The sequence below is a fragment of the Allobosea sp. CCNWLY174 genome (genome assembly GCF_037120455.1).
GTDB classification, from domain to species: domain Bacteria; phylum Pseudomonadota; class Alphaproteobacteria; order Rhizobiales; family Beijerinckiaceae; genus Allobosea; species Allobosea lupini.
The window spans coordinates 612401-666823 of record NZ_JBBBBQ010000002.1 but is presented as its reverse complement, the minus strand read 5'-3'; the positions used below and the strand labels follow the sequence as shown (position 1 = coordinate 666823).

The following is a 54423-nucleotide window of genomic DNA, read 5'->3' as shown; positions in this document are numbered from 1 at the left end:
CCCGCGCAGCAAGAATTGACCGAAAACGCAAGCTTGTCGAGATGAAACCGCCGGCAGTTGCCGTTACGTCCGCTTAAGGCTTAGCCAGCTCGAATTGCGTCCTTACCGTGGCGAGTGAAGAGCCCCCAAGATAAACTTCCACGATACCTGGGTCGAGCTGGTATCGGCCGGCGTCGTCGTGGCCGCCGAGCGCCTTGCCCTCCAGCTTGAAGCGTACCGTCCGCGTTTCGCCGGCCTTGAGCGTTATCTTGTCGAAGCCCTTGAGCAGGCGCAGCGGCCGCGAGCGCTCCGCGACGGGCTGCCGGATATAAAGCTGTACCACCTCCTGGCCGTCGCGATCCCCCTGATTGGTCACGTCGACGGCAACCTCGGTCGCCCCGTCGAACGGCACCTTGGCGTTCGTCACCCGCGCATTGGCATAGGCGAAGCGGCTATAGGACAGGCCGAAGCCGAACGGGTAGAGCGCCTCGTTGGCCTCGTCCATGTAGATGGACTCGTAGCGCTGGCGGATCTTCTGCGGCCGCCCCGTTGGCAGCTGGTCGTAATAGACCGGAATCTGCCCGACCGAGCGCGGGAAGCTCATCGGCGTGCGCCCCGCCGGATTGACCTTGCCGGCCAGCACCTCGGCGATCGCGGCGCGCCCCTCGGTGCCGCCATGGAAGGTCTGGACGATCGCGGCGACATGCTTGTCGGCCCAGGAGAGGACCAGCGGCCGGCCCGTCGCCAGCACCAGCACCACCGGCTTACCGGTCGCGACCAGCGCCTCCAGCAGCTCCTGCTGCACGCCCGGCAAGCCGAGATCGGTGCGCGAGGCGCCCTCGCCCATGAACTCGCAGTCTTCGCCGAGCATGGTGACGACGAGGTCGGCGGCAGCCGCGGCCTTGAGCGCGGCATCCTTGTCCTTGAACTCGGTGCCGCAATTTTTGGCGAAGGCCGGCTCGTAGGTCACCGTGACATCGGACGGCAGCTGCTCGCGCAGCGCGTCCGGGAGCGGCTGCACGACGCGGCGCCCGAGCCCTGCCGGATCGGTCCAGACCCGCTCATCCTCCGGCACCGCCATGGCGCCGATCACCGCGACCGACTTAACGGCCGGCGCAATCGGCAGCGTCTGCCTGTCGTTCCTGAGCAGGATCACGCCCTCACGCGCCGCCTGGCGGGCGACCTTGCGGGCTTCCTCGGTCTGCATCAGCGACGGCGCTGCTGCCACATCGACGTCCTGACGCTCGAACAGGCCGAGATGGTACTTGACCCGGAGGACGCGCCGGACGGCTTCGTCGAGCGCCTTCACCGGCACGCGGCCGGCCTTCACCTCATTGGCGAGGTGCTTGTGGTAGACATCGCCCATCATGTCCATGTCGATGCCAGCGAGCAGCGCCTTGCGCGCCGCTTCCGCGTCGTCCTTGGCGATGCCGTGCAGGCGCAGCTCGGTGATCGAGCCGAAATCCGAGGTGACGAATCCGCGGAAACCCCATTGCCCGCGCAGCAGGTCGGTCAGCATGCCGCGATGGGCAGTGGCCGGCATGCCGTTCAGCGCATTGAACGCCGCCATCGCGGTCATCGCGCCGGTGTCGAAGGCGGCCTTGAACGGCGGCAGGAAAAGGTCGTGCAGCTGGCTCGTCGGGATCCAGGTCGAGTTGTAGTCGCGCCCGCCCTCGGCCGCGCCATAGCCGACGAAGTGCTTGACGCTCGCCGCCACGCCGCCGCGTTGATAGCCACGCGTGCGCGCCGCAGCGATGATGCTGGCGAGATAGGCGTCTTCGCCCGCGCCCTCCAGCACCCGCCCCCAGCGCGGATCGCGCGAGATGTCGACCATCGGCGCGAAGGTCCAGTTGACGCCGGCGGCACGCGCCTCACGCCCCGTCCAATAGGCCGCCTGCTCGATCAGTTGCGGGTTCCAGCTCGACGCCTGGCCGAGCGGCAGCGGGAAATAGGTCGAGAAGCCGTGGACGGCATCGAGCCCGATGATGAGCGGGATCTTGAGGCGCGACTGCCTGACGGCTTCCTGGACCTGCCGGACCTCCTGCGGCACGACGAAGTTCATCACCGCGCCCATGCGGCCGGCCTTGACCTGGTTGATGTCGAAGCCCTCGCCGCGCCCGGAGAGGTGGAGCTGTCCGACCTTCTCCTCCAGCGTCATCCTGCCGATCAGCGCCGTGATCTTGCGCTCGATTTGCGCAGCCTCGCGCCCGCTCTTCCAGCCGACCTCCTGCTGAGCGGAGGCGACGGTCGCAAGGCCGCAGAACAGGAATGCAGCGACGAGCCGCAGAAGCATGATGGGATCTCTCGAGAAAATCGGGTACCCGGCCCTACAGGATCGCTAGGCATGGCTCAACCATTGCATCGCCAACGCCGGCTGAACGCAGCCTGAAAGGATCGCCGCCTCACCATGACGCAGGCCACGTTCGCGACTGAGCGCCACCGCTTTTACGAAGATGTCTTCGCCATGCTGCTCGGCACGCTGCTCGTCAGCATCGGCATCGTTCTCTACAGCAAGGCGGGCCTGGTCACGAGCGGCATCGCCGGCCTGGCCTTGTCGCTGCAGATCGCGACCGGCCTGAATTTCGGCGTCGTCTTCTTCGCGCTCAACCTGCCCTTCTACTGGCTGGCCGTTGCTCGCATGGGCTGGCGGTTCGGACTGCGCACCTTCGTCTCGGTGGGCCTCGTCTCGGTCTTCACCTGGGCGACGCCGTTCTGGATCAGAATCGAAGCGGTGGACCCGCTCTATGCGGCGCTGGCCGGCGGCAGCCTGATCGGGCTGGGCCTGCTCGCCCTGTTCCGTCACCGTACTGGGCTCGGCGGCATCAATATCCTTGCGCTGTATCTCCAGGAACGGCATGGCATCCGCGCCGGCTGGTTTCAGCTCGCCGTGGACTTGGCCATCCTCATCGGCGCGCTGCTCCTGCTGCCGCTGGCGAAGGTCGCGATCTCGCTCGCCGGCGCGGCGGTGCTCAATCTCATCCTCGCCGTCAACCACAAGCCGGGGCGCTATCTCGGCGTGACCTAGGTGTTGGTCCGGAATGGTTGCCTCGCAAGGCGTTCCATGCGACCGAGCGAACGGAGAAAACGCGGGATTTGGCGACCATGGCCCAGCTTCTGACCATCGAGGATTTGCGTCTGCAGGCAAAGCGCCGCGTCCCCCGCATGTTCTACGACTATGCTGATTCCGGCGCCTGGACCGAGAGCACCTATCGCGCCAACGAGGCCGATTTCGCCAATATCAAGCTGCGCCAGCGCGTCGCGGTCGACATGACCAACCGCACGCTGGCCTCGACCATGATCGGCGAGCAGGTCTCGATGCCGGTTGCGCTGGCGCCGACCGGCATCGCCGGCATGCAGCACGCCGATGGCGAGATCCTGGCGGCCAGGGCCGCCGCCCGCGCCGGCGTGCCCTTCACGCTCTCGACCATGAGTGTCTGCTCGATCGAGGATGTCGCCGACAACACCGACAAGCCGTTCTGGTTCCAGCTCTATGTGATGCGCGACCGCGCCTTCATCGAGCGCCTGATCGACCGCGCCAAGGCGGCCGGCTGCTCGGCGCTGATGCTGACGCTCGACCTGCAGATTCTCGGCCAGCGCCACAAGGACATCCGCAACGGCCTCTCCGCTCCGCCGAAGCCGACCATCGCCAACTTGATCAACCTCGTCTTCAAGCCGCGCTGGTGCATGGGCATGCTCGGCACCAAAAGGCGCAGCTTCGGCAACATCGTCGGCCACGCGACGGGGGTCGGCGACATGACCTCGCTCTCGGCCTGGACCGCCGAGCAGTTCGACCCGACGCTGAGCTGGGACGACGTCAAATGGATCAAGGACCGCTGGGGCGGCAAGCTGATCCTGAAGGGCATCCTGGACGCCGAGGATGCCGAACTCGCGGCGCAGAGTGGCGCCGATGCGCTGATCGTCTCCAACCATGGCGGGCGCCAGCTCGACGGTGCAGTCTCCTCGATCGCGGCCCTGCCGGGGATCGTCGAGCAGGTCGGCGGGCGCATGGAAGTCTGGATGGATGGCGGCGTCCGCTCGGGCCAGGACGTGCTGAAGGCAGTGGCGCTTGGCGCCCGCGGCGTGCTGATCGGCCGCCCCTTCCTCTACGGCCTCGGCGCCATGGGCGAGGAAGGCGTCAAGCTCGCCCTCGACATCATCCGCAAGGAGATGGACATCACCATGGCCCTCTGCGGCAAACGCGACATCCAGGATGTTGATGGGAACATCCTGGTCAAGGGGAAGGCATAGGGCGCAGCGCCGCCGGGCCTGCGCAACCGGCCCGCCTGCCCTGCCATCATACCGGTTCACAGCTTCTTGAGGCTCATCAGCGGGCATTGACTTTCGGTGCCGCCGGAATAAATGAGCAATCACTCACTCATCTAGATCAAGCGAAGCATGGCCCGCCCCCTCAGCGAAGCGAAGCGCGAAGCGATCCTGGCCGCGGCCTGCAAGCTGGTGGCCGAGCATGGCACCGGCGCGCCGACCGCCAAGATCGCCAGGGAAGCCGGCCTCGCCGAAGGCACGCTCTTCACCTATTTCGCCAGCAAGGACGAGCTGCTCAACCAGCTCTATCTCGAGCTGAAGACCGACTTCGCCAGGCTCACCGTGCCCTCCTATCCCAGTCACGGCAGCGTGCGCGACCGGTTCGAGCACTTCTGGAACGGCTTCATCGATTGGGGCGCGAGATATCCGGCCAAGCGCAAGGCGCTGCGCCAGCTCGCGGTATCCGACCGCATCACCCAGGAGACCCGTAGCAAGTCAGCCGTCGCCTTCGCGGAGATCAGCGCCCTGTTCGAGCAGGGACACCGCGACGGCGTGCTGAAGGACCAGCCGCAGAGCTTCATCGGCACGGTCCTCGACGCTTTGGGCACCATGACGCTCGATTTGATCGCGCAGGAGCCGAGCCGGCACGAGCACTACCGGAAGTCCGGCTTTTCGGTCTTCTGGGACGGCATTTCCGCCTGACACCCGCAAAGAGAAAAGCGAACAGGTCCATTCCGCTTACTTAAATGAGCAAGTGCTCACTCACAATTTCGAGAGGACGACTTATGACCAAGACCTGGCTGATCACCGGCGCCGCCCGCGGCCTCGGCCGCAATATCACCGAGGCGGCCCTCGCGGCCGGCGACAATGTCGTCGCGACCGCGCGCGATCCCGGCCGCCTCGCCGATCTCGAGGCCCGATATCCCGACACGCTGCTCTCTTTCGCGCTCGACGTCACCGACATGGCGGCCGCGAACGTGGCCGTGACCGTCGCGGTCGACACCTTCGGCCGGCTCGACGTGCTCGTGAACAATGCCGGCTACGGCCACGCCGCTGCCTTCGAGCAGACCAGCGAGGATAGTTTCCGCGCCCAGATCGAGACCAATTTCTACGGGGTCGTGAACCTCACCCGCGCCGCGCTGCCGGTGCTGCGGGCCCAGCGCTCAGGCCACATCATCAACATCTCATCGGTCGGCGGGCGCACCGGCACGCCGGGTCTCAGCGCCTACCAATCGGCGAAATGGGCGGTCGGCGGCTTCAGCGAGGTGATCGCCAGGGAGGTCGCGCCGTTCGGCGTCAAGATCGTCTGTGTCGAGCCCGGCGGCATGCGCACCTCGTGGGGCGAGATCGCCCGTGGCAACACCCCGGCCGTCATGACGGACTACCAGCCCAGCGTCGGCGCCGTGCTCGATCTGCTCAGGACTTACGTCGGCAACGAGATCGGCGATCCCGAACGGATCGCTGGGATCATCCTCGATCTCAGCAGGCGCGGGACCCTGCCGGCCCATCTCGTCCTCGGCAGCGACGCCCTCTTCGTCCTCGCCCAGGCGGATGCTCAGCGGCAAAGAGAGGCGGCGGAATGGGCGCAGGTCAGCCGCTCCTCGGACTTTGCCGGCACCGACCTCGTGGCCTTGCAGAAGCTGCTCGGCGGGGAGGCTTGGGCGTGACGAAGGAAGAGTCGATGGCTGCAAGCGATGCGCGACGTCATTGAACCGTCGGTAGTGTCTCGGTAGCCTGCTAGCGGAATGCGGGCACGGGGGCCTGATATGGGCGGGACGGCACGGCGATCGAGAAAATCGACTTACGTATCAGGAGTCTCGGCGGTCGAGATTGCTCCCGGATTCGTCGAGATCACCATTGAGGCGGCGCGCTACCAGGAAGCCGGAGCTCATTGGAAACGCGTCTTGTCCAAGTCGAATAATGGCGGCTATGGGCGGATTTTCATCCAACGTCACGGCGCCAACTGGCGCCGCTACGTCAATTGCTACGACTGGCGCGGCATGTATCGGGGCGAGCCGGCCAATATCGACGAGTGCCCTGGTGCGATGTTCGTCTGGCAGGCGGACAAGGAGGCTTCGACCGAGCCGGTCTTCGCGCACAATAATCAGGCGCTGGGCCGCGATATGGGCCTGGCTCTGCGCCCCTTTTCCCAGACTGGCCCGACGGAGTTGTGGGAGGTCCGCTTCAGGTTCACCTGACGCCGCCATTGCGCAGCGTCAGGCCGTAACGGCGCGCCTCAGCGCGTGAACTTCTTGTACTGGATCCGCTTCGGGATCGTTGAATCAATCCCTAAGCGCCGCTTCTTATCCTCTTCATAATCCTGGAAGTTGCCCTCGAACCACTCGACATGGCTGTCGCCCTCGAAGGCGAGGATGTGGGTCGCGATGCGATCGAGGAACCAGCGATCGTGGCTGATGATCACGGCGCAGCCGGCATAATCCTCCAGCGCCTCTTCGAGCGCCCGCAGCGTGTCGACGTCGAGGTCGTTGGTCGGCTCGTCGAGCAGCAGGACGTTGGCGCCCGACTTCAGCATCTTGGCGAGGTGGACGCGATTGCGCTCGCCACCCGAGAGCGAGCCGACCTTCTTCTGCTGGTCGCCGCCCTTGAAGTTGAAGGCCGAGCAATAAGCCCTTGAATTGATTTCCTTCTTGCCGAGATAGATGATGTCGTTACCGCCCGAGATCTCCTCCCAGACATTCTTCTTGTCGTCGAGCGAGTCGCGGCTCTGGTCGACATAGCCGAGCTGGACGCTCTCGCCGATCCTGATCGTGCCGGCATCGGGCTTCTCGACCCCGGTGATCATCTTGAACAGCGTCGTCTTGCCGGCGCCGTTGGGGCCGATCACGCCGACGATGCCGCCCGGCGGCAGCTTGAAGGTGAGCCCGTCGATCAGGAGCTTGTCCTGGAAGCCCTTCGACAGGTCCTCGAAATCGACGACGTTGTTGCCGAGCCGCTCGGCGATCGGGATGATGATCTGGGCGGTGTCCGGCCCCTTGTTCGAGGCCTTCTGCACCAGCTCGTCATAGCGCTGGATGCGGGCCTTGCTCTTGGCCTGGCGCGCCTTCGGCGAGGCGGCCATCCACTCGGCCTCGCGCTCCAGGGTCTTCTGGCGCGAGACGTCCTCGCGGCCTTCCTGGGAGAGGCGCTTCTGCTTCTGCACCGACCAGGCCGAATAATTGCCCTCATAGGGGATGCCCTGGCCGCGATCGAGCTCGAGGATCCAGCTGGTGACGTTGTCGAGGAAGTAGCGATCGTGGGTGACGATCAGGATCGCCCCCGGATAGGTCCGCAGGTGCCCTTCGAGCCAGGCGGTGGTCTCGGCGTCCAGATGGTTGGTGGGCTCGTCGAGCAGCAGCAGTTCGGGCTGTTCCAGCAGCAGCTTGCACAGCGCGACGCGGCGGCGCTCGCCGCCCGAGAGCTTGCCGACCGCCCAGTCGTCCGGCGGGCAGCGCAGCGCGTCCATCGCCTGGTCGACCTTGGAATCGAGATCCCACAGGCCCTTGGCCTCGATCTCGTCCTGGAGATTGGTCATCTCGTCGGCGGTCTCGTCCGAATAGTTCATGGCGAGCTCGTTGTAGCGGTCGAGGATCGCCTTCTGCGGGCCGACGCCGAGCATCACGTTCTCGCGGACGGTCAGGGTCTCGTCGAGCTTGGGCTCCTGCGGCAGGTAGCCGACGCGCGCGCCCTCGGCGACCCAGGCCTCGCCGGTCCACTCCTTGTCGAACCCGGCCATGATCTTGAGCAGGGTCGACTTGCCCGCGCCGTTGACGCCGAGCACGCCGATCTTGGCGTCCGGATAGAAGCTGAGGTGGATGTCCTTCAGGACCTGCTTGCCGCCCGGATAGGTCTTCGACAGGCCGCGCATATGGTAGATGAACTGACGAGACATGGGGCGTGCGGGCTCCGCTTGCGGCTGGCGTTCGGGCTTTGGGGAAATCTGGCCGCTAGATAGGCGACGAGACCGCGGAAGGCAACGGTGGGCTGCAAAGGCACGCCTGCAACCATCCTGCCGCTGGGAACCCGCCAGCCCGCTCAGCGCGGCCGGATGTCGAGCCCGCCGCTGACGATGGCCCTGGTCATCGGCCGTGCCAGGAACTCATGCGGGAAACCGAGATCGATCGCGCTCGCCGCCTGCAGCCGGGCCTGCTGACCCTCGTCGAGCTTCACCTCCAGCGCCCCGAGATTGTCCTCGAATTGGGCGAGCGTACGCGCGCCGATGATCGGCGCCGTCACCGCCGGATTGAGCAGAGTCCAGGCCAGGGCCACCCGCGCCGGCGAACAGCCGATCTGTGCCGCAACTTCCTTGACGACGTCGGCGATGGCGAGACCGCGCTCGGTCAGGGCGCCATTGCCGGCGGCGACGTCGCGTCGCGTCCCTTCGGCGGCCGAGCCGCTCGGCATCCGGCCGAGATCGGCGCGGCTGTACTTGCCGGTCAGCATGCCGCTGGCGAGTGGCGACCACGGGATCACGCCGAGCCCGAGTTCCGCCGCCATCGGCACGACGTCGCGCTCGACCGTGCGCTCGATCAGATTGTACTCGACCTGCATCGCCACCAGTGGAGCCCAGCCGCGCAGATCGGCGATCGCCTGCATGCGCGAGGCCTGCCAAGCCGGTATGTCGGAGAGTCCGAGATAGAGCACCTTGCCGGCGCAGACGAGATCGTCGAACCCACGCAGGATCTCCTCGACCGACGTGGTGAAGTCCCAGGCATGGAGGTAGAACAGGTCGACATAGTCGGTGCCGAGCCGCGTCAGGCTGTCCTCCAGCGAGCGCACCATCGCCTTGCGGTGGTTGCCGCCCGAATTCGGGTCGCCCGGGTGCATCGGCAGCGTGTACTTCGTCGCGATGACCAGGTTGTCGCGCCGGCCCCTGGCGAAGTCTCCGACGAAGCGTTCCGAGGTGCCCTCGGTATAGCGGTTGGCCGTGTCGATGAAATTGCCCCCGCGCTCGACATAGGCGTCGAAGATGCGTCGGGCCTCGGCCTCGTCGGCACCCCAGTTCCAGTCGGTGCCAAAGGTCATAGCCCCCAGCGAGAGCGGCGAGACCCGCAGGCCCGAGCGGCCGAGCAGGCGATAGGACGAAAGTGTGGTCATGGGCGGCTTCCCGTCGTGTAGCAGCCGGCAGGATGCCTAGCCACGACCATCGCGATAATGCGATAAGATCGGAACATACTCTTTAGCAAAGAGATCATAATGCGCGGCAACGACGTCGCCGAACTGCGGGCTTTCGCGGCGGTCTGCGAGCATCGCAGCTTCACGCGCGCCGCCGCGCATCTCGGCATGTCCGGCTCGGCCCTCAGCCAGGTCATCAGGACGCTGGAGGAGCGGCTAGGCACGCGCCTGCTCCACCGCACCACCCGTTCGGTCGCCCCCAGCGAAGCGGGCGAGCGCCTGCTCACGGGCCTGCTGCCGGCCTTGCGCGATCTGGAAGCGGCCGTGCTCGCGGTCTCGGCGCGCGATGGCACGCCCGCCGGTCGCCTGCGCATCAACAGCAGCCGGCTGGCGGCTCTGCACCACATTGCGCCGCTGATCGGCCCCTTCACCCGGGCCTATCCTGGGATCAGTCTCGACATCACCGTCGACGACACACTCATCGACATCGTCGCCGACGGCTTCGATGCAGGCATCCGGCTTGGCGAGAGCCTCGATCGCGACATGGTCGCCATCCGGCTTGGCGGTCCGCTGCGGCTCATGGCGGTGGCTTCACCCAGCTATTGCGCCCGTCATGGCCGGCCCACGACACCGCATGACCTGCTCCGGCATCGCGGCCTCAACACGCGCTGGCCGACCGATGGCAGCCCCTATCGCTGGGAATTCGAGCGGGGCGGGGAAGAGCTGGAGATCGCCGTTCCCGGCCAGGTCATCACCAACGAGGCGGAGATTCTGGTCCAGGCCGCCTGCGACGGCGCCGGCATCGCCTATCTGCTCGACCGGCAGGTCGAGCCTTTCATCGCCTCGGGCCAGCTGATCCATCTGCTGGCGGACTGGTCGCCGCCCTTCCCCGGCTTCCATCTCTATTATCCCAGCCGCCGGCAGATGCTCCCGGCGCTACGGGCCTTCATCGATTTCGCCACCGCCAGGGACCGTGCCGGCGAGCGCACGCCGTCCTCCGGATAGCGTTCGGCCGGGCCCGATGTGCTCACGATCTCGCCAGATCGGCATGGCAGTCTTCCCCCGGCCCGGCTTTTGCCTGAAGCTCGCACCAGGCAAAAGCCTGCCGGAGCCCGCCGATGAGCCTGTCCTCGACCGTCCTGCACTTGGCCGCCCTTGCCGCATCGCTCGTGCTGATGGCCCCCTCTCCTGCCCTCGCCCAGGCGAACGAGCCGGGCTGCCGGCCGGAAATGGCGAGCTATCGCCTGCCGATCCAGCGCGCCAACCTCGGCAAGGACGAGCTGAGGCTCACCTTTGTCGGCCACGCCACCTTCCTGATCGAGACAGCCGGCGGGGTGAAGGCGGCGACCGATTACAACGACTATGTCCGCCCGCCGGTCACGCCCGACATCGCCACGATGAACAAGGCGCATTCGACGCATTACTCGCGCGCGCCCGATCCGGCGATCAAGCAGGTGCTGCCGGGCTGGGACGCGTCGGGCCGGGGCGCCGCCCGTCACGATGTCACGATGGGCGACCTGCGCGTGCGCAATGTCCCGACCAATATCCGCAGCTATGGCGGCGACACCGACTATGACGGCAATTCGATGTTCGTCTTCGAGATCGGCGAGCTCTGCATCGCCCATCTCGGCCATCTCCATCACCCGCTCGAGCCCGGCCATTTGCGCGCGCTCGGCCGCGTCGACATCGTGCTCTTTCCGGTCGACGGCAGCTATACCCTCGACCAGGAAGGCATGCTGGAGGTGCTGAAAGCCCTGCAGGCCAGGGTGATGATCCCGATGCACTTCTTCGGCGGCGGCACCCTCAACCGCTTCCTCGGCCGATCGCAGGACCTCTGGCCGGTCGTGCGGCGCGAGCGGCCGGAGATCGTATTGTCGAAGGCGACGCTCCCGGCCAAGCCGACGATCATCGTCCTGCCCGGGCATTGAACGCGTCGGCGCTCAGGTGTTCACCCCGCCATCGATCGCGATTCCCGCGCCGGTGATGAAGCGCCCCTCCTCGCTGGCGAGATAGGCGATCAGGCCGGCGATATCCTCGGCCTTGCCATAGCGTGGGATCGCCATCTTGGCGCGCTGGTCGTCGGCATGGTCGCCATCGGCCGGGTTCATGTCGGTGTCGGTCGAGCCCGGATGGACGATGTTGACGGTGATGCCGCGCAAGCCGAGATCGCGGGCGAGGCCCTTGGTGAAGCCGATCAGCGCCGCCTTGCTCATCGCATAGAGCGCGATGCCCGGATCCGTCACGCGCTCGGCCAGACAGGAGCCGGTGGTGATGATCCGCCCGCCCTCTGGCAGATGCCTGGCGGCCGCCTGCGAAGCGACGATCACCGCCCGGACGTTGACCGCGATCACCTTGTCGATCTCGTCGAGGCTCCAGCTGCCGACCTCGCCATCGTGCCAGATGCCGGCATTGTTCACGAGGATGTCGAGCCCGCCGAGCTCGGCCGCTGCCTCGTCGACCGCCGCTGTCAGCGCTGCCGCATCGGCGCTGTCGGCTTGCAGCACCACGACCTTGCGGCCGAGCGCCCGGATCTGGCCCGCGACCGCCTCGGCCTTGTCGCGGGCGCGCTCATAGGTCAGCGCCACATCCGCTCCGTCCTGCGCCAGCCGAAGCGCCGTCGCCGCGCCGATGCCACGGCTGCCGCCGGTCACGAGGGCCTTCTTGCCTGCCAGTTTCACCATGAGTCACAATATATGTAATGATTGATACATATATCGATGACTCGCTTGCCTCGGAACGTCAAGCGATTTATTTATCACTCACTACAGAAAGGTGACGACCATGGCCGAACGAGGCCGCCCGCGCGCCTTCGACCGGGCAGAAGCTCTGCAGAAGGCCATGCTGCTGTTCTGGGAGAAGGGTTTCCAGGGCGCCGCGATGAGCGAGCTCACCGCGGCGATGGGCATCAACGCCCCAAGTCTCTACGCCTGCTTCGGCAGCAAGGAGGGCCTCTATCGCGAGGCGATGGCGCTCTACGAGTCAGGCGATGGCGCCGAGCTCGCTGCCGCGATCGCCGCCGCGCCCACGGTGCGCGATGCGATCGAGATCTATCTGATGCGCTCGGCCGCCCTGTTCAGCCGCCCGGGCAAGCCGGCAGGCTGCATGATCGTGCTCTCCGTCGTCCATGCCGCCGGCACAAGCGAAGAAGCTGGCCGCGCTTTGCGCGACGCCCGCACCGAGATGCAGGGCGTGCTGGAAGCGCGCCTGCGTGGCGCGCTCGCCAGCGGCGAACTCTCGGCGGGCGATCCGGCCGCCATCGCCGCCTTCTACTGCACGGTGCAGCAGGGCATGTCGATCCGCGCTCGCGACGGCGCCAGCCGCGCAGAGCTCGAGGCGGTGGCGCAGGGCGCTATGGCGGCGTGGGATGGCTTGACCAGTTCGCGGCCCTGAGCGCCGCTCAGGCCGCATCCGGCATGACTCCGACCTGCATCGCCCGCCAGCGCCCGGGAGATTGGCCATAGGCCTTGCGGAAATGCCGGGTCATATGGCTCTGGTCGGAAAAACCGCTGGCGGCTGCCGCCTCGGCCAGCGCATCGCCCTGACGGATCAGCAGCCTTGCCCGCTCCAGCCGGCGCATCACCAGATAATGATGCGGGCTGGTGCCGTAGCGGCGGCGGAACTGCCGCGCCAGCGCATAGCGATCGAGCCCGGTGACCGCCTCCAGCATGGTTGAATCGATCGTCTCGTCGCGGCTCTCGCTCAGGAAATCGCGGGCACGTTCGCAGGCCCGCATCGCCGGCGTATCCGCCCCGGTGAGCGAACAGGACGGGTCGAGCTTTAGCAAAGCCTCGGCCAGTGCCCCGACCGCCGCATCGCGCTCCAGCGGCTCCAGCCCATGCTCGACATCGCCGAGCAGGCCGACCAGCGCCCGCATCAGGCTGCCGTCGCGGCAGACGGCATTGCCGATGAGCGGCATCGCGCTGGCGCGCCCGGCGAGCGCCGCCATGATCAGCCCGGGCTCGACATAAGCCATGCGGTAGCGAAAGCCGCTCGCGATCCCGGCCCGGCCGTTATGCAGCTCGTCCGGGTGCAGCACGATCAGGTCGCCCGGCGTCGAATCCCGCTGCGCGCCGCGATAGTCGAAGCTCTGCACCCCGCTGACCGTATAGCCGATCGCATAGGTGTCGTGCCGGTGCGTGTCATAGGCATGGCCAGTGAAGAAGGCCTCGATCCGTTCGATTCCTTCGCCGTCCGGCGCGGTGCGGATCCAGTCGCCCGGCGAGGCGAGCGCGCACGAACGTTCAAGACCGGCCCGCTCGCCACGCTCTATCGCTGTCGTCATGCGCTTCGACACCAAGATTGCCATCATCGTCCATGACGAGCTCGCCGCCTGGCAGAAGCTCAATGTCACCGCCTTCCTCGCCGGCGGGCTGGTCGCCGCCGCGCCGGAGCTCGGCGGCCAAGCTTACCGCGACGGCTCCGGCAAGGTCTACGGCCCGCTGGTGCGCCAGCCGATCCTGATCTTCGCCGCGAGCTCGGCCGACCTCACCCGCGTGCTGCGACGGGCCGGCGAAGCGGGCCTGACGCCTTCGCTCTATACGCGGGAGCTGTTCGCGACCGGCCATGACGAGGCCAATCGCGCCGCGGTCGAGGCCGTGGCGACCGACGCCCTCGATCTGGTCGGCATCGCGCTGCATGGCGAGCGCAAGGCCGTCGACAAGGCGATCAAGGGGCTGAAGCTGCATCCTTGAGCCGGGTCACCCCGTCCGCGCCAGCCGCCCTTCGAGCGGATAAGCCGGATCGCTGTAGCCCGGCGTGGAGGGATGACCGGCTGGCACGAGGCTGTCGACCAGCGCCTCGTCCTCTGCGGTAAAATCGGCCGAGAGCGCCGAGAGATAGCCCTGCCATTGCTCCATGGTGCGCGGGCCGGCCACGGCCGCGGTCAAGAGCTTGTTGTTCAGCACCCAGCGGACCGCGAACTGCACGGGCGTCAGCCCCCGCCGCGCGGCATGGTCGCGGATGGTGCGGGCGATGACGAGCGATTCCTCCCGCCATTCGGTCTGCATGATGCGCTTGTCGGCGCGGCCGGCGCGGGTGCCTTCCGGCGGAGCCTGGCCGGGCTCGTATTTCGCCGTCAGCACGCCGCGCGCCAGCGGCGAATAGCTGGCGACGCCGAGCCCGTAATAGCCGCAGGCCGGCAGGTGCTCGACCTCGGGCATGCGGTTCATCGCGTTGTAATAGGGCTGGCTGACCACCGGCCGGTCGATGCCGAGCTCGTCGCAGAGCCGGCAGATCTCGGCGACGCGCCAGCCGCGATAATTCGAGACACCGAAATAGCGGATCTTGCCGGCCCGCACGAGGTCGCCGATTGCCCGGATCGTCTCGGCGAGCGGCGTTCCATGGTCTTCCTTGTGCAGATAGTAGATGTCGATGAAATCGGTGCCGAGCCGCTTCAGGCTGGCGTCGCAGGCTTCGAGCAGCCATTTGCGCGAGAGCCCGCGCTGGTTCGGGCCCTCGCCCATCGCATTCGCCGCCTTGGTCGCCAGCACCCAGTCCTGGCGGTTGCCGGCGATGGCGCGGCCGGTGATCTCCTCCGAGCGCCCCTCGGCGTAGACATCGGCGGTATCGATGAAGTTGATGCCGGCGGCGGCGGCATTGTCGATGATCGCCCGCGCATCGGCTTCGTCCGTCTGCGCCCCGAACATCATCGTGCCCAGGCAGAGCGGCGAGACCTTAAGGCCGGAGCGGCCGAGCGCGCGATAATCCATGACGATCTCTCCAGAACGGGTGGGCAACCTGCCGCAGAGCTGGCGCCCGCACCAGCGCAGCTGACGCAACGCTGCCCGGCGCAAGAGAATCCTTAACATTTCGTGCCAGGCTGCCCGAATGGCAGCCATTCCGCCCGATCCGGCGCACCTCGCCGCGCTCATCAAGAGCCAGAATCTCGCGACCCTGCTCGCGACGATGAGCGGCAATGGCGGCCTCGCCGCCGGCAAGACGGTCGAGGCCAAGCTCGTCGCGCTCGACGACGACGGCAACGCCACCGCCCTGGTCAACGGCGTCAAGGTCGCACTCGTGCTCGCCGGCCCGGAGGCCAGACAGGCGGCGCTGCAGCCGGGAGCCGCGCTGATGCTCAAGCTCGCAGCGCCGGCCGAGCCGGGAGCGCCATTGCAGGCGACGCTGGTCGGTATCCGCCCGGCGCCGGCCAACAGCCCGAACGCTCCGACGCCGCCGGCTGAGCAGTCGGCCGGCACCGCGCCATCAGCTCCGCAGCAGAGGCAGGCGGCCACTTCGGCGAGCGCCGCGCCTGCAACCGCTCAGACATCGACCGCCGCCATCCCCTTGCAGGCCGGTCGTACGCCACCCGCCACAACAACCGCCGCAATCGCTTCTCAGACCGCCGCCTCGCCGCGCGCGATCGCCGGCCCCCTGCTAGGCGCGGCGCTCGGGCGCCAGGACAGCCTCGCCCCGCTCTTCGCCAATCTCGGCAGCCTGGCGCAAGGCTCGGTCGCGCTGACATTGCCAAAGCCATTGATGACGCTGGTCGACCAGATCCTCGCCCAGCGCCTGCCGGCGGCCGAAGCCCGCCCCGTCACGGCGGAGGCGCTGAAGGCAGCCGTCGTCCGCTCGGGTGTCTTCCTCGAAGCGCGGCAGGCCGCAGGAGAGGCGCCAACGCCTCAGAGCGATCTCAAGGCGGCGTTGCAGAGCCTGCGCGACCTGCTCAAGCCAGCCGTCGAAGGCGCACCAGCAGCGAAATTGCCACTGCCCGGCGAAACCGCCAACGAAGCGGCGCCCCAGCCCGGGCGCCCAGCCACCCGGAATACACAAGAGCAGGACGCCGCTGCTGCGACACCATCCAAGGCTCGCCCCGCCCCGCCCCGCGACGGCCTGCTGACGCCGCAGCCGGCTCAAGAGCCGAGCCTGACCAGCGCCGCCCGGCCCGCGACCATCGCTCAGGCCCTGTTCGGCCAGGCCGAAGCGGCGCTCGACCGTATCGCGCTCGCCCAATACGCCTCGCTGCCGCAGGAGGCCGCGCGGCTCGACCAGCAACCGCCGGCGCGCTGGCTGACCGAGATCCCGCTCGCTTTGCCCAATGGCACCGCCGTGCTGCCCCTGGAGATCGAGCGCGACCCGCCGCAATCCGGCTCGGCGACGCCCGACGCACCGCTCTGGCGCGTGCGCTTCGCGCTCGATGTCGAACCTCTCGGCGCACTGCAGGGCGTGGTCACACTGCAGGGCCGCGCCATCGGCGTCTCCTTCTGGGCCGAGCGCGAGGATACCAGCCGCCTGCTGCGCCAGGCGACGCCCGATCTCGAAACCTCGTTGCTCAGGTCGCGCTTCGACAGCGCCGAGTTCGAGGTCTTCACCGGCCACCCGCAGCAGGCAAAAGCAGCGGCCGGCCAGTTCCTGGACCGCCGCTCATGAGCCAGTCGCAGCCGCTGCCGCTCGCCGTCGCGCTCGAATATGACGGCCAGGGCGCGCCGCGCGTCACCGCCAAGGGCCATGGCGTCGTCGCCGAAAAGATCATCGAGACCGCCCGCGAGCACAACATCGCCATCGAGCAGAATGCCGCTTTGGCGCAGGCCCTCTCGACCGTCGAGCTCGAAGACAGCATCCCCGAGGAGCTCTATCTCGCCACCGCGCAGGTGATCGCCTTCGTCCTCGGCCTGCGCCGCCGCGGTGGCCCATCGCGCCCATGACCGCTCCGATCGCGGTCCGCCGCCTGCCGGCCGGGACCTATGGCGCCGCTTGCGCCGAAGCATTCGTCGATCTCTGCCGGCGCGCCGAGGCGCCCAATCTGCATATGGCTCCGGCAGCGGTCGCCGCGGCGCTGAGCTTCGGGATCAGTGCGAATGATGTCGTCGTCCTCGCAGCCCAGGAAGAAGGCGATGATCGCCTGCTCGGGCTCTGGGCGCTGCGCCGGACGCGGAACCTCAACAGCGGTTTCGCGCCGGTCCTCGCAGCGCCGCTGGTGTCGCTCTACGAGGTGTCTTCCGCCCCGGTGCTCGATCGCGAGCATGCGCGTGACGCCGCCGCGGCCCTGATCCTGGCCATCGTCGAGGCACCGGACCTCCCGAAGGTTCTGAAGCTGCCTCTATTACCCATGGCGGGCAGCGTCTTCACCGCATTCGAAGCGGCGCTGGTTGCGACGAGCAGCAGCATCGCCACCTTCGAGCGCTGGCAGCGGCCCATGCTGATTCCCGAGGCCGGCGACGACGCGGAGCGCTATCTGCGCCGCGCCCTCGGCCAGGGCTACAAGAAGCGGATGCAGCAACATCGCCAGCTGGAGAAGGCCGGCACGCTCGCCTATCAACGCCATCGTGGCGCCGACGCTATCGCCGCGCTGGAAGATTTTCTCGCGCTCGAGGCGGCCGGCTGGAAGGGCCGTAGCGGCACCGCCCTCGCCAGCCTGGCTGATGACGGTGCCTATATCCGTAAGATCGTCGGGAATTTCGCCGACGCCGACGCCATCCGCGTCGACCTGCTCCGTCTGGACGGCCGGCCCATCGCCGGCGGCCTGCTGCTCGACTTCGCCGGCCAGTCGCATTTCCTCAAGATCGCCTATGACGAGGGCCACGCCCGCCTCTCGCCCGGGCGGGCACTCGCCATCGAAATGCTCCGTGCCGATTTCGCCGCCGGCCGCCCCTTCCGCCTCGACAGCGGCGCCGGCGACAAGGTCGATCCGTCGGCCTATCCCTGGGGTGAGCGGCAGGAGATGGCAAATGCGATCGTCGCGCTCGCCGACAGCTCCACTGCTCTGCCCCGGCTCGCCGCGGCGGCACGCATGCGGCTGAGAGGCCGGCGCGACCGCAGCCCGCGTTGACCGGGACGGCAAGCTGCTCGATAGACGGTGGACGAAACGCCGCGTCTGGCGCGAGGAGGATCATGCGCGTTCTGGTGACGGGGGCTGCCGGCTTCATCGGCAACGAGACAGCCCGGGTTCTGCTCGAACGCGGCGACGAGGTCGTCGGCACCGACAATCTCAACGACTATTACGATCCTGCCCTGAAACAGGCGAGGCTCGCCCGCCTAGACGGCCACAACCGCTTCAGCTTCGAACAGCTCGATCTCGCCGATCGCGAAGGCATGGCCAGGCTCTTTGCCGACGGGCGTTTCGAGCGCGTCGTCCATCTTGGCGCCCAGGCCGGCGTGCGCTTCTCGATCGAAAACCCGCAGGCCTATCTCGATTCCAACCTGACCGGCTTCGGCCATGTCCTCGAGGGCTGCCGCCGCAACGGCGTCGAGCATCTTGTCTACGCCTCGTCCAGCTCGGTCTACGGCGCCAATACCCGTACGCCCTTCCGCGTCGAGGACAATGTCGACCACCCGGTCAGCCTCTATGCCGCGACCAAGAAGGCGAACGAGGGCATGGCCCATTCGTACAGTCATCTCTATGGGCTGCCGACCACGGGCCTGCGCTTCTTCACAGTCTACGGCCCCTGGGGCCGGCCCGACATGGCGCCGATGATCTTCACGCGGAAGATCCTGGCCGGCGAGCCGATCGAGGTCTTCAACGAGGGCAGGCACGAGCGCGATTTCACCTATGTCGACGACATTGTGGAGGGCGTTGTCCGCGTACTCGACAACGTCGCAGCACCCGACCCGGCCTGGTCGAGCGACGAGCCCGGCCCGGCCACCTCCTCGGCACCCTGGCGGCTCTACAATATCGGCAACTCCGATCCGGTGCCGCTGATGGAGTTCATCGCCACGATCGAACAGGCGCTCGGCAGGAAGGCGGTGATGGAGATGAAGCCGCGCCAGCCCGGCGACGTGCTGCGCACCGCCGCCGACGTCTCGGCGCTGGAGGCAGCGGTCGGCTTCCGCCCGCATACGCCACTCGCCGAGGGCATCGGCCGGATGGTGCGCTGGTACCGCGACTTCTATCGGGTTTGAGGACTGGTCATGGCTACGCCCGCGAAGATCGGCATCGTCACCGTCTCCGACCGCGCCTCGACCGGCGTCTACCCCGACGAGGGCGGCCCAGCGATCCTCGACTACTTCAGCAAGGCACTGGCCAGCCCCTGGCAGGCGGTCACGCGCGTCATCCCGGACGAGCGCGCCGGCATCGCGCAGACGTTGACCGAGCTCGCCGACAAGGAAGGCTGCTGCCTGATCGTCACCACCGGCGGCACCGGCCCGGCCCCGCGCGACGTCACGCCCGAGGCGACGCAGGACGTGATCGACAAGCTGATGCCCGGCTTCGGTGAATTGATGCGCCAGGTCAGCCTCTCCAAGGTACCGACCGCGATCCTCTCGCGCCAGCTCGCCGGCATCCGCGGCAAGTCGCTGATCGTCAACCTGCCCGGCCGCCCGCGCGCCATCGCCGAATGCCTCGATGCGGTGATGCCGGCGATCCCCTATTGCATCGACCTGATCGAGGGCCCCTATCTCGAAACCGATCCGGCGGTGATCGTCGCGTTCCGGCCCGGGCAGAAGCCGAAAGGGTGAACGATACCTCGACCGATACCACCCGCCTCTCCCTATGAGCGTTTATCGGATGGTAGCTTCGCTGCTGTAGGACTAGACGGACCAGTTCCCGCCGGAAGTTCGATATGACTGCAAAGATCGTTCCCCTCGTCATGGCCGGCGGCTCCGGCACCCGGCTGTGGCCGCTGTCGCGCGACACCATGCCGAAGCAGTTCATCGCGCTGCTGGATGACGGCCTTTCGACCTTCCAGGCGACGCTGCAGCGCCTCGTCGATCCGGCCTTCGGCGCGCCGATCGTCATCACCAACAATGATTTCCGCTTCATCGTCGCCGAGCAGATGCTGGCGCTCGGCATCAAGGGCGAGATCGTGCTGGAGCCCGAGCGGCGCGATTCCGCCGCCGCCATCGCGGTCGGCACCGTCATGGCCGGCAAACGCGACCCCGAGGCGGTCTGCGTCGCGCTCGCCTCCGACCATGTCGTCAGCGATGCCGAGGCCTTCCGCGAGGATTGCAAGCGCGCCGCACGCCTGGCCGCGACCGGCTTGATCATGACGCTCGGCATCAAGCCGACGCATCCCTCGACGGCCTATGGCTATCTCGCCCCCGGCGAGGCGCTGCCCGAGCCCGGTGCCAATCGCCTCTCCCGCTTCGTCGAGAAGCCGCAGCGCGACATTGCCGAAAAATACGTCGCCGAAGGCTATCTCTGGAACAGCGGCAACTTCCTGTTCTCGGCCAAGACCATGCGCGATGAGCTCTCGCGCCACGCCCCAGCCGTGCTTTCGGCGGCCGAGGCGGCGGTCAACCAGGCGAGCCGCGACCTCGACTTCCTGCGGCTCGATCCCGAGAGCTTCGGCAAAGCCGTCAAGATTTCGATCGACTATGCCGTGATGGAGCGCACCGCCCATGCCGGGATGCTCGCTGCCTCCTTCGACTGGTCGGATGTCGGCTCCTGGGATTCGATTCATGCCATCAAGCCGCAGGATGGCGACGGCAACGTGCTGGAGGGGCCGGCGGTCGCACTCGACACCCGCCGCTCGCTGATCCGCAGCGAAGAGGTGCTGACCACCGTGGTCGGGCTCGACGACGTCGTCGTGGTCTCGACCCGCGATGCCGTGCTGGTCGCCTCGATGGCGGCGGCCGGCAAGGTCAAGACCCTGGTCGAGCAGATGAAGGCGGATGGGCGCCCCGAAGCGAGCGAGCATCTGCGCATCTACCGGCCCTGGGGCTGGTATCAGCGCATCGACATCGGCGCCCGCTTCCAGGTCAAGCACATCCACGTCAAGGAGGGCGGCCAGCTCAGCCTGCAGAAGCATTTCCACCGCGCCGAACACTGGGTCGTGGTCCGCGGCACCGCCGAGGTGACGCTCGACGACACCGTCCGCTTCGTCCACGAGAACGAGTCGGTCTACCTGCCGATCGGCTGCACTCACCGGCTGAAGAATCCGGGCAAGATCGGGCTTGAGCTGATCGAGGTCCAGGTCGGCAGCTATACCGGCGAAGATGATATCGTCCGCATCGAGGACATCTACGCGCGTAGCTGAGGCGCCGCCTTTCCTTCTCCTCTTGCGGGAGAAGATGCGCTGGATGAGGGGTCGCGTAGCCGTTCGGCGTCATGGTCGGGCTTGTCCCGACCATCCACGTCTTCCCTTCTCTGATCCAATGCAGTGTTCAAGACGTGGATGCTCGCCACAAGGGCGAGCATGACGGAGACGTCGCGAGTTCCCTCTCTTGCAGGTTCGAGAGGGAATGGCGCGGAGCCGTCCCCTGCCCCTCAGTCCTTCGCCAACTCCTGCCCGATCGCGCGGATCAGCTCCGGCGAGAGCGGGTCCGTCCGCGAGCTGAAACTGCCGGCCAGGCTGCCGTCGCGGCCGATCAGGTATTTGTGGAAGTTCCAGCTCGGCAGTTCGCCGGGGCGCTGATTGGCGGCCCAGCGATAGAACGGATGCGCATCCGGGCCGCGCACCACGTTCTTCTGGGTGATCGGATAGTTCGCGCCATGGCTCTGGCGGACCGCTTCGGCGATCGCCGCGCCGTCGAGCGGCTCCTGCCCGCCGAAATCATTGCTCGGCACCGCAATCAGGACGAGGCCGCGCTCGCGATAGCGCTCCCAGAGCTGCTCCAACCCGGCGAATTGCCCGGCCAGCCCGCACTGCGTCGCCGTGTTGACGATCAGGACCGGCTTGCCGCGATAGGCCGAGAGCGGGATGCGCCCGCCTTCCGCCCGGTCGAAGCTGAAGGCGTAGGCGTTGCCTTCCCCCTGCGCGGCGAATGCCGGCGCAAACGGCGCGCTAGCGATGAGAGCGATGATCTGGCGACGGTGGACGCGCATGAGCTGGCTCCAGCGGATGGGCGACGCTATCACGGTCGCGCCGCTTGCGCCAAACCGCCGATCCGCACGATTAGGTGACTTGGGGCTACCGCCGGATGCACCACGCGACGACATCCGGGCTGGCCCGCAGGAAGGTGGCTCAACGCAGCGCGCGCAGTTGGCCGATAAGCCCTCGCTCCTCGGCAGTGGTCCAGCCATCGTCGAGGATTCGGATGAGCGTGTCACGGCAGGCTCGGTTCAGGCGCAGCGCTTCCTGTACGAGCCCGCGGCCGGCGAACACCTTCCGCAGATAGAGAACGGCGACGTCGTCGGCGTCGGTCGTGAAACTCTCGTTCATCGCCATGAACACGTCGTGGACACGATCCAGGTCGATGCCCATCTCGCTGTAAAGCGCGTTCGCGATCGCTGCCTCGTCGGTCGAATAGACGTTCGTGAACCGCTTGAGGAAATGGCCCGCCTTGCGATCGGACGGACCGGCGACCGCGACATACACCTGGTCGCTCATCAAGGCACCGGCCACCCCGCCGACCAGTGCACCGATGGCGACGCCCAGCGGCCCCAGCCAGATGCCGGCGACAGCGCCGGCGGCGACGCTGCCTGCAATACCGCCCCCCATGCCGGCCGCCTCGCGGCCGGTCTGCCAGACCTTGTCCTTCGCATTTGCGATGTTGTAGGCGGCGAGTCCGAGACCGAGCAGGAAGACACCCCGACCCGCAGCCCCTGCCCGCGCTGCGAATTTCGTGGCGCTCGGCCGGGCCCGGCCGGCCGATTCGACGAGCTCAAGATAGACCGCCGTCTGCTGCGCATTGTCGAGCTGGCCAAAAGCCTTGCCGTGCACACGTTTCGACAGCTTCTCCAGGATGTCGTCGAGCGGGAGGCCCTGCGCCTTCAGCTGCTTCGCCATCGCCCGGCCGACCGCGGCGGAGCGCTTGCGCTGCTGCTCCAGGATGACGTTGCGCATCTGGTGAGCGGTTTCGGCGGCGGCCTTCGCCGACAGTTCGCCATGATCGTAGGCGGCGCGCAGCGAGACTGACAGCTCGCGTGTCCTTCGAATGTATTCGGATCGGACACTGGCGATATTGGTAGCCTGGTAGGCGAAGCTGAGGGCTGTCGCTTCAAGCTGCCGGATTGCCGCCTCCAGCGCGGGATCAGGCTGTTTGGTGCTCATTGGGCGCGCTCTGCTGCAGGGACAGATGATGTGCCGAGAACCAGCGGCCCAGGCGCCGCGCTCCCGCGGGCAGGCGCTCCGGCAAATGCGAGGCCTTGTCGCGTACCGCCAGGAGCAGCTCCGTGTCCCCGGAAAAGCGGAAACGGAGCTCCTTCTCCCCGAGAGCGACCTCGCGATAGTCTCCGGTCGCATAGGGCGCGCCAATCACGATATGATCGAGAACATCGGACCCGCGCACCAGTGCAAGATGAAGCTGCTCCTCATAGGGGCAGTCCTCATCAAGAATCAGAACTATATCGCCTGATGGCAGTTGATATTGGGCGATCAGTGTCGCGGCGTTGAAGTTTACTGTCTCGTCGCTATCCTTACGAACCAGCGTGATTCGCGGCTCGGGCTCGCGCTGACATGACGTTACACCAAAAGTGGCAACGCGCCTCATGGTTGAAACCTATGAGCGCATGTGAATGCTGTCAACGCACCTTGCTTGCGAATTGTCGTTTTCGCGTTTGGTCCGCCGCAGGGTGCTTTCCGGCGGAACGGCGACCGGTGTCGAGAAGACGCGATCGAACGGAGACCCCGCGCCCTTCCAGCAAATGAGACCAACTGCTGCGAGCCGGACGCGACCTCGCATCCGCCTGCTCAGCAGGCCAGTACCTTCTTCACGCGCACCTCGAGATCGCGCAGCTCATACGGCTTCACGACATAATGGTCGGCGCCGTTGCTGGTCGCCTCGTCCATCTTGTCGACCGAGCGCTCCGACGTCGCCATGATGATCTTGATCTGGTTGAGCTCCGGCACCGAGCGGATGGCGCGCAGCAGGTCGATTCCGCTCATCCCGTCCATGTTCCAGTCGAGCAGAAGCAGATCATAGCGCTTGGTCTGCATCTTCATCAGGGCCTCGCGGGCGTTTTCCGCCTCGTCGATATCCTGGAACTCGATCTGCTTGAGGAAATAGGTGGCAAGGCCACGCATGCTCTTCTGGTCGTCGACCACGAGGATGCGGTAGTCGCTTCTCGCCTTTGACATGGCACTCTCCTTGGCATCGGACCGAAAAATGGATTCCATTCTTCGGACGAATCCGATGCGATAACGATGTGATAGATCGTCGTGACCGCGTCCGTTCGGACGCGCGGCGATCTATGCGGTACGCTGCTGCGGGCGCTCGCCCAGCAGTCCCGCGATGGCGCCTCCGATCTGGTCGAGCGGTACAACCCGATCAGCGGCGCCCAACTCGAACGCGGCTTTCGGCATCCCGTTTACCACACAGGTCTCGCCACTTTGGATTAACGTCGCCGCGCCGGCTTTGCGCATGGCTAACAAACCGTCAGCGCCATCGCGGCCCATGCCGGTGAGCAGCGCGCCGATCGCATGGCTGCCGAGCGCGCGGGCGACCGAATGGAACATCACGTCGACCGAGGGGCAATGACCGCTCACCAGCGGCGCTTCCTTGAGATGGCAGATCAGCTCGCCCCGGCGCTCCTCGATCTCCAGATGCTTCGTGCCGCCCGGCGCGACGACCCCCATGCCCGGCCGCAGGCGATCGCCATCGGCCGCCTCGCGCACGTCGAGCCCGGTCGCGGCCGAAAGCCGCGCCGCGAACTTGGCCGTGTAGCCCGCCGGCATATGCTGGACCACGACGATCGGCAGGCGAAGATGCGCCGCGTCGCGCATCACGGTCTGCACCGCCGGCACGCCGCCGGTCGAGGCGCCGATCGCGATCAGCGAGACCTTGCCGTGGTTGGCGGGCACATGCACGGCCGCTGGTCGCGCCGGCGCGCTCTGGGGCCGCTGCTGCGTGACCATCTCCTTGGCAGCCGCCATCAGGCGCCGGCTGGCCGAGGCGCGCTGCAGCGCCGCGGCGACATGCTTCATGAAGCCTTCGAGCGTATGCGTCGCCCCGTCCGGCTTCTCGATGAAGTCGATCGCACCGAGCTCCAGCGCCTGGATGGTGTTGTCGGCGCCCGGCCCGCCGAAGGCCGAGACGATCAGCACCGGCAGCGGGTCCTGCTTCAGCACACGGGCCAGCAGCTTGAGGCCGTGCCGGCCGGGCAGTTCGAGATCGAGCGTCAGGATGTCGGGCCGCAGATCCTGGATCGCGTCCCAGCCCTCCTCGGCGCTGCCGGCGACGCCGATCACCTGGAAGCCGGGCGTGGAGTTGATGATCTGCGTCATCAACTTCTGCATCAGCACGGAATCGTCGACCACGAGGACTTTGACCGGGCCGCCTGAGGTGAGCATGCTCATCACCAGATCTCCACTTCACCAGCCACCGGCTGGGTCTTGAGGCGGTTGAGATAAGCCATTTCCTGTTCGCGCTCGGGATCGCGCGCGGCCTGCTGGACGTGCTGGACCCAGGCGCGCCCGGTGGCGGGCTGGTAGTGGATGCGGCGCGAACGGGTGCCGCCGACATCCCTGGATACCACCGGAATGCCTTCGCGGGCGAGGAACTCGTTGACGAAGATGATGTTGCCCTCGCCAATCGCCAGCATGGTGGCGCCGGAGAGCACGCGCGCACCGCCGAAGACCTTGGCCTCGAGCTGGCCGCGCCTGGCGCCGCGCTTGAGCAGCCCGTTGATCAGCACTTCCATGGCCGTGTCGCCATAGCGCTCGCCGGCGCTGGCGTCGGTGCCACCATTGTTCTTCGGCAGCAGGAAATGGTTGAGCCCGCCGACGCCGATCTGCGCGTCGCGCATGCAGACCGAGACGCAGGAGCCGAGCACGGTGGCGACGATCTCGTCCTTGGCCGAGGTGATCTCGTGCTCGCCCGGCGCGACCGTGATGATGGTCGCTTCGAAGCGCGGGTCGAAATAGCGCCGTGAGGATCGGGCAAGGCTCATTGGACGAGTCTCATGGCGTGCGCTCGTAGATGGTGCGGCCGATCAGCCTGAGCTGGGGATGCGGCTGCGGCAGGGATTCGGAATGGCCGAGATAGAGGAAGCCGCCCGGCTGCAGCAGGGCGACATAGCGGTCGAGGATCGCCGCCTTGGTCGGCGTATCGAAGTAGATGAAGACATTGCGGCAGAAGATCACGTCGAACGGCCCCTTCATCGGCCAGCGCTCGATCAGGTTGAGCCGCTTGAAGGCGATCAGCCGCTTCAGGTCCTCGGCGATGCGGGCTTCGCCGCGGGGGCTCTGGCCTTCCAGTCTGAGCAGCGGGCGCAGGTCCGCCGGCAGCCGGTCGAACTGCTCGGCCGGGTATTGCCCTGCCGCCGCCCGGTCGAGGATGTCGGTGTCGATGTCGGTCGCCAGGATCTTGAAGTCGAGATCGCTGCGATGGCCGATCACGTCGCGCGAGATCGCCGCGGCGCTGTATGGCTCCTCGCCCGAGGAGCAGGCCGCCGACCAGATCCGGATGCGCCCGCGCCGCCCTGCCCGCTCCTGGATCAGGCGCGGCAGCACGTCCTTGCGCAGATGGTCGAAATGGTGACGCTCGCGAAAGAAGGCGGTGTGGTTGGTGGTGACCGCGTTGATCAGCTCGGGGATCTCGTCGCTCGCCGCCGCCGTACGCAGATAGGCGCAGTACTCCGCGATCGAGTTGAGGCCGAGCACCTTGACGCGCCGCGCCAGCCGGCCGCGCGCCATCGCCTCCTTGTGCTCGCGGATGACGATGCCGGCGTGCTCGTAGACCAGCTTGGCCACGAGGGCCATGTCGTCGCGGCTGAGCGCGGTATCCGACTGGACGGATTGCGGGGCAAGCATGCTCTGACCTTGGTGACGCGACTTAGGATTCGACCCACTCGTCCATCCGGCCGCCACCGGCGACGCGGCGGCGCGGAGTGGCAGGGCGGGCTTCGGTGGAATGATGATGGTCCTTGCGGGTCGGCCCACGGCGCAGCTCGCTCGGGGCCGGGGCCGGCAGCGATCGGGCATGAGCCATCGGCCGCTCGAAGCGGAAGACGTCGGCGAGCTCGCGCAGCGCCTGTGTCTGCTCGGCGAGGCTCGCCGCCGCGCCGGCGCTCTGCTCGGCCAGCGCGGCGTTCTGCTGGGTCGCCTCGTCCATCGCCGCGACGGAGCGGCTCATCGCGGCGATGTCGCCGGCCTGGCCGGCGCTCGCCTGCGAGATCTCCGACACCGTCGCCGAAACCTGCTCGACCGCCGTGACGATCTTGCCGAGCGTCTCGCCGGTCCGGCGCACCAGGCGCACGCCTTCGGCGACCTGCGCATTGGAGTTGGCGATCACGCCCTTGATGTCCTTGGCAGCCGTGGCCGAGCGCTGCGCCAAAGTGCGCACTTCGGATGCGACGACCGCGAAGCCCTTCCCGGCCTCACCGGCGCGGGCAGCCTCGACGGCGGCGTTCAGCGCCAGAAGGTTGGTCTGGAAGGCGATGCCGTCGATCACGGTGACGATCTCGGCGATCCGCGCCGAGGATTGCTCCATCTGCCCGATCGCCGCGATCGTCTCGGCGACGACCTGCTGGCCGCTGCCGGCCACCGCCATCGCCTCGCCGGCGAGCTCGGTCGCGGCGCGCGAGCGCCCGGCGCTCTGCGTGATCGAGGCCGCGAGCTGGCCGGTGGTCTCGGCCGTCTCTTCCAGCCCGGCTGCCGACTGTTCGGTACGCCCGGCAAGATCGACCGCCCCCGCCTTGATCTCGACCGCTGTCGCCGCGACATGGGCCGCCGCCAGCTGGATACCGGAGACTGTCTGCGTCAGCCGCGCCAAGGTCTGGTTGAGCCCGGCTTTCAGCTCGCCGAGCCGCCCGTCATAGGCGCCGTCGATGCGGCCCGTCAGGTCCCCTTCGCTGAGGCCGGCCAGCACGGCGGCGAACTCGTCGGTAGCGGCCTCGACGATCGCGTTGATCTCGTTGACGCCCGTGGCAATGCGCTGCAGCGCCTCGGGCTTGCCGGCGAGCGGCACGCGCCGGGAGAAATCGCCCTCCGCCGCGGCGGCGACGACGGCCGCGACCTCGTCGGCGGCCCGCAACTCCTCGGTCAGCTCGCGCCACTCGATCGTCGAACCCAGCCTCTGGCCATCGGGCTGCGTCGTGACGGTCAGCGTCAGCCCGACCATGCGCCGGCCTAGCGCGACGCGCATGGCGCGCGCTTCGGGAACGCCTTGGGGGCCGGCGAACAGCTCCAGCACCTTGCCGAGCATGTCCTTGGCCGAAACGCCCGGGAAGGCGGCGCGGAAATCCTCCTGCGCCTCGCTGAAGAACTTCAGCAGCGACTTGTTGACGTAGACGATCCGCCCGTTGGCATCGCAGACCATGATCGCGGTGCGGCAGCCGTCGAGCGCCGCCCGGATCCGCCCGGCCTCCACCGCGCTTTCCTGGACCTGGCGCAGAGCCCGCGAGAGCTGGCCGATCTCGTCGCGGCGGGCGAGCTCCGGCGCGGCGTCTGGCGTGCCTTCCGAGAGCTTCTCCATGCCTTCGCGCATCGCCATCATCGGCCGCGCCAGCGAACGAGCAGCGAGCCAGCCGAGACCGGCGGCAAGGGCGACACCGGCGACGCCGAACGGCAAGGCCGTGCTTGCGAAACCAGACAGGGCCGCCTCGACCTGCTGGCTGGACAGGCCAAGGGCGCCAAGCCGGGCAGCCGCACTCTGCCGAACCGCGAATGCGACGAGCCCGCCCGAAACGGCGGCGCCACCGGCGAACAGCGCCGGCAGCTTGACCGAGAGTTTCGAGAAGGCGCCCAGCTGAGCCATCGGTTCTTTCTTGTCTCTCAGGCGGTCCTGGCCATCAGTCGGCAGTCCGGCTGGGCGCTGCCGGGAGCCATCTGCGGCTCAGGCGACGCGCAGTTGCTTGTCCTGATTGTCGCCGCCGTCGCGGATCACCGCGGCGAGGTCGAGCAGGGCGACGATCTCGGTGTCGAGCAGCACGAGGCCTTCGATCAGCCCGTGCTCGTCGCGCTCCAGATCCGGCGCCGGACGGACCGCGCTGACCGGCACGTCGACGATGTCCGAGACCGAGTCGACCAGCAGGCCGGCGGTCTTGTCCTCGACATCGACGACGACGATCACATGGGTCGCAGTGGCTTCGGTGGAGCCGAGGCCGATCGCGGTGCGCAGATCGTAGACCGCGAGGATCACGCCGCGCAGGTTGAGGACACCGCGCACATGCGGGGCCGCATGCGGCAGCGGCGTCGTCGCCTGCCAGCCCTTGATCTCGCGGACCATGCCGACATCGATGCCGAAGGTGCGGTCGCCGACCCGGAAGGTGACGATCCGGCGCGCAGCCGACTCAGGCTGCGCCGAGGTGAAGTGCTTTTCGCTGAGCTGCAGGGACATGGTTCATCCAGCCAGTTTGAGTTCGGGAACGGGTTGGCGGACACCCGATGCGGCCAGGCGCAACATCGAGTCGACATCGAGAATGAGCGCGACGAGGCCATCGCCCAGAATGGTCGCGGCGGAGGCGCCGTTGACCGTGCCGTAATTCGACTCCAGACTCTTCACCACGACCTGCTGCTGCCCGACGATCTCGTCGACGGCGATGCCGACATTGCCGCCGCGCTCGGTCTCCGCGATGATGATGATGTTCTCGTCGCGCGTGCCGGCCGAGCCCATCACGGCCCCGAGCCGGTGGAGCGGCGTGATCTCGCCGCGCCAGCGCAGCACTTCCTGGCCGAAGGTCAGGTGCTCGATCGGCGTGTTGGCGAGGTGCTGCGTCTCGATCACGCTGGCGATCGGGATAACGTAGCGGTCGTCGCCGCAGCGGATCACCATGCCTTCGAGCACGGCGAGCGTCAGCGGCAAAGCGAGCGTGAACTTGCAGCCGCGGCCGGGCTCGGAATCGACGCTGATGCGCCCACCGAGCGATTCGACATTGCGGCGCACCACGTCCATGCCGACACCGCGGCCGGAGATGTCGCTGACGGCGTCCGCCGTCGACAGGCCGGCGGCGAAGATCAGCTGGTCGATCTCTTCCGGCGCAAGCTTCTCGTCGGCGCCGACGAGGCCGCGCGACTTCGCCTTGGCCAGCAGCCGGTCGCGACCGATGCCACGCCCGTCATCGGTGACCGAGATGACGATGCGGCCGGCGCGGTGCTCGGCGATCAGCTTGATCGTGCCTTCCGGGTTCTTGCCGGCGGCGATGCGCTCTTCCGGCGTCTCGACGCCGTGATCCATCGAGTTGCGGATCATGTGGGTGAGCGGATCGGCCAGTTCCTCGATGATCGTCTTGTCGACCTCGGTGTTCTCGCCTTCGAGGACGAGCTTCACTTCCTTGCCGAGCGTCTGGGCGAGCTCCCGCACCAGGCGCGGCATGCGCTGGAACACCGCCTTCACCGGCTGGGCGCGCACCGCCATGACATGGTCCTGCAGTTCGCGTGTCTGGCGCGAGAGCGTCAGGATGCCTTCGGCGGTCTTGGCATAGACGTCATAGGGCAGCGAGCGCACGCATTCGACCAGCATGGACTGGGTGATGACGATCTCGCCGACGAGGTTCATCAGCCGGTCGATGCGATCGAGATCGACGCGCACGCTGACCGCCTGGCGCTGGCGCGCAGCGGCCTCGTTGGAGACGGGCCGCGCAGCCGCACGTGCTGCCGCCGGAGCAGTTGCGATTGCAGATGCAGCAGCGACCGGAGCCGCCGCGGGCGCAGCGGCGGGCTGGATATCGGGCTGCGGCGCGGCGTCGGCTGCCGGCCCGAGCCGGGCAAGGATGGCCGACAGGTCGGCGGCGACGTTTTGCGGCACCTCCGACGCGGCGGGTGCCGCCTCGGCAACAGGCTCCGGCCCGGCTTCGGCTTCCGCCACGACCTCGACCTCGAACTCCTCGTTGGCGAGGGTAAAATCGAACTTGGAGACGATCTCGTCGGCGCTGAGCTCGGTGCGCATCATCACCGTGAAGCGCATATGGCAGTCGGTGACGTCGAGCGTCTCGAGCGGCGGCACATGGCTGAGGTCGCAGGCGACCGAGACGATCTCGTCGGCCGGCAGGATGCCGATCGCGACCCGCGGTTCGATCACCCGGCGGAACAGGTCGGCTTCAGGCGTGATCTTGATGCGAACGTCGTGGCCGGGCCTGCGAACCGGCGCAGCGGCGACGGGCTCGTCATCGTCCCAGCCGTCATTGGCCGCGGCTGGCGCTGCGGCAGCGGGCGCGCCCATCTTGGCGTCGACCATGGCGAGCAGGTTGCCGAGCGCCGCGATCCCCGGCGGTCCATCGGAGGCCGGGGCCGCGGGAGCAGCCGGAGGCGCGGCGGGAGCAGCGGGCGCTGCCGCCTTGGCCTGGCCGACCTGTTCGAGCGCAGCGAGCAGATCGGGGCGAACCGGCGCAACCTCGTCGTTGCGCGCAGCGGCGACCAGATCCGCGACGGCATCCGAGCAGCGCAGGAACAGGGTGAAGGGCGCGTCCGCCAGCGCGACGCGGCCCGAGCGGAGATGATCGAGCGCCGCCTCGAAGACATGGGCGAAGCCGACGAGCTCGGTGCAGCCGAAGGCGCCGGCACCACCCTTGATCGAGTGGATGGCGCGGAAGGCCGCGTTGACGTCCTCGGAATCGGTCGAGCCCTCGTCGAGCGCCTGGAGTTTCTGCTCCAGTGCGCCGAGGAGTTCCTCGCACTCCTGGAAGAAGGTCTGCTTGAGTTCCGCCAGGGGATCCATGGACCGCCTCAGTTCTGGTAGCGCGCGACGAGGCCGAGCAGGGTGTTTGGCTCGAACGGCTTGACCATCCAGGCGCTGGCGCCGGCCCGGCGGCCTTCCGCCTTGATCTCGGCGCCGTTCTCGGTGGTCAGCACGATGATCGGGGTGTTCTGGCCGGCCGGGCGCGCGCGGCAGGCGCGCGTGAACTCGATGCCGTCCATCACCGGCATGTTGAGATCGGTGATGACGAGGTCGGGCCTGAACTGGTCGAAGCGGGCCAGGCCCTCTTCGCCGTTCTCCGCCTCCGCCACCTCGTGGCCGGCATTGCGCAGCGTCATGCTGAGCAGGCTGAGCAGGGTCTTGGTATCGTCGATCGCGAGGATCTTCATCGCAGGATCACTCCAGAACGAGAGCGCTTTGCGCCGGGTCGAACCCGATCGCTTGAAAAGACTGTCGGCACTCGTCCGAGGCCGCCTTGAGCGTGACGCTGAGGCCGCGCGCCTTGGCGCTGCTTGCAGCCGAGTGCAGGAGCTGGATCCACACGCTCGGGAACGGCCCGGCCTCGGCGCATTCGACCGCGATGCTCTCCTTCTGTTCCAGCGCGACGAGGAGCTGGTTACGGAAAGCAGCAGCCTCTGATCGGCCGAGGAAAGGCGGAAGGGAGACGGTGATGACCACGGCGGCGCGCCCTGTGTTTATTGACTGGGAAGCATCTCCGGGATTGGTAAAAATTTCGCTAACCGCCCCGGCTCGCGGCAAGGATTGTGACCGTTCCGCGGCAGCTCCGTTCAACCTCAGAACAGACTGTTGCTGATCGCGCGCGGCACCAGCGAGATGCTGCCGTTCGCTTCCTTGTACTTGCGGGGTATGTTGATGATGCCCGAAAGGTGCAGCCAGAGATTGTTCGGCGAGATCGGCTTGACGATGATCTCGTGCGCTCCGAGCTTGGCGGCCTGCACCACGGCGCGCCGGTCAGGCTTTTCCATCATCACCAGCACCGGCGCCTTGGCGAAGGGCGACGTCTTGAAAGAGCGGATCGAGGCCAGGCATTTCACGCTGTCGCCGTCGGGCAGGTCCCAGTCCAGCATCACGATGTTGGGCTGCTTCTGGATGAAGGTCGTCGCCGCCGTGGCGAGATCGGCGGCCTCGAACACGCGCTGCAGCTGCGCCTGATAGAGCATGGTGCGTATGATGCGCCGATAGTGCGGGCTGGGATCGATCAGCAGCACCGAGAGATTGGGGAAGGATGGCGCGATATGCATGTCCGCAACTCGAAACCCGTACGCGACTAGGACACTGGCACGCGGCGGTTAAGGCTCCGCCAACTCCCTCAGACGCTGAGCCCGAACCGGACCCCGCCCCAGTGCCGGCCCCTGACGATGATCGGCGCCGACAGGTCCTCCATCACAAGGAAATTGCCGCCGCCCATGTCGCGCCGATAGGTCTGCAGCAGGAACGGTTTCTGGTTGCGTGCCGCGGCAAGGCCGGTGCGATCGTTGAAGATGCGCCGGTTGCGGCAATTGGCGTTGTTCCAGACCGGGTCCGGCCCCTGCGGCTGCGAGTACTTGCGGTTGTGCGTCGGCAGGTACCCATTGCGGTCGACCGCCGCGCAGAAGACGATCCGCTTGCTTGCGGACAGCATCTTCTCCTGCACCGAAGGCAGCAGCCGGTCGGTCAGCTCGGTGAAGCGGGTCATGAACTGCTGGGGATCGCTGCCCGGAATCGGCCTGTAGGCCTCGTCGAACAGATCGGCCTGGCTGGCCTGCCCCGTCGCCAGCGCCTGCTCGAACAGGCCGGCGATCGCCGCCGACGCCTCGAGCGCGATCTCGATCATATCCGATTGCGGCGTGCGCACGCCCGAGTTCGCGATCGCGCCGAGGACCGCCTCGCTGGTCGAGACCAGCGACGCTCCGCGCCGGGCCGCGACCTCGAGATTGCGGCCGGACTGATCGACCCCCGCGACCAGTCCCTTGATCTCGTCGCCGACCTGCGCGAACGCCGCAGCATTCTCCCGCGCCGGCGCCGAGATCGAGTCGATCTCCGAGATCAGCCCGACCACCGAACGGCCGAAATGATCGAGCTCGCCGATCTGCTGCGAGATGCCCTGGCTCTCGTCGTTGGCGCGCCGCGCCGCCAGCGCGTTCGCCTCGCTCTGCTTCGCCAGCTGGTCGACGGTCGAGACCAGCGCGTCGAGCTGTTTGGCACTGGCGGCCGTCGCGTCGCGCGTCTGCTCGGCGAGCTGCTTCACCGCCGCGGCGATCACCGCAAAGCCACGGCCTGCGGCGCCGCTGCGCGCGGCCTCGACGCCGGCATTGATCGAGAGCAGCTGGATCTCGCGCGTGATCGTCTGGATCGCCTCGCTGGCCTCGCGCGCCTTGTGGGCGCGCCCGACGGCTTCGTTCAGCGCCTGCGAGATCGATTGCGCACCGTCCGACAATTCGGCGATGTCGCTCTGTGCCGCATTCAGACCCTGGCGGACCGCGCCGGTGACGCGCTCCAGCCCGCTCTTGACCACGGAGGCCGCCTGCTGGGCGGTATCGGCCGCCTGCTGGATCGCCTGGTTAGAGCGTGAGACCTGCTCGACCGAGGCGACGACGCGGTGCAGCCCATCCGTCTGCCGGTCGAGCTCGGCATTGACGTCGCCGACGCGCCCGGAAATATCGGTGATCTCGGCGCTGAGCTTGCCGAAGCGTTCCGCGATCTCGCGTACGGCCCGCGCCGCCGCTTCCGCCCCCGGCGCATCCTCATTGGCAGGATCAGGCAGCTTCAGGGCCTGGGCAAGCATCGCTTGGCGCTTCCTTCTTGGAGTTATGCCCGCCGAACCTAAAGGAACAGGGTAAATCCGCGGTTAAGCGGTTCTGGCGGCAATATCTCGATGGTTCCCTCGGCTCGGCACGGCGGCTAGGCTGGCGCCGCACGACAGCCTCGGGGGCGGACGCCGCTTGAACAGCCGACAGCTCGAAACCTTCGCCGCGGTGATGAAGGCCGGCACGATCTCGCGCGCCGCCGAGTTGCTCGGCGTCACCCAGCCCGGCGTCAGCCGCGCCATCGCCGAGCTGGAGAGGTCGCTCGGCTTCCTGCTGTTCGACCGGATCCGCAACCGCATCGTCGCGACGCCCGAGGCCAAGCTGTTCTACGCCCAGGTCCAGGCTTCCTTCCTCGGCATGGACACGCTGCGCGCCACCGCCGCCCGCATCCGCGACCATGGCGCCGGGCAATTGCGCGTCGGCTCGCTCTCGGCGCTGGGCTCGTCGCTGGTCCCGCGGGCGGTCCGCCGCTTCCGCGACCGGCGCCCGGACATCGCGGTGACGCTGATGGTACTGCCCTCGCGCGATGTCCGCGACGGCGTCGCCTCTGGCGCCTTCGACATCGGCCTCGCCGCCGACGAGATCGACGTGTCCGGCGTGCTGCACCAGCCCTTCGTCCAGCCGCGCGTGCTCTGCGCCCTGCCGCTCGGCCATCCGCTCTCCGAGAGGGAGCTGATTGGGCCGGCCGACCTGCACGACCTGCCGTTCGTGGCCTATGTGCCGGAGGATCGTGCCCGCCAGCGCCTCGACCGCATCTTCGCGGAAGCCGGCGTCAAGCCGCGTATCGTCGTCGAGACCATCTATGCCGCGACCGTCTGCGCCCTCGTCGCGGAAGGCGTCGGCGTCGGCCTGGTAAGCCCGTATGCGGTCGCCGGTGCCGATCCGACTCGGCTGGTGCTGCGCCCCTTCGAGCCGGAGGTGCAGAGCCGCAGCCTGCTGATCCTGCCGCTCGACCGGCCGAAATCGCAATTGGTGCGCGATTTCATCGATTGCCTGATGGAAGTGCGCTGACCATAACAGCCAGGCATCGAGCCATGAGTTTTGCCTGATTGCCGGCAAGGCCCCGCAGAGGGAACCTTTCTCCCACGAAAGGACCTCTTCCCATGCACGACGCGACCCGCAGCGTTCACCACCCCGCCGTCGACGAAGAGGGCTATGCCAGCCTCACCGTGCCGACGCACCGCGCCTCGACCATCGTCTATCCCGACGCGGCCAGCTTCTTCGCCCGCAGGCATCGCGGCTTCGACGGCTATACCTACGGCCTGCACGGCACCCCGACGCACCGCACGCTCGAAGCGCAACTGACCGCGCTGCATGGCGGTGTGCGCACGGTTCTCGTCCCCTCCGGCCAGGCGGCTGTCACCATCGTCCTGCTCTCGGTGCTGCTGCCAGGCGACAAGGTGCTGATCCCCGATCAGGTCTACCAGCCGGTGCGCAGCTTCTGCGAGGACTACCTGAAGCCGCGCGGCATCGACTACGGCGTCTACGATCCGCTGATCGGCGGCGGTATCGCCGGTCTGATCGACGACAAGGTCAAGCTGGTCTGGGTCGAGTCGCCCGGCTCGAACACGATGGAGGTGCAGGATATCCCCGCCATCGTGAAGGCGGCGAAGGCCAAGGGCGTGCTCGTGGGCTGCGACAACACCTGGGCGACGCCGCTGATCTTCAAGCCGCTGGCCCATGGCGTCGACTTCGCCTGCGAAGCGCTGACCAAATATGTCGGCGGCCATTCCGATCTGCTGCTCGGCTCGATCACCGTCGCCGATCTCGGCCTGCGCGAACAGCTGAAGGTGACGCTGCGTGGCCTGGGCGTCGGCGTCTCGCCCGACGAAGTCCAGCTCGCTCTGCGCGGCCTGGAGACCTTGGCGCTGCGCCTTGCCCATATGGGCAAGGTCTCCGAGGACTTCGCCCGGCGCCTGACCTGCTCACCCGCAGTCGAGACCGTGCTGCACCCTGCCCTGCCCTCCTGCCCCGGCCATGAATTCTGGAAGCGCGACATGGGCCGCTCGTCGGGCGTATTCAGCGTCGTCCTGAAGCCAGTGCCGCATGCTCAGCTGGAACAGGCGCTCTCGGCGCTCGAGGTCTTCGCCATCGGCGCCTCCTGGGGTGGCACGCGCAGCCTGATCGCGCCGCTGGCGCCCGAGGGCGAGCGCACCGTCGTGCCCTGGCCGCATCAGGGTCCGGCACTGCGCATCAGCATCGGCCTGGAGGATCCGGACGACCTCTGGAACGACCTCGACGCGCTGCTGGTCGCGCTCGAACAGCCAGTGGCCGCCAAGGTCGCCTGAGGTTGAAGGCCTGAGATGACGAACGCGGCGGGGCAGCGTCTCCGCCGCGACGGGAGAGTTTTGCCTGATAACAACGACAGGGGATCAATGATGAAACGGACCTTGCTACGCCTGACCGCCGCGCTGGCGCTCGCCGCGGGTTTCGCTGCACCCGCCGCCGCCGACACGATCAAGATGATCCGCGACCGCGGCAAGATCATCTGCGGCACCAGCCCCGGCGTCGCCGGCTTCTCGACGCAGGACGCCAACGGCCGCTGGCAGGGTTTCGACATCGACATCTGTCGGGCGCTCGCCGCGGTGATCTTCAACGACACCGAGAAGGCCGGCTTCGTCCCGCTGACCTCGAAGGACCGGTTGATCGCGCTGCAGGCCGGCGAGATCGACGTCCTGCCGCGCACCACCACCTGGACGCTTTCGCGCAATGCCGGCCAGGGCGTCACCTTCACCACCGTCAATTATTATGACGGCCAGGGCTTCATGGTCTCGAAGAAACTCGGCGTCTCCTCCGCCGCCCAGCTCGGCGGCGCCTCGGTCTGCGTCGCACAGGGCACGACCAGCGAGCTCAACCTCGCCGACTATTTCCGCAAGCTCGGAGTGAAATACGAGGCTGCCGCCTTCGGCACATCGGAAGAAGCACTCAAGGCCTATGAATCGGGCCGCTGTGACGCCTACACCACCGACATCTCCGCCCTCTCGGCCGTCAGGATGAAGCTGCAGGACGTGGACAGTCACGTCATCCTGCCGGAAGTCGTCTCGAAGGAGCCGCTCGGTCCCTGGGTCCGCACCGGCGACGAGACCTGGTTCAACCTGGTGCGCTGGACCGTGCTGGCGCTGATCAACGCCGAGGAGCTCGGCATCACCAAGGCCAATGTCCAGGAGATGCTGAAATCCTCGAATCCCGAGGTAAAGCGCTTCCTCGGTCTCGACGGCAAGATGGGCGAGGCGATGGGCGTCAGCAACGACTGGGTCGTGCGCATCATCTCGGCCGTCGGCAATTACGGCGAGAGCTTCGAGCGCCATCTCGGCAAGAGCTCGCGCCTGCAGCTGGCGCGCGGCCCGAACGAACTCTGGAGCAGGGGCGGCATCCAATACAGCCCGCCCTTCCGCTAGAGCATTTTCGAGCGAAGTGGACACCGGTTCGCGGGAAGAAAATTCGATAAGGCAAAGACCTGGAGCAATTCAGCGATTCGGAGAATTGCGGAATTGCTCTAGGCAGCGAGGCAGGCACACGGAACCGCCGGGCGCTCCGGCGGTTGTTGACTCCGTTACATCACCAAGGAGTACTGCTCGTGCCCGCCATCAAGTCCCTCTTCGCCGGCGCCGCTGCGCTTGCCCTCGTCACCGGCACGGCCGTGGCCCAGCCGCGAACGCTGGGTCCGCAGACCGGCACGGTCAAGATCGAGCAGATCTCGGTCGCCTTCATCGCCTCGGGCGAGCTCGGCGGTGGCACCTTCACCTATCGCGGCCGCTCCTATCCGATCTCGGTCGGCGGCCTCGGCATCGGTGGCATCGGCGCCTCGCGCGTCGTCGCCAGCGGGCGCGTCTACGGCCTGACCGAGCGCAACGACCTCGCCGGCCCCTATGTCCAGCTCAAGGAAGGCTGGGCCGTCGGCCGAGCCGGCCAGGGCCGCGTGTGGCTCAAGAACGACAAGGGCGTGACCATCAGCCTCGACACGCGGCGCCAGGGCCTGCAGGCGACGATCGGCGCCGACGGCGTGGTGATCGCGTTCAAGTAGGCGCAGCGCAAGCTGAAGGCACTCAATGGCGGCCGGGTGATGCCCGGCCGCTTTCGTCGTCGCCATGCGCCGCGACGGCTGCGCTGTCGGATGCCTGAGTGTACAACTGCCCTTGCACACCCGACCTAGGCTTTCGGGGCGCGCGGTTCCCCATAGCTGTGAAGACGAGGAGGATGATCGCGATGACGAAGGTTCTGGTTCTCTACTATTCCAGCTACGGCCATATCGAGACGATGGCGCAGGCTGTCGCCGAAGGGGTGCGCGAGGCCGGCGCCGAGGCGGTGATCAAGCGCGTGCCCGAGCTCGTCCCCGAGGAGGTCGCGCGCAAATCCGGCTTCAAGCTCGACCAGGCCGCTCCGATCGCGACCGTAGACGAACTGCCGGACTACGACGCCATTATCCTCGGCGTCCCCACCCGCTTCGGCAATATGCCGGCGCAGATGAAGAACTTCCTCGACCAGACCGGCGGCCTCTGGGCTCAGGGCAAGCTGATCGGCAAGGTCGGCAGCGTCTTCACCTCGACCGCGACCCAGCATGGCGGCCAGGAAAGCACCATCCTTTCGACCCACACCGTGCTGCTGCACCAGGGCATGGTCATCGTCGGCCTGCCCTACAGTTTCCAGGGCCAGATGACGCTGAGCGAGATCACCGGCGGCTCGCCCTACGGCGCCAGCACCATCGCCGCCGGCGACGGCTCGCGCCAGCCGTCCGAGAACGAGCTCGCCGGCGCCCGCTTCCAGGGCAAGCACGTAGCCGGCATCGCCGCCAAGCTGGCCGGCTGACGCCCTCGCGCGCCGCAACCGACTGCGGCCCGGCATCGCCACCGGGCCGCCTTGCCCGGGATCACACCGCGCTGCGTCAGCGGCAGCCAGAGAGGAATGCCCGATGGGTACCGGCGTCGTCGACCGCCCCGACCAGAATCGTTTCGAACTCGACATCGGCGGCGAGCTCGCCCTCGCCTATTACAAGCTCGATGGCGACCGCGTCGTGCTGACCCACACCGAGGTGCCGCAGGCCTTGTCCGGCCAGGGCATCGGCTCGCGCCTGGCCAAGGGCGTCTTCGAGCAGATCCGCGCCTCCGGGCGCAAGGTCGTGCCGCGCTGCTCCTTCATGGCCGGCTGGGTCAGCCGGCATCCGGAGTATGACGATATCGTCGTGGGGTAGCCGGCAGGCCCCAGGAGCGATGGGACTCAGATGTCGGCGGGAATGGCTCGCAGGTGGCGGAACCACGCGACAACCTTCGCGTTGCCGCCTTGCCAACCTGACGGAGCTCCGATGTCCTCATCTGCGCGTGCCATCGTTCTGGGTGCGAGCTTGATGCTCGCCGCCTGCAATCCGACCCAGCCAAGCGGCAATGCGAACGTTCCGCAACCGGCCAAGCCCGTCGAGCTGAGCCGGTATGTCGGCCGCTGGCATGAACAGGCGCGCTATGAAGCGAGCTTCCAGAAGGGCTGCGAAGCGGTCACCGCCGATTATGCGGCAAAGCCGGACGGCTCGATCGCTGTAGTGAACTCCTGCCGCGAAGGCTCCGTCTCGGGACCTCTGCGGACGGCCGAGGCGACGGCGAAAATCGTCGACGGCTCGAACAATGCGAAGCTGAAGGTGAGCTTCTTTCCCCCGTTCGAGGGCGACTACTGGGTGCTGGATCGCGCGGCGGATTATTCCTGGTCCATCGTCGGCGAGCCATCCGGCCAATATCTTTGGATACTGACACGGTCGCCGCGGATCACGGACCGCGCATACGCTCGCCTCGTCGCGCGTGCCGCTGCACTCGGCTACGATACGGCGATGCTGAGGCGGACCGCACAATAGCGGCGCGATGGCCGCCGCCTTCTGAGCCTATTTGCCGGAGCCGGTCTCGCCCTCGGTTCCCGAGCTGAAGGCCTCGATGGCAGCGGCAGACAGATCGCTGATCGACCCGGGCCGGTCGAGCATCAGGCGCAGGACGATTGCGCCGAGCCTCGCCTTGGCCTGGTCCTGATCACCGTCCGCTATGACGCCATGCGCACTCAGGGCGGCAAAGGCACGCGCCTGAATCGCCTCCGCGACCAGGAGTTCCTGGGAATTCAAGACGCCTGGGAAGCGGAATGGGAGCATATGCATGGTCATCATCGAAGGCCGGTTGTCGCTGCGTAGATAAGAATGGCGCTCCTGGCGCAATGTTCCCTCGTTTGTCAAAGGCGTCGACGCACTGCATCGAAGCCGACGATCCGCCTCGATACGGCTGCGCAGGCCCGGGCCGAAGGGCAGCCGGGTGTCAGGCTTTCCGGGCGGCCGTCGACGACGAGCGCCGCTCTCGCTCAGGCGGTCTTGCGAATTCCGAAGCAATGACCAGATCAATGATCGCCCTGCATAAAGAGGGCATGTAACCCGGATCCATGTTGCTTTTCGGAGGATATGGCTATGGCAACAAAACCGATCGTCGCCTGCATCGCGGAGGGCCACGACCGATGAATACCGATCAGTTCGAACGGCCGGTCGTTATTTTCGCCGGGCTTGGCCATCCGGCGGCGATATCGACCGTCATGGAAGCGTATATGTTCCTGGTCGATTGGCCGCACGGCAAACGCGACCGGGCCCACGACTTTGCGATCAAGGCCTGCGTGGCCGCGTTGCGCGGCGAGGTCGAGGCCGAGACGGTTCGAGGCCTGTTCGCGACGCTCGCCGAGAAATACGACATCCTGGCACCGGATGCCGCCTCCTTTGCCGCAGCGTACAGGGAAGGCCCGCAAGGCAGGGCGTGAGACCAGCCCGACCCTGCCCGTGGCAGGGTCGGGCCATATGGCCACTCTTGCCTGGGCATCGCCATCGTCGCGGCGCTCCCGATCTGTGACAAATACCGGCAGGTTGACGCCGGAACAGGGCGGACCTGCCCGAACTTGCCGACGTTCGACGAAGTGGTGGGCCGGGCCGGACTCGAACCGGCACCGGCGCTGTTATGAGCAGCGAGCTCTAACCATTGAGCTACCGGCCCGCAGCACGCCTAGCATCCGGGTAGCGAGACGTGCAACGGCTTTGCGGCAAGCGCGGGACTTGCCAGGCGGGAATCGGCGCTGCCCTATCCACGATCGCACCGCCTCAGGCGCGTTGCAGATTGCGGCGCCGGCGCAAGGGGCCGAGGACATTGATCTCCAGGGCGCCGACCGTGGTCGCAGCCAAGGCGGCGATGCAGACCATGAGCTTCGAGAACTCCTCCATCGCCCCTTCGATCAGGATTGCGTGAACCGAACCGGCGCTGACAATCGCCACGGCCAGCACGCTGTGGGCGATGCGCCAGTTCCGATGGGAGAAGCGCAGGCGCCGGCGCATCACGGCGAGGATGGCGGTCAGGACGAGGCACCACAGACTGATCACGCCGTAGAGCGAGAACGGCGTCGGCGCGACCAAGAGCAGCGCATCCATCACGTCCTCGGGACTATAGGCGTAGAGCGCTCCGACATGCAGCGCGACTGCGGCAACGATCGCGATTCCGCCCCAGCGATGCCAGCGCAGACCGCGCGCGGCCTGCACCAGGACCGGAGCGGTTGCAGTCAGAAGTGGCTGCACGAAGAGCAGGCTGAGCGCCGCGACGCCGGCCATGCCGCCGACGACCCAAAGAAACTCGCGGCCGCGCTGGAGCGGGCTGAGCGCCGCCGCGACCACGGGGATGATGGCGACGGCGGCGATCGCCAGCCAGGCGATGCGCCGCCGGCCCGTTTCAGCTCGACTTGCCGGCATTGCCCGCAGTGGGAGCGAGAACGAAGTCGACGGTCATGCTCTTGTCGTGGCGGCTGTTCAGCACCGGGCGCAGGAACAGGGTCGCAAAGCCCGGATCGTCATAGGCGATATGGATGTGCGGCTGGCCGAATTGCGGCACGATCGGCGAAATATCGAGCCGGTAGCGGCCGTTCGCGTCGGTCATGACGCTGCCGCGATTGCTCGGCTCGCGCTCGCCGCCGCGCTCGGTCGCGGCCCAGATCTGGATGCGCAGATTGCGCAGAGGCTTGCCGCTGCCGGCCTCGCGCACGATGCCGGAGGCGGTGAAGCCGGTCCCGAGATTGTCGACCATGGGCGCGCCCGGGATGTAGTTGTTGGCGCCACCGCGCATCGTCTCCGTCGCGGCAAGAGCGCCGCTCTGCGCGTTCGCGGGCAAAAGATTGCGCGGCAGCAGGCCGACGACGCCGGCAGCCGCTACACCGAGCAGAAGAATCCTGCGGTTGGGCTGGATGATCGTCACGGTCATGATCTGATCCTCACCATTACATCTGACGTCGGGAAAGATTTTGGGCGGCATCGCCCGGAGGCAGCCGCAGGCCCGCTCGACGCATCGCCTTGTCTTCCCCATCTAAGGAGCGACGGCCGGCGAAGTCCATCGGCCGGGCCATCACCTTCCCGTCATGCCGGCGTGAGGCGATGGCCGACAGCACATGGAACGCCGCCGCTCGATGAGAGCGGGGCTGTTATGGGCACCGAGCTCTGATCGTCGAGGGACCGGCCCGCCGCAGCCCTACGCCGTCCGGCTCCGTGGGCACGGATTCGCCCTCACGCTCCCCCGATCAGGATGCCAGCCGCCAGCACCAGCGCCCCGCCGAGCACGACCTGGAAGGTCGCGCGGGCGAAGGGCGTTTCCATATAGCGATTCTGGATCCAGACGATCGCCCAGAGCTCGATGAAGACGACCACCAGCGCAATCGCCGTCGCCGTCCAGAAGGACGGGATCAGATAGGGCAAGGCATGGCCGAGGCCGCCGAGCGCGGTCATGACGCCCGACGCCAGCCCGCGCTTCCAGGGCGAGCCACGGCCGGACAACTTCCCGTCGTCATGCGCCGCCTCGGTGAAGCCCATCGAGATGCCGGCGCCGATCGAGGCGGACAGGCCGACCAGGAAGGTCGTCCACGGATTCTGGGTGGCGAAGGCGGTGGCGAAGATCGGTGCCAGCGTCGAGACCGAGCCGTCCATCAGCCCGGCAAGCCCGGGCTGCACCCAGGTCAGCAGGAACTGCCGGTGCGCCGCGGCGTCCTCCGTCGAGCCGGCCTCGCCCTTGAGATGATCCTCGGCGAGTTCCTCCGCCTTGCTCTCATGGCCGGCCTCGGCTCGCGCGAGGTCGCCGAGCAGGCTGCGCGTCTGCGCATCCGTGCTGCGCCCGGCGGCGGCGACATAGAAGTCGCGCGCCTGGCGCTCCATCGCCGCCGCCTCCTCGCGGATACGATCGAGCCCGAGCGTCTCGACCAGCCAGACCGGGCGGCGCTGGTAGAAATCGGCGACATGCTCACGCCGGATCGGCACCACCACCTCGCCGAAACGGCGCCGATAATCGTCGAGCAGGCGGCGACGATGCTCGTCCTCCTCCGCCGCCATGCCGTCGAACACCGCCGCCGAGGCCGGATAGTCCTTGCGCAGCTTCTCGGCATAGACGGCGTAGATGCGGCCATCCTCCTCTTCCGAGGCGATCGCCAGTGCCAGGATCTCGCGCTCGCTCAGGCTGTCGAAGCGGCGCCGGCCACTCAGGCCGGCGGGCAGGAACCGGGATAGCATCGCAGTCTCCTTTAGAATAATTCTAAAATAGAGAGCGCGTTATGGCCCCGCAAGCCGCTTCAAACGCAACGCCCCCCGCCTTGCGGCGGAGGGCGTCCTGATGTCCGGCGATATCGTGCGCGTTTCGCGCCGTCAGGCTGCCTGTGCCTGCTCCTGGTCGTGCTCGGCTGCCCCGCTTTCGCGGAAGCTGAAGCGCGAGATGTGCTCGGTGAGCGAGCGGGTCTGCTCGTCGGTCAGGGCGAGCGCGGCATTGGTCTCCTCGACCAGCGCCGCGTTCTGGTGCGCCATGGTCCCGATGCCGTCGATCTCCTTGTTGATCGTCGAGACATCGGTGGCCTGGCCGCGGGCTGTCTGCGAGATACCGTTCATCAGCGCCGAGAGATCGTTGACCGAAGTCAGGATGCTGCCGAACACCGCCGAGCTCTGCTCGACCAGGCCGACGCCGACCTTGACGTCGCCATGGGCGGCCTCGACCAGCTTCTTGACGTCGTTCGAGGCGTCGGCCGAGCGCTTGGCAAGGCTGCGCACCTCGCTGGCGACCACGGCGAAGCCCTTGCCGGCATCGCCGGCGCGAGCCGCTTCCACCGCCGCATTCAGCGCCAGGAGGTTGGTCTGGAAGGCGATCTCGTCGATCATCGAGATCACCTCCGAGATCTTGCTGGAGGAGGTGCGGATGCGCTGCATCGCCTCCAGGGCCGAGGCGACGACCTGCTCGCCCTGCTGGGCGCGCTCCTCGGCGCTCTGGGCCATGCCGACGGCGGCGGCCGCATCCTTGGCGGTTTTCTGGACGTTGCTGGCGAAGGCACCGAGCTGGTTGGTCGCGACCGAGACGGCGTTGCTCTCCTCGCTGGTGCGCTCGGCGAGGTCGGTGACGCCGTCGAGGATCTCGCTGGTCGCGCTGCGCACCGCAGAGACGGTCTCCGAGAGGCGTGCCAGCGTGCTCTCGAACTCGCCGGCGAGACTGTTGGTGCCGTTCTTGAGTTCGGCGAAGGCGCCCTGGTAGCGGCCCTCGACGCGAGCGACCAGATGACCATCCGAGAGGTGGCCGAGGACCTCGCAGGTCTCGGACAGGCCGGTCTGGACGGTCTCGAGCAGTTCGTTGACTGAGGCTGCCAGCGCATTGAGCTCGGCATCGGCGAAGGTTGCGTCGACCCGGCGGCTGAAATCGCCCTGCGCCGCGGCTGCGACGACGACGCCGAAGGCTTCGCCGAGCTCGGCCATCATCTGGCGGCGCTGCTCCTGGGCACGCTCCTCATCCTCGACCTTGGCGAGTTCGGCGGCGCGCAGCGCCACCGCATTGTCGCGGAAGAGCAGCACGCTCTTCGAGATGTCGGCGATCTCGTCATTGCCTTTCGTGTCGACGACCGTCTCGAGCTGGCCGTCGGCGATCGCCTTGGTCGCGGCCCAGAGCTTGTTGAGGCGGCCGACGATCTGGCGCCGGACATAGAACAGCGACAGCGCCAGCGCGACGAGAAGCGAGCCGAGGCCGATCATGCCGAGCCAGAGCTTGCTGGTCTCGATCAGCTCTTTCGTCGAGCCGACGGCGGCCTGCGCCTCGCCACGCGCGCCCTGCACGAGGGCATCGACCTCGCGGCGCAGCTGCGCCGCAGCCTGGTCGACCTCCTTGAGGCCGCGGTTGATACCATCGCGGGTGGTGATGTCGCGGTTGCGGATGTCGACCAGCCCGTCGCTGCCTTCGCCGATCGCGATCAGGTCCTCGACCGTCTTGGCCCGCGCCTTGTTGGCGGTGATCTTCTCGGCGTCGGCGAGCAGCGTCCGCAGCCGATAGGCGATGCCGTTGAAGCGCTCGCGGGCGAGGCTCAGCTTCTCCTTGTCGTTGATCTGCGCGATCTCGCGGAGGACGCCGACCATCTCGTTGACATTGGCCTGCAGGGTGCGGGCCAGGTCGAAGATCGCGAAATCGCGGTCCATCAGCGTCTTGACCGCGCCGGTCAGCGCGTCGCCCGAGAGCGCGGCGAGATCGTCGAGGCCGAAGGTCACCGCGAACTTGGCCTGCTCGGCCTCGCCGCTGGCAGCCTTGACGAAGGCCTCATAGGCCGTGCCGAGCTTCTCCAGCGCAGCAGCGCTTTCGGAGGCGTTGCGCAGGCGCTCGCCGGTCAGGTCGTTGATGTCGTTGATCTGGCGCGACAGGTTGTCGAGCGCGGCCTGCGCCTTCTTGTTGTCGACATTGCCCTCGCCGATCTTGCGGACGAGATCGAACTGCCGGGCCTCGACCTTGTCGAACTCGCCGGTCAGAGCCGCGCGCTCGCGCACGGTCTGCACTTCCATGAAGCGCGGAGCCAGCGCGGTCGAGGCGGTCGCGGCCTGCGACAGTTCGAGCGCCAGCTCGACCACCGGCATCTTGCGCTCGACCATGTCGGCGACCGTGCTGCCGACCCTGCCATAGGAGAACCAGGCGACCAGCGAGGCCGCGATCGTCAACACCGTCAGGACGCCGAGCGCGGCATAGATCCGCGCCGCGATCCCGATGCGCGAGCCCTTCTGGCGCGCAGGCTTTCCAGTCTTCGACATTGACGCGGTACTCCTGAAGGCATTCCCGGCAGCGCGGCGCTGGCCGGGATCGGACGCGGACATGGGGCAGGCAGCCGACGACGGTCAGCCGCGGAACGGAAATGATCTTGTTGACGGGCGACGGCGGCTCGTCGGCGCGGCGCCATGCTGCGGCGACGGCGCGAGCCAAGCTTCATGCGCCGGCGGATGACGGCGGCCGATCATGCAGGACCTCCCAGCCCCTGGCAGAGCGATCCCGATGGACCGATCTATGGCAGAATTGCGGAGGTCCGCTTAAAGAACGCTTAAGTTGCCGGATTCTTCTGAATCACTCGGCGTTGGGGCGGGTTCACGTCTCGTTAGGATTTTTCGCCGGCTTCACGCGGACGGCAGCGGCGGCACCGGGCGCGGCCTGCCATCGTCGTCGATCGCGACGAAGGTGAAGGTCGCATCGGTGACCTTCTCGTGCAGGGTGGTGCGGAAGCGCCGGGCCCAGGCCTCCACCTGGATCTTCATCGAGGTCCGACCAATCGACTTCACCGAGGTGTAGACGCTGAGCACGTCGCCGACCTTGACCGGGCGGATGAAGGTCATCGCCTCGACTGCGACCGTGACCACGCGCCCTTGCGCCCTGTCGACCCCGGCGATGCCGCCGGCCTGGTCCATGCGCGACATCACCCAGCCACCGAAGATGTCACCGTTGGCGTTGGTGTCCGCCGGCATGGCGATGGTGCGCACGGTCAAGGTGCCGCAGGGTTCCTCGGCGGGTGTCACACCAGGCTCAGTCATCGTTGGCCGTCCCCTCTTCGATATGGAAGGAGTGGAGCACACGATGCAGGATCGGCGCCAGCACGAAGCCCGTGGCGACCACCACGAACAGGCCCGAGAAGATCGCATAGAAGCCGGCGAAGAGCTTGCCGCCCGTGGTCTTGAGCTCGGCCACCGGCCCCATGCCGGAGAGGATCATCGCCGCGTTGACGAAGGCGTCGACCGCGCTCATGCCCTCGCTGGCGGCGTAGCCGATCATGCCGATCGCGAGCCCGACGATGGTGAGCCCCAGCCAGAGCAGCATCGCCCGCCCCATGCGCAGGGCGAACTGTCTTGGCGGCAGGAGTGCCTCGCGGCGGTGCTCGAAGCGGGTCAGGTGGCGCATCGGCGCTAGGCTTTGCCGAGTTCCTTGCGCACCAGCGCGGCTCCGGCTGAAAGCGCCGCGAGCTTGCCGTAAGCGACCGCGAACGGCATCGGCGCCAGGCCGCAATTGGTGCAGGGGTAGAGCTTTTCCGGCGCGACATAGTCGAGCACCGCCCGGATCGTCGCGGCCACCTCCTCCGGCGTTTCGACGGCGTTGGTGGCGACATCGATGCAGCCGGCCATGACGTCCTTGCCGTCGAGCAGCCTGATCAGCTCGAGCGGCACCTTCGAATTGCGGCACTCGAGCGAGACCTGGTCGATCGCGCTCCTGGCGATCACGGGGAAGGTTTCCTCGTAATGGCGCCACTGTTCGCCGAGCGTCGCCTTCCAGTCGATATTGGCCTTGATGCCGTAGCCGTAGCAGATGTGAACGGCGGTGGTGACCGCGAGCCCCTGCGCCGCGCGCTCGAGGCAGGCGATGCCCCAGTCGGCAACGGCGCCCATATAGACGTTGAAAGCCGGCTCATCGAACTGGATCACATCGACTCCGATGGCCTGCAGTTCCTTCGCCTCCTCGTTCAGCACGGCGGCGAAGGCCATGGCGAGGTCCTCGCGCCGACCGTAATGTTCGTCGGCGATGGTGTCGACGATCGTCATCGGACCCGGCAGGGTGAATTTCAGCTTGCGCTTCGTATGCGCCCGCGCCGCTTCCGCCTCCATCCTGTGCACAGCGCCCCTGCGCCGGATCGGGCCGGTCACGGTCGGCACCTCCGCGTCGTAACGGTTGTTGCGGATGCCCATGATCGTCTTCTTGTCGAAGTCGATGCCGTCGAGATTGGCCAGGAAGCCGTGGACGAAATGGACGCGCGCCTGCTCGCCGTCACCGACGATGTCGAGCCCGGCATCCTCCTGCAGCTTGACCGAGAGAATGGTGGCGTCGCGCTTGCCCGCCTCCAGCGCCTCCCCCGAAAGCATCCAGGGTGCCCAAAGTCGCTCCTCTTCCGCGAGCCAGCGCGGCTTCGGCAGGCTGCCGGCAAGGGTGGTCTGGAGCATGGCGTTCCCCTTTCATCATTGAGCTGAGATTGCCGCGCGCGCATGCTGCGTCAAGTCAGGCTCGTCGAAGGAGAAGGCGATGGCCAGTCCGCCGCCGATGATCTGCATCTCGCTGCGCTATGCCGACGCGCCGCGCATCTATGACTGGCTGATCGCGGCCTTCGGTTTCGAGAAGCATGCCGCCTGCTATTCGCAGGACGGCAAGACGTCACTGCACGGCGAGTTGCGTATGGGCGATAGCTTCGTCATGCTCGGTTCAGCCGAGAACAACGAATTCGGCAAGCTGGTCTCGCGTCCGGCCGAGCTCGGCGGCACCACCGCCTCGCCCTATGTCGCGACGACGGATATCGACGCGCTCTGCGAGCGGGCCCGCAAGGCCGGCGCCGAGATCTGCATGGAGCCGACCGACCAGCCCTATGGCAGCCGCGATTTCATCTGCAAGGACCCGGAGGGCCATGTCTGGTGCTTGGGAACCTACCGTCCCGGTGCTGTCTCGGCTTGATCACGCCGCCGCCAGCTTCGGGCGCGCCTTCAGCATCAGCCAGCAGACGATCGAAAGGTTGATCAGGTTCCAGGCGAGGCCGTTGAGGAAGGCGAGCCGGTAGGACGAGGTCGCGTCGAAGATCAGGCCGGAGACCCAGCCACCGAACGCCATGCCGAAGATCGTCGCCGACATCACCACGCCGATGCGCACGCCCGCCTCGCGCGGCGGCATGTAGTCGCGGATGATCACTGCATACATCGGCACGATCCCGCCCTGGAACAGGCCGAAGATGCCGGTGACAATGAAGAGCGAGCTCAGCCCGTCGAACCAGAGATAGAGAAAGAGCGCCATGCCCTGCATCAGGGAGGACAGAGCGAGCGTCGCCGTGCCGCCGATCCTGTCGGCGACGAAGCCGGACGAGATCCGGCTGACGATGCCGAGCGCCATCATTACGCTCAGCATCTCGGCGCCGCGCGCGACGCCGTAGCCGAGATCGCTGCAATAGGCGACGATATGGACCTGCGGCATCGACATCGCGACGCAGCAGCAGAAGCCGGCCACGACCAGCAGCAGCTGCAGCTGGTTGGGCGACAGCCCGAGGCTGCCGCGCGCGCCGGCGCTCGTCGCCTCTGCCGCCGCGATGCTTGCCGCGTTCGGCCGGCGCCGGAACAACGGCGCCAGCGGCAGCATCACCACCAGGCAGGCGATGCCCAGCCAAAGATGCGTCGTGCGCAGGCCATGGGTCTGGACGCCCCAGTTGATCAGCTGCGGCCAGAACATGCCGGCGAGATAGCTGCCCGACGCGCCGAAGACGACGGCAAGGCCGCGATAGCGCCGGAACCAGTGCGAGAGATCGGCGATGAGCGGCGAGAACCCGGTCGCGGCGCCGAGCCCGATCAGGAAGCCATGCGCCAGCGCGAACTGCCAGAGCGACCCGGCGACCGAGGCGAGCGCATAGCCGCTGCACAGCAACAGTGCGCCCAGCACGATCGGCCAGACGATCCCGAAACGATCGGCCAGCCGGCCCATGGCGATATTGCCGACGCCGAAGCCGATCATCGCAAAGGTGTAGGGCAGCGAGGCATCGGCACGCATGACGCCGAATTCCTGCTGAACCGCCGTCACCACCACGACCGCCGACCAGGAACCGACGCAGGCGATCGTTCCGACCAGCAGGGCGAGCGCCAGCCTCATCCAGGCATAAGACGAGTCCGGCGCGTAGCGCGCATCCTGGGCGTTCATGTTTCCTCGCCGGATCAGCGGAGAACGATTTTCTCTCTGCCCGAGCATTAGGCAGCACGATCGTTCGCCACAAGCGCATCGGCGGCGGGCCGATGCGGCGCGGATGTGGGGGCGGCCTGTGTTCTCTTCGATCGCTTGCATCGTGGGCCGACAGCGGCATGCTCGGCCCGAGGCGGAGGAGCGATGGCCAGGATCTCAATCTACGGCGCCGGCGCGGTCGGCTGCTATCTCGGCGGGCGGCTCGCCGTCGGCGGCGCGAACGTCGCTTTCATCGGCCGCCGGGGCGTTGGCGAGCAACTCCGGCAGCACGGCCTGACGCTGACGCATTATGACGGCCGCAACTGGCACGTTCCGCCGGAGACGGTTGCCTTCTCGACCGAGCCGGATGCCGCCGCGTCGGCCGACCTCATCCTGGTCACCGTGAAGTCGGGCTCGACCGCGCAGGCCGCAGCCGAGCTTGCCGCCCTGGCTGCACCGAACGCCGCCGTGATCAGTTTCCAGAATGGTATCGGCAATGCGGATGTGCTGCGCGCTGCCCTGCCTGGCCGCAGCGTGCTCGCCGGCATGGTGCCATTCAATGTTATCAGGCGCGGTCCCGGCGGCTTCCATCAGGCGTCGGAAGGCGAGCCCGAAGTCGAGGACGCAGCCGCACTCGCACCTTTCCTCGCCGATTTCACCAGCGCCGGCTTCGCCCTGCGCCGGCACCGCGACATGCTGCCGGTGCAATGGGCCAAGCTGCTCCTCAACCTCAACAACGCTGTCAACGCGCTCTCCGCCCTGCCCTTGCAACAGGAACTGGCGCAGCGCGCCTATCGCCGCTGCCTTGCGCTGGCGCAGGCCGAAGCGCTCGCCTTGCTCAAGCAGGCAGGTATACAGCCGGCGCGGCTGACACCACTGCCGCCGGGCTGGATCCCGGCGCTGCTACGCCTGCCCGATGCGCTCTTTGCCCGGTTCGCCCGCAAGATGCTGGCGATCGATCCGTCGGCGCGTTCGTCCATGGCGGACGATCTCGCCGCCGGGCGCAGGACAGAGGTCGACTGGATCAATGGCGAAGTGGTCAGGCTGGCGCAGCGGCTCGGTGAGAGCGCGGCGGTGAACGAGCGCCTGACGGCTCTCGTCCACCAGGCCGAGCACTCGCCGCGGCGCTGGAGCGGCGACGCCTTGTTGGCGGAACTCGGCGACGCGAGCTCCTCTCTCCGAGGGATCAGGCGGCGCGACGATCGTGCCGGCCCTCATTGACCTCCTCGATGATCTTGGCGACGAAAGCCGGCAGGTCGCCGGGATTGCGCGAGGTGACGACACCCTTGTCGGTGACGACCTCGCTGTCCTCCCATTGCGCCCCGGCGTTGACCAGGTCCTGCTTGATCGTCTTGTACGAGGTCAGCCGCCGCCCCTTGGCGATGCCGCTGTCGACCAGCAGCCAGGGCGCGTGGCAGACGGCCGCGACGACCTTGCCTTGCGCGAAGAAGTCCTCGATCAGCGCGATCGCCTTGTCGTTGCCGCGCAGCGTGTCGGGATTCATCTGGCCGCCGGGCAGCACGATCGCGTCGTAGGCGTCGGCCCGTGTCTCATCGAGGCTCTTGTCGACCTTGACCGCCTTTCCCCAATCCTTCTCATCCCAGCCCTTGATCTCGCCGCTCTCGGGCGATGCGACATGCACGGTGGCGCCGGCTTCCTTGAGCTTTGCGAGCGGTACCTCGAGCTCGGACTGCTCAAAGCCGTGCGTGGCGAGGATGAGGATCGATTTTCCGTTCAGCGAGGCCATGGCCTTCTCCCTGGTTGCTGCTTCAATCAAGGCAACCTTCGGGAGGGCGATCCGTTTCCGCGTCGGAACGACGCGGTGGGGGCCACGACGGCCCAGAGACATTCCGCGATCTGTAGGATTGCTCCAGCTCAGCTCTTGCGGCCGGTCAGGTCGACATATTGCTCTGCCGGCAGCGGGCGGCCGAGCATATAGCCCTGCATGTAGTTGCAGCCTTCGTCGATCAGGAAGTCGAGCTGCTCGCGCGTCTCGACACCCTCGGCCACCACCTCAATGTCGAGCGCATGGCCAAGCGCGATGACGGCGCGCGTGATCGCCGCGGCCTCCGAGGCAACGCCGAGATTGGCAACGAAGCTGCGGTCGATCTTCAGCGTCGAGAGCGGGAACATGTGCAGGTAGGAGAGCGAGGAATAGCCCGTGCCGAAATCGTCGAGCGCGATGCGCACGCCGAGCGCCTTGATGCGGTGCAGCACCAGCATGGTGCGGTCGAAATCGGTGATCATCACCCCTTCGGTGATCTCGAGCTCGAGCCGCTCCGGCTCCAGCCCGGTCTCGACCAACACCTCATCGATCAGCGCCGGCAGGTCACCATGGCGGAACTGCAGGGGCGAGACGTTGACGGCGATGCGCAGCGGCCTTGCCCAGCTTGCCGCCTCGGTGCAGGCCTGGAGCAGCAGTTCGCGCGCCAGGGGCAGGATCAGCCCGCTCTCCTCCGCCGCCGGGATGAACTCGGATGGCGGAATCACGCCACGCTCGGGGTGGACCCAGCGCGCCAGCGCCTCGAAGCCCGACAGATTGCCGGCGGCCGAGAAGACCGGCTGATAGTGCAGATGCAGCTGCTTCTGCGCGATCGCGGCTGCAAGGTCGTCGGCAAGGTGATGAGCGGCCGCCGCCGCATCGCTCCCGGTTTGCGGGCCGCTGCTGACGTCGACCATCACGTTGACTGCGCCGGTGAGCTTGCCTTGCGCATCGTAGAGCGGCGTCGGCAGCGGCATGAAGCGCACGCGGCTGCCATCGGGCCGCTCGGCCAGCGCCTCGATGCCGCGGACCGCGCGCTTCTCGCGCAGCGCCACGGCCAGCGGACAATCCTCATGCGCCAGAGGCGAACCGTCGACCTGGAAGAGACGATGGGCGATGCACCAGCGATCCTGCCCGATCTCGGGGTGCCGCCCGACGAGCCGGGCAGCCGCCTGATTGAAATAGGTCACGTGCCCGTCGGCATCCGTCGCGTAGAGCGCGAGCGGCAATTGCGCCACGACCTCGCGGAACCAGCTGTCGTCGGCCGCGTCGGCCTGCGCACCCGGAGGCTCGTCCGGCTTCTGACCGCCGGGGGAATTGGGAGGCATGCTGGTGATCTCGACGCGAACAACGTGGTGGCATCAAAGCCGGAAAAACCGAATAAAGTTTTAAATGGCGAAGGCGAATCCAATGCCGCTGCGCAATAGCCACTCCCCTCGGCGTCGGAAAGCAGCGGAAATCTTCGTATAAATTGACTCAAATTTGCGCAATGCCCCAAGGACAACACAATGGTTGCGCAGTTTTAAAATTTTAAACCGATACTGATCCAATGAATTGTGAAACACTTTCCATAAATAAAACAGGGATTACGTGAAATCCTATTTGAACAGGCGTTCGCCCTGTTCGTCGATCAGCTGCCGGGCCTTGACGATCGCGAAATCGGCTGCCTCATCGGCGCCCGGGAAGCGGTCAGCCCGGATGAAGCGATGGCTCTTCACCTCGCCGTCGATCTCCTTCTCGATCAACCCGGACAATTGCTGCTGCCCCCCCTCCGGGAACGGCGTGGCGTGGATGGTGAAGCCCTTGTATTCGATGGTCTTCAACGGCCCGGCAGGCGTAGCCGGCTTGGCATCCTTGCGGCCGAACAGGGATTTGAGAAAGGACATGACGCGCTCCGTGTGACCGGCGCTGTATAGCGCAGATGCGGCCTGATTGGCCAAGCTCGCCTTGTGGGCTTGTCTTCTCGCAAAATAATACCATACAGTATTGTACTGTTATGGAGGCTGGCATGAATTTCTGGCTCGCCCTTGCCGCCGCGCTTGCGGCCATCACCACCCTGATTCACGCCATTCTCGGCGGCCGGGAGATCGCGGCGCCGCTACTGGCTGCCGAGCGGCTGCATGCGGTGCCGAAATTC

At 67.2% G+C, this 54423-nt stretch carries 58 protein-coding genes and 1 tRNA gene (1 of these 59 running past the window's edge); 26 read left to right on the top strand and 33 right to left on the bottom strand.

What is annotated here, in order from left to right; genetic code table 11:
• Nucleotides 1-73 precede the first annotated feature (73 nt).
• Nucleotides 74-2272, bottom strand: coding sequence for a glycoside hydrolase family 3 N-terminal domain-containing protein (locus V7S63_RS10060; protein WP_336530110.1), 2199 nt, complete (start codon nt 2270-2272; stop codon nt 74-76).
• A gap of 114 nt (nt 2273-2386) precedes the next feature.
• Here V7S63_RS10060 and V7S63_RS10055 point away from each other — a divergent pair, with 114 nt between their 5' ends.
• The 5 genes from V7S63_RS10055 to V7S63_RS10035 all read left to right on the top strand — a co-directional run bounded on the left by V7S63_RS10055 (nt 2387) and on the right by V7S63_RS10035 (nt 6440).
• The gene (locus V7S63_RS10055) at nt 2387-3004 is read left to right on the top strand and encodes a DUF6198 family protein (protein WP_100963929.1); all 618 of its coding nucleotides are present in this window, start codon (nt 2387-2389) and stop codon (nt 3002-3004) included.
• A gap of 77 nt (nt 3005-3081) precedes the next feature.
• A complete protein-coding gene (locus V7S63_RS10050; RefSeq protein WP_336530109.1) occupies nt 3082-4227 on the top strand; it encodes an alpha-hydroxy acid oxidase in 1146 nt (381 codons plus the stop codon).
• A gap of 147 nt (nt 4228-4374) precedes the next feature.
• Nucleotides 4375-4944: a TetR/AcrR family transcriptional regulator gene (locus tag V7S63_RS10045; protein ID WP_336530108.1), complete on the top strand. Its 570-nt coding sequence runs from the start codon at nt 4375-4377 to the stop codon at nt 4942-4944.
• Between the two features lie 83 nt (nt 4945-5027).
• On the top strand, nt 5028-5909 hold the full coding sequence (locus V7S63_RS10040) for an SDR family NAD(P)-dependent oxidoreductase (protein WP_336530107.1): 882 nt from the start codon (nt 5028-5030) through the stop codon (nt 5907-5909).
• Nucleotides 5910-6008: 99 nt separating this feature from the next.
• Nucleotides 6009-6440, top strand: coding sequence for a hypothetical protein (locus V7S63_RS10035; RefSeq protein ID WP_336530106.1), 432 nt, complete (start codon nt 6009-6011; stop codon nt 6438-6440).
• 38 nt (nt 6441-6478) lie between these two features.
• Here the strand turns inward: V7S63_RS10035 and ettA are convergent, their stop codons facing one another.
• Together ettA and V7S63_RS10025 are read right to left on the bottom strand one after the other, a co-directional pair.
• Nucleotides 6479-8131 carry an energy-dependent translational throttle protein EttA gene (gene ettA / locus V7S63_RS10030; protein WP_336530105.1) on the bottom strand — a complete coding sequence of 551 codons (1653 nt, stop codon included), beginning with the start codon at nt 8129-8131 and terminating at the stop codon, nt 6479-6481.
• Nucleotides 8132-8274: 143 nt separating this feature from the next.
• Nucleotides 8275-9336: an aldo/keto reductase gene (locus V7S63_RS10025; protein WP_336530104.1), complete on the bottom strand. Its 1062-nt coding sequence runs from the start codon at nt 9334-9336 to the stop codon at nt 8275-8277.
• Between the two features lie 99 nt (nt 9337-9435).
• On the opposite strand from V7S63_RS10025, the gene V7S63_RS10020 reads away from it, so the two are divergent.
• Both V7S63_RS10020 and V7S63_RS10015 read left to right on the top strand, forming a co-directional pair.
• The gene (locus V7S63_RS10020) at nt 9436-10359 is read left to right on the top strand and encodes a LysR family transcriptional regulator (RefSeq protein ID WP_336530103.1); all 924 of its coding nucleotides are present in this window, start codon (nt 9436-9438) and stop codon (nt 10357-10359) included.
• 113 nt (nt 10360-10472) lie between these two features.
• Entirely contained in the window at nt 10473-11282 is an 810-nt protein-coding gene (locus tag V7S63_RS10015) for an MBL fold metallo-hydrolase (protein ID WP_336530102.1), read from the top strand.
• A 12-nt stretch (nt 11283-11294) separates the two neighbouring features.
• Here the strand turns inward: V7S63_RS10015 and V7S63_RS10010 are convergent, their stop codons facing one another.
• The gene (locus V7S63_RS10010; RefSeq protein ID WP_336530101.1) at nt 11295-12035 is read right to left on the bottom strand and encodes an SDR family NAD(P)-dependent oxidoreductase; all 741 of its coding nucleotides are present in this window, start codon (nt 12033-12035) and stop codon (nt 11295-11297) included.
• Between the two features lie 100 nt (nt 12036-12135).
• Between V7S63_RS10010 and V7S63_RS10005 the strand changes: the two genes are divergently transcribed.
• On the top strand, nt 12136-12744 hold the full coding sequence (locus V7S63_RS10005) for a TetR/AcrR family transcriptional regulator (protein WP_100963945.1): 609 nt from the start codon (nt 12136-12138) through the stop codon (nt 12742-12744).
• Between the two features lie 7 nt (nt 12745-12751).
• Here V7S63_RS10005 and V7S63_RS10000 read toward each other — a convergent pair whose 3' ends face one another.
• Complete coding sequence (locus V7S63_RS10000) at nt 12752-13636, bottom strand: AraC family transcriptional regulator (protein ID WP_336530100.1); 885 nt, start codon at nt 13634-13636, stop codon at nt 12752-12754.
• On the opposite strand from V7S63_RS10000, the gene V7S63_RS09995 reads away from it, so the two are divergent.
• Nucleotides 13635-14045, top strand: coding sequence for a DUF2000 family protein (locus V7S63_RS09995; RefSeq protein ID WP_336530099.1), 411 nt, complete (start codon nt 13635-13637; stop codon nt 14043-14045). The genes V7S63_RS10000 and V7S63_RS09995 overlap by 2 nt on opposite strands.
• A gap of 6 nt (nt 14046-14051) precedes the next feature.
• Here V7S63_RS09995 and V7S63_RS09990 read toward each other — a convergent pair whose 3' ends face one another.
• Complete coding sequence (locus V7S63_RS09990) at nt 14052-15062, bottom strand: aldo/keto reductase (RefSeq protein WP_336530098.1); 1011 nt, start codon at nt 15060-15062, stop codon at nt 14052-14054.
• A 118-nt stretch (nt 15063-15180) separates the two neighbouring features.
• Between V7S63_RS09990 and fliK the strand changes: the two genes are divergently transcribed.
• The 6 genes from fliK (at nt 15181) to V7S63_RS09960 (ending at nt 21263) form a co-directional block, all read left to right on the top strand.
• Nucleotides 15181-16719 (top strand): flagellar hook-length control protein FliK, encoded by a 1539-nt coding sequence (gene fliK, locus V7S63_RS09985; RefSeq protein WP_336530097.1) that lies wholly within the window; start codon nt 15181-15183, stop codon nt 16717-16719.
• On the top strand, nt 16716-16994 hold the full coding sequence (locus V7S63_RS09980) for an EscU/YscU/HrcU family type III secretion system export apparatus switch protein (protein ID WP_336530096.1): 279 nt from the start codon (nt 16716-16718) through the stop codon (nt 16992-16994). The genes fliK and V7S63_RS09980 overlap by 4 nt, the downstream gene beginning before the upstream one ends.
• The gene (locus V7S63_RS09975; RefSeq protein ID WP_336530095.1) at nt 16991-18118 is read left to right on the top strand and encodes a GNAT family N-acetyltransferase; all 1128 of its coding nucleotides are present in this window, start codon (nt 16991-16993) and stop codon (nt 18116-18118) included. The genes V7S63_RS09980 and V7S63_RS09975 overlap by 4 nt, the downstream gene beginning before the upstream one ends.
• A gap of 62 nt (nt 18119-18180) precedes the next feature.
• The gene (locus tag V7S63_RS09970; RefSeq protein ID WP_336530094.1) at nt 18181-19188 is read left to right on the top strand and encodes an NAD-dependent epimerase; all 1008 of its coding nucleotides are present in this window, start codon (nt 18181-18183) and stop codon (nt 19186-19188) included.
• A 9-nt stretch (nt 19189-19197) separates the two neighbouring features.
• On the top strand, nt 19198-19743 hold the full coding sequence (mog, locus tag V7S63_RS09965; protein WP_336530093.1) for a molybdopterin adenylyltransferase: 546 nt from the start codon (nt 19198-19200) through the stop codon (nt 19741-19743).
• A 104-nt stretch (nt 19744-19847) separates the two neighbouring features.
• Nucleotides 19848-21263 (top strand): mannose-1-phosphate guanylyltransferase/mannose-6-phosphate isomerase, encoded by a 1416-nt coding sequence (locus V7S63_RS09960; RefSeq protein ID WP_336530092.1) that lies wholly within the window; start codon nt 19848-19850, stop codon nt 21261-21263.
• 230 nt (nt 21264-21493) lie between these two features.
• Here V7S63_RS09960 and V7S63_RS09955 read toward each other — a convergent pair whose 3' ends face one another.
• The 14 genes from V7S63_RS09955 to V7S63_RS09890 all read right to left on the bottom strand — a co-directional run bounded on the left by V7S63_RS09955 (nt 21494) and on the right by V7S63_RS09890 (nt 34525).
• Nucleotides 21494-22051 (bottom strand): glutathione peroxidase, encoded by a 558-nt coding sequence (locus tag V7S63_RS09955; RefSeq protein ID WP_336530091.1) that lies wholly within the window; start codon nt 22049-22051, stop codon nt 21494-21496.
• 139 nt (nt 22052-22190) lie between these two features.
• Complete coding sequence (locus V7S63_RS09950) at nt 22191-23219, bottom strand: hypothetical protein (RefSeq protein ID WP_336530090.1); 1029 nt, start codon at nt 23217-23219, stop codon at nt 22191-22193.
• Nucleotides 23200-23658 (bottom strand): hypothetical protein, encoded by a 459-nt coding sequence (locus V7S63_RS09945; RefSeq protein ID WP_336530089.1) that lies wholly within the window; start codon nt 23656-23658, stop codon nt 23200-23202. Before V7S63_RS09945 ends, V7S63_RS09950 begins: the two co-directional genes overlap by 20 nt.
• Before the next feature lie 200 nt (nt 23659-23858).
• Complete coding sequence (locus V7S63_RS09940; protein WP_057190857.1) at nt 23859-24245, bottom strand: response regulator; 387 nt, start codon at nt 24243-24245, stop codon at nt 23859-23861.
• A 111-nt stretch (nt 24246-24356) separates the two neighbouring features.
• Nucleotides 24357-25463: a chemotaxis-specific protein-glutamate methyltransferase CheB gene (gene cheB, locus V7S63_RS09935; protein ID WP_091840282.1), complete on the bottom strand. Its 1107-nt coding sequence runs from the start codon at nt 25461-25463 to the stop codon at nt 24357-24359.
• Nucleotides 25463-26056 (bottom strand): hypothetical protein, encoded by a 594-nt coding sequence (locus tag V7S63_RS09930; protein ID WP_091840279.1) that lies wholly within the window; start codon nt 26054-26056, stop codon nt 25463-25465. The genes cheB and V7S63_RS09930 overlap by 1 nt, the downstream gene beginning before the upstream one ends.
• Before the next feature lie 10 nt (nt 26057-26066).
• Entirely contained in the window at nt 26067-26918 is an 852-nt protein-coding gene (locus V7S63_RS09925) for a CheR family methyltransferase (RefSeq protein ID WP_336530088.1), read from the bottom strand.
• A gap of 22 nt (nt 26919-26940) precedes the next feature.
• On the bottom strand, nt 26941-28863 hold the full coding sequence (locus tag V7S63_RS09920; protein WP_336530087.1) for a methyl-accepting chemotaxis protein: 1923 nt from the start codon (nt 28861-28863) through the stop codon (nt 26941-26943).
• A gap of 78 nt (nt 28864-28941) precedes the next feature.
• A complete protein-coding gene (locus V7S63_RS09915; protein ID WP_057190852.1) occupies nt 28942-29445 on the bottom strand; it encodes a chemotaxis protein CheW in 504 nt (167 codons plus the stop codon).
• Nucleotides 29446-29448: 3 nt separating this feature from the next.
• The gene (locus V7S63_RS09910; protein WP_336530086.1) at nt 29449-31761 is read right to left on the bottom strand and encodes a chemotaxis protein CheA; all 2313 of its coding nucleotides are present in this window, start codon (nt 31759-31761) and stop codon (nt 29449-29451) included.
• 8 nt (nt 31762-31769) lie between these two features.
• Nucleotides 31770-32129 carry a response regulator gene (locus V7S63_RS09905; protein WP_091840270.1) on the bottom strand — a complete coding sequence of 120 codons (360 nt, stop codon included), beginning with the start codon at nt 32127-32129 and terminating at the stop codon, nt 31770-31772.
• A gap of 7 nt (nt 32130-32136) precedes the next feature.
• Nucleotides 32137-32418, bottom strand: coding sequence for an STAS domain-containing protein (locus tag V7S63_RS09900; RefSeq protein ID WP_159650080.1), 282 nt, complete (start codon nt 32416-32418; stop codon nt 32137-32139).
• A gap of 116 nt (nt 32419-32534) precedes the next feature.
• Nucleotides 32535-33002, bottom strand: a complete 468-nt coding sequence (locus V7S63_RS09895; RefSeq protein ID WP_091840264.1) for a response regulator — start codon at nt 33000-33002, stop codon at nt 32535-32537.
• 68 nt (nt 33003-33070) lie between these two features.
• Nucleotides 33071-34525 (bottom strand): methyl-accepting chemotaxis protein, encoded by a 1455-nt coding sequence (locus tag V7S63_RS09890; RefSeq protein ID WP_336530085.1) that lies wholly within the window; start codon nt 34523-34525, stop codon nt 33071-33073.
• A gap of 157 nt (nt 34526-34682) precedes the next feature.
• Between V7S63_RS09890 and V7S63_RS09885 the strand changes: the two genes are divergently transcribed.
• The 7 genes from V7S63_RS09885 to V7S63_RS09855 all read left to right on the top strand — a co-directional run bounded on the left by V7S63_RS09885 (nt 34683) and on the right by V7S63_RS09855 (nt 40383).
• Nucleotides 34683-35558 carry a LysR substrate-binding domain-containing protein gene (locus V7S63_RS09885; protein WP_336530084.1) on the top strand — a complete coding sequence of 292 codons (876 nt, stop codon included), beginning with the start codon at nt 34683-34685 and terminating at the stop codon, nt 35556-35558.
• A 92-nt stretch (nt 35559-35650) separates the two neighbouring features.
• Nucleotides 35651-36835, top strand: a complete 1185-nt coding sequence (metC, locus tag V7S63_RS09880; RefSeq protein WP_336530083.1) for a cystathionine beta-lyase — start codon at nt 35651-35653, stop codon at nt 36833-36835.
• Between the two features lie 90 nt (nt 36836-36925).
• Nucleotides 36926-37945 (top strand): amino acid ABC transporter substrate-binding protein, encoded by a 1020-nt coding sequence (locus tag V7S63_RS09875; RefSeq protein ID WP_336530082.1) that lies wholly within the window; start codon nt 36926-36928, stop codon nt 37943-37945.
• A gap of 179 nt (nt 37946-38124) precedes the next feature.
• Nucleotides 38125-38571 carry a hypothetical protein gene (locus tag V7S63_RS09870; protein WP_100963987.1) on the top strand — a complete coding sequence of 149 codons (447 nt, stop codon included), beginning with the start codon at nt 38125-38127 and terminating at the stop codon, nt 38569-38571.
• A 182-nt stretch (nt 38572-38753) separates the two neighbouring features.
• Entirely contained in the window at nt 38754-39353 is a 600-nt protein-coding gene (wrbA, locus tag V7S63_RS09865; protein WP_336530081.1) for an NAD(P)H:quinone oxidoreductase, read from the top strand.
• Between the two features lie 103 nt (nt 39354-39456).
• The gene (locus V7S63_RS09860) at nt 39457-39735 is read left to right on the top strand and encodes a GNAT family N-acetyltransferase (RefSeq protein ID WP_100963989.1); all 279 of its coding nucleotides are present in this window, start codon (nt 39457-39459) and stop codon (nt 39733-39735) included.
• A 153-nt stretch (nt 39736-39888) separates the two neighbouring features.
• On the top strand, nt 39889-40383 hold the full coding sequence (locus V7S63_RS09855; protein WP_336530247.1) for a lipocalin family protein: 495 nt from the start codon (nt 39889-39891) through the stop codon (nt 40381-40383).
• 27 nt (nt 40384-40410) lie between these two features.
• On the opposite strand, the gene V7S63_RS09850 is transcribed toward V7S63_RS09855, so the two are convergent.
• The gene (locus tag V7S63_RS09850) at nt 40411-40731 is read right to left on the bottom strand and encodes a hypothetical protein (protein ID WP_336530080.1); all 321 of its coding nucleotides are present in this window, start codon (nt 40729-40731) and stop codon (nt 40411-40413) included.
• 290 nt (nt 40732-41021) lie between these two features.
• On the opposite strand from V7S63_RS09850, the gene V7S63_RS09845 reads away from it, so the two are divergent.
• The gene (locus V7S63_RS09845) at nt 41022-41315 is read left to right on the top strand and encodes a DUF982 domain-containing protein (RefSeq protein ID WP_091840241.1); all 294 of its coding nucleotides are present in this window, start codon (nt 41022-41024) and stop codon (nt 41313-41315) included.
• A gap of 154 nt (nt 41316-41469) precedes the next feature.
• On the opposite strand, the gene V7S63_RS09840 is transcribed toward V7S63_RS09845, so the two are convergent.
• The 8 genes from V7S63_RS09840 to V7S63_RS09805 all read right to left on the bottom strand — a co-directional run bounded on the left by V7S63_RS09840 (nt 41470) and on the right by V7S63_RS09805 (nt 48780).
• Nucleotides 41470-41545 (bottom strand) — tRNA-Ile (locus tag V7S63_RS09840).
• A gap of 104 nt (nt 41546-41649) precedes the next feature.
• Nucleotides 41650-42288, bottom strand: a complete 639-nt coding sequence (locus V7S63_RS09835) for a ferric reductase-like transmembrane domain-containing protein (protein ID WP_336530079.1) — start codon at nt 42286-42288, stop codon at nt 41650-41652.
• Nucleotides 42269-42793 carry a peptidase associated/transthyretin-like domain-containing protein gene (locus tag V7S63_RS09830; protein ID WP_336530078.1) on the bottom strand — a complete coding sequence of 175 codons (525 nt, stop codon included), beginning with the start codon at nt 42791-42793 and terminating at the stop codon, nt 42269-42271. The genes V7S63_RS09835 and V7S63_RS09830 overlap by 20 nt, the downstream gene beginning before the upstream one ends.
• A 299-nt stretch (nt 42794-43092) precedes the next feature.
• Nucleotides 43093-44085 (bottom strand): iron exporter MbfA, encoded by a 993-nt coding sequence (gene mbfA / locus V7S63_RS09825; protein WP_336530077.1) that lies wholly within the window; start codon nt 44083-44085, stop codon nt 43093-43095.
• 132 nt (nt 44086-44217) lie between these two features.
• Nucleotides 44218-46617 carry a methyl-accepting chemotaxis protein gene (locus V7S63_RS09820; RefSeq protein WP_100963999.1) on the bottom strand — a complete coding sequence of 800 codons (2400 nt, stop codon included), beginning with the start codon at nt 46615-46617 and terminating at the stop codon, nt 44218-44220.
• Between the two features lie 357 nt (nt 46618-46974).
• A complete protein-coding gene (locus V7S63_RS09815; RefSeq protein WP_336530076.1) occupies nt 46975-47385 on the bottom strand; it encodes an acyl-CoA thioesterase in 411 nt (136 codons plus the stop codon).
• Nucleotides 47378-47749, bottom strand: a complete 372-nt coding sequence (locus V7S63_RS09810; RefSeq protein WP_091842758.1) for a hypothetical protein — start codon at nt 47747-47749, stop codon at nt 47378-47380. Before V7S63_RS09810 ends, V7S63_RS09815 begins: the two co-directional genes overlap by 8 nt.
• Nucleotides 47750-47754: 5 nt before the next feature.
• Nucleotides 47755-48780, bottom strand: a complete 1026-nt coding sequence (locus V7S63_RS09805; RefSeq protein WP_091842761.1) for a methionine synthase — start codon at nt 48778-48780, stop codon at nt 47755-47757.
• A 79-nt stretch (nt 48781-48859) separates the two neighbouring features.
• Between V7S63_RS09805 and V7S63_RS09800 the strand changes: the two genes are divergently transcribed.
• Nucleotides 48860-49282, top strand: a complete 423-nt coding sequence (locus tag V7S63_RS09800) for a VOC family protein (RefSeq protein ID WP_336530075.1) — start codon at nt 48860-48862, stop codon at nt 49280-49282.
• Here V7S63_RS09800 and V7S63_RS09795 read toward each other — a convergent pair whose 3' ends face one another.
• Nucleotides 49283-50506: an MFS transporter gene (locus tag V7S63_RS09795; protein ID WP_336530074.1), complete on the bottom strand. Its 1224-nt coding sequence runs from the start codon at nt 50504-50506 to the stop codon at nt 49283-49285.
• A gap of 183 nt (nt 50507-50689) precedes the next feature.
• Between V7S63_RS09795 and V7S63_RS09790 the strand changes: the two genes are divergently transcribed.
• A complete protein-coding gene (locus V7S63_RS09790; RefSeq protein ID WP_336530073.1) occupies nt 50690-51745 on the top strand; it encodes a 2-dehydropantoate 2-reductase in 1056 nt (351 codons plus the stop codon).
• Here V7S63_RS09790 and V7S63_RS09785 read toward each other — a convergent pair.
• The 3 genes from V7S63_RS09785 to V7S63_RS09775 all read right to left on the bottom strand — a co-directional run bounded on the left by V7S63_RS09785 (nt 51711) and on the right by V7S63_RS09775 (nt 54172).
• Complete coding sequence (locus V7S63_RS09785) at nt 51711-52271, bottom strand: type 1 glutamine amidotransferase domain-containing protein (protein ID WP_336530072.1); 561 nt, start codon at nt 52269-52271, stop codon at nt 51711-51713. The two genes, V7S63_RS09790 and V7S63_RS09785, sit on opposite strands and share 35 nt — an antisense overlap.
• Before the next feature lie 128 nt (nt 52272-52399).
• Nucleotides 52400-53614, bottom strand: a complete 1215-nt coding sequence (locus V7S63_RS09780) for a putative bifunctional diguanylate cyclase/phosphodiesterase (protein WP_336530071.1) — start codon at nt 53612-53614, stop codon at nt 52400-52402.
• A 270-nt stretch (nt 53615-53884) separates the two neighbouring features.
• A complete protein-coding gene (locus V7S63_RS09775) occupies nt 53885-54172 on the bottom strand; it encodes an HlyU family transcriptional regulator (protein WP_091842774.1) in 288 nt (95 codons plus the stop codon).
• 122 nt (nt 54173-54294) lie between these two features.
• Between V7S63_RS09775 and V7S63_RS09770 the strand changes: the two genes are divergently transcribed.
• A protein-coding gene (locus tag V7S63_RS09770) for a hypothetical protein (protein ID WP_100964011.1) crosses the window boundary here: on the top strand, nt 54295-54423 show its start. The gene runs 243 nt beyond the window's last position; the window shows 129 of its 372 coding nt (coding positions 1-129); it begins with the start codon at nt 54295-54297; its stop codon lies off the right edge, out of view.

Coding starts and splice junctions, on each gene's coding strand:
- V7S63_RS09920 (WP_336530087.1), bottom strand. CDS start 28,863: ATGGCTCAGCTGGGCGCCTTCTCGAAACTCTCGGTCAAGCTGCCGGCG.
- V7S63_RS09980 (WP_336530096.1), top strand. CDS start 16,716: ATGAGCCAGTCGCAGCCGCTGCCGCTCGCCGTCGCGCTCGAATATGAC.
- V7S63_RS09945 (WP_336530089.1), bottom strand. CDS start 23,658: ATGAGGCGCGTTGCCACTTTTGGTGTAACGTCATGTCAGCGCGAGCCC.
- V7S63_RS09860 (WP_100963989.1), top strand. CDS start 39,457: ATGGGTACCGGCGTCGTCGACCGCCCCGACCAGAATCGTTTCGAACTC.
- V7S63_RS09890 (WP_336530085.1), bottom strand. CDS start 34,525: ATGCTTGCCCAGGCCCTGAAGCTGCCTGATCCTGCCAATGAGGATGCG.
- V7S63_RS09895 (WP_091840264.1), bottom strand. CDS start 33,002: ATGCATATCGCGCCATCCTTCCCCAATCTCTCGGTGCTGCTGATCGAT.
- V7S63_RS09835 (WP_336530079.1), bottom strand. CDS start 42,288: ATGCCGGCAAGTCGAGCTGAAACGGGCCGGCGGCGCATCGCCTGGCTG.
- V7S63_RS09805 (WP_091842761.1), bottom strand. CDS start 48,780: ATGCTCCAGACCACCCTTGCCGGCAGCCTGCCGAAGCCGCGCTGGCTC.
- V7S63_RS09875 (WP_336530082.1), top strand. CDS start 36,926: ATGAAACGGACCTTGCTACGCCTGACCGCCGCGCTGGCGCTCGCCGCG.
- V7S63_RS09930 (WP_091840279.1), bottom strand. CDS start 26,056: ATGAGCCTTGCCCGATCCTCACGGCGCTATTTCGACCCGCGCTTCGAA.
- mbfA (WP_336530077.1), bottom strand. CDS start 44,085: ATGCTATCCCGGTTCCTGCCCGCCGGCCTGAGTGGCCGGCGCCGCTTC.
- V7S63_RS10010 (WP_336530101.1), bottom strand. CDS start 12,035: ATGGTGAAACTGGCAGGCAAGAAGGCCCTCGTGACCGGCGGCAGCCGT.
- V7S63_RS09780 (WP_336530071.1), bottom strand. CDS start 53,614: ATGCCTCCCAATTCCCCCGGCGGTCAGAAGCCGGACGAGCCTCCGGGT.
- V7S63_RS09795 (WP_336530074.1), bottom strand. CDS start 50,506: ATGAACGCCCAGGATGCGCGCTACGCGCCGGACTCGTCTTATGCCTGG.
- V7S63_RS09975 (WP_336530095.1), top strand. CDS start 16,991: ATGACCGCTCCGATCGCGGTCCGCCGCCTGCCGGCCGGGACCTATGGC.
- V7S63_RS09955 (WP_336530091.1), bottom strand. CDS start 22,051: ATGCGCGTCCACCGTCGCCAGATCATCGCTCTCATCGCTAGCGCGCCG.
- V7S63_RS09830 (WP_336530078.1), bottom strand. CDS start 42,793: ATGACCGTGACGATCATCCAGCCCAACCGCAGGATTCTTCTGCTCGGT.
- V7S63_RS09990 (WP_336530098.1), bottom strand. CDS start 15,062: ATGGATTATCGCGCGCTCGGCCGCTCCGGCCTTAAGGTCTCGCCGCTC.
- V7S63_RS10020 (WP_336530103.1), top strand. CDS start 9,436: ATGCGCGGCAACGACGTCGCCGAACTGCGGGCTTTCGCGGCGGTCTGC.
- V7S63_RS09855 (WP_336530247.1), top strand. CDS start 39,889: ATGCTCGCCGCCTGCAATCCGACCCAGCCAAGCGGCAATGCGAACGTT.
- V7S63_RS09960 (WP_336530092.1), top strand. CDS start 19,848: ATGACTGCAAAGATCGTTCCCCTCGTCATGGCCGGCGGCTCCGGCACC.
- V7S63_RS10060 (WP_336530110.1), bottom strand. CDS start 2,272: ATGCTTCTGCGGCTCGTCGCTGCATTCCTGTTCTGCGGCCTTGCGACC.
- V7S63_RS09940 (WP_057190857.1), bottom strand. CDS start 24,245: ATGTCAAAGGCGAGAAGCGACTACCGCATCCTCGTGGTCGACGACCAG.
- V7S63_RS10005 (WP_100963945.1), top strand. CDS start 12,136: ATGGCCGAACGAGGCCGCCCGCGCGCCTTCGACCGGGCAGAAGCTCTG.
- V7S63_RS09845 (WP_091840241.1), top strand. CDS start 41,022: ATGAATACCGATCAGTTCGAACGGCCGGTCGTTATTTTCGCCGGGCTT.
- V7S63_RS10050 (WP_336530109.1), top strand. CDS start 3,082: ATGGCCCAGCTTCTGACCATCGAGGATTTGCGTCTGCAGGCAAAGCGC.
- ettA (WP_336530105.1), bottom strand. CDS start 8,131: ATGTCTCGTCAGTTCATCTACCATATGCGCGGCCTGTCGAAGACCTAT.
- V7S63_RS09815 (WP_336530076.1), bottom strand. CDS start 47,385: ATGACTGAGCCTGGTGTGACACCCGCCGAGGAACCCTGCGGCACCTTG.
- V7S63_RS09785 (WP_336530072.1), bottom strand. CDS start 52,271: ATGGCCTCGCTGAACGGAAAATCGATCCTCATCCTCGCCACGCACGGC.
- wrbA (WP_336530081.1), top strand. CDS start 38,754: ATGACGAAGGTTCTGGTTCTCTACTATTCCAGCTACGGCCATATCGAG.
- V7S63_RS09925 (WP_336530088.1), bottom strand. CDS start 26,918: ATGCTTGCCCCGCAATCCGTCCAGTCGGATACCGCGCTCAGCCGCGAC.
- V7S63_RS09800 (WP_336530075.1), top strand. CDS start 48,860: ATGGCCAGTCCGCCGCCGATGATCTGCATCTCGCTGCGCTATGCCGAC.
- V7S63_RS10055 (WP_100963929.1), top strand. CDS start 2,387: ATGACGCAGGCCACGTTCGCGACTGAGCGCCACCGCTTTTACGAAGAT.
- V7S63_RS09910 (WP_336530086.1), bottom strand. CDS start 31,761: ATGGATCCCCTGGCGGAACTCAAGCAGACCTTCTTCCAGGAGTGCGAG.
- V7S63_RS09810 (WP_091842758.1), bottom strand. CDS start 47,749: ATGCGCCACCTGACCCGCTTCGAGCACCGCCGCGAGGCACTCCTGCCG.
- V7S63_RS10015 (WP_336530102.1), top strand. CDS start 10,473: ATGAGCCTGTCCTCGACCGTCCTGCACTTGGCCGCCCTTGCCGCATCG.
- V7S63_RS09995 (WP_336530099.1), top strand. CDS start 13,635: ATGCGCTTCGACACCAAGATTGCCATCATCGTCCATGACGAGCTCGCC.
- mog (WP_336530093.1), top strand. CDS start 19,198: ATGGCTACGCCCGCGAAGATCGGCATCGTCACCGTCTCCGACCGCGCC.
- V7S63_RS09790 (WP_336530073.1), top strand. CDS start 50,690: ATGGCCAGGATCTCAATCTACGGCGCCGGCGCGGTCGGCTGCTATCTC.
- cheB (WP_091840282.1), bottom strand. CDS start 25,463: ATGAGCATGCTCACCTCAGGCGGCCCGGTCAAAGTCCTCGTGGTCGAC.
- V7S63_RS09970 (WP_336530094.1), top strand. CDS start 18,181: ATGCGCGTTCTGGTGACGGGGGCTGCCGGCTTCATCGGCAACGAGACA.
- V7S63_RS09905 (WP_091840270.1), bottom strand. CDS start 32,129: ATGAAGATCCTCGCGATCGACGATACCAAGACCCTGCTCAGCCTGCTC.
- V7S63_RS10045 (WP_336530108.1), top strand. CDS start 4,375: ATGGCCCGCCCCCTCAGCGAAGCGAAGCGCGAAGCGATCCTGGCCGCG.
- V7S63_RS10025 (WP_336530104.1), bottom strand. CDS start 9,336: ATGACCACACTTTCGTCCTATCGCCTGCTCGGCCGCTCGGGCCTGCGG.
- metC (WP_336530083.1), top strand. CDS start 35,651: ATGCACGACGCGACCCGCAGCGTTCACCACCCCGCCGTCGACGAAGAG.
- V7S63_RS10035 (WP_336530106.1), top strand. CDS start 6,009: ATGGGCGGGACGGCACGGCGATCGAGAAAATCGACTTACGTATCAGGA.
- V7S63_RS10000 (WP_336530100.1), bottom strand. CDS start 13,636: ATGACGACAGCGATAGAGCGTGGCGAGCGGGCCGGTCTTGAACGTTCG.
- fliK (WP_336530097.1), top strand. CDS start 15,181: ATGGCAGCCATTCCGCCCGATCCGGCGCACCTCGCCGCGCTCATCAAG.
- V7S63_RS09775 (WP_091842774.1), bottom strand. CDS start 54,172: ATGTCCTTTCTCAAATCCCTGTTCGGCCGCAAGGATGCCAAGCCGGCT.
- V7S63_RS09820 (WP_100963999.1), bottom strand. CDS start 46,617: ATGTCGAAGACTGGAAAGCCTGCGCGCCAGAAGGGCTCGCGCATCGGG.
- V7S63_RS09950 (WP_336530090.1), bottom strand. CDS start 23,219: ATGAGCACCAAACAGCCTGATCCCGCGCTGGAGGCGGCAATCCGGCAG.
- V7S63_RS09915 (WP_057190852.1), bottom strand. CDS start 29,445: ATGTCCCTGCAGCTCAGCGAAAAGCACTTCACCTCGGCGCAGCCTGAG.
- V7S63_RS10040 (WP_336530107.1), top strand. CDS start 5,028: ATGACCAAGACCTGGCTGATCACCGGCGCCGCCCGCGGCCTCGGCCGC.